Source organism: Pseudomonas sp. ABFPK, assembly GCF_001586765.1.
GTDB lineage: Bacteria > Pseudomonadota > Gammaproteobacteria > Pseudomonadales > Pseudomonadaceae > Aquipseudomonas > Aquipseudomonas asiatica.
The window spans coordinates 226,218-283,888 of sequence record NZ_LQXW01000001.1; the positions used below are offsets into that span (position 1 = coordinate 226,218).

The window sequence follows — 57,671 nt, forward strand, 5'->3', positions numbered from 1 at the left end:
CTGCACGGCATCCAGCGCGCACTTGATCTTCGGCAGCATGCCGCCGTAGATGGTGCCGTCGGCGATCAGTTCATTGACCTGCTCGGTGGTCAGGCCGGTCAGTACCTCGCCCTGCTTGTCCATCAGGCCGGCAATGTTGGTCAGCAGCATCAGCTTCTCGGCCTTCAGCGCCTCGGCTACCTTGCCCGCCACCAGGTCGGCGTTGATGTTGTACGACTCACCGTTGGCACCCACGCCGATCGGCGCGATCACCGGGATGAAGTCGCCCTTCACCAGCATGTTCAGCAGGTCGGTGTTCACACTCACCACTTCGCCCACGTGGCCGATGTCGATGATTTCCGGGGTGGTCATCTCGGGCGTCTGGCGGCTGACGGTCAGCTTGCGGGCGCGGATCAGCTCCGCGTCCTTGCCGGTCAGGCCGATGGCGCTGCCGCCGTGGCGGTTGATCAGGTTGACGATGTCCTTGTTGACCTGGCCACCCAGCACCATCTCCACCACGTCCATGGTCGCCGAGTCGGTGACGCGCATGCCGTCGATGAAGTGGCTTTCGATCGACAGGCGCTTGAGCAGGTCGCCGATCTGCGGGCCACCACCGTGGACCACCACCGGGTTGATGCCCACAGCCTTCATCAGCACGATGTCACGGGCGAAGCCGGTCTTGAGCTCCTCGCTCTCCATCGCGTTGCCGCCGTACTTGATCACCAGGGTCTTGCCGACAAAGCGGCGGATGTAAGGCAGTGCTTCGGACAAAACCTCGGCTACATGGGAAGCGGCATCGCGATCGAGGGTCATGCAGGGCTCCTGTAAGGAACAGATAGTCGGTCAGAACGGCAGTTGCAGCTCAGGCTCAACCCGCAGCAACTGGGTACGGAAAACATCCTTGATACGTTGCAATTCGGCGTCGCTGTCAGCCTCGAAGCGCAGCACCAGCACCGGGGTGGTGTTGGAGGCGCGAACCAGGCCCCAGCCGTGGGCGTAGTCCACCCGCACACCGTCGATGGTGGTCAGGTTGGCTTCGCCCCAGTCGGCGTCGCGTTGCAGTGCATCAATGATGCTGAATTTACCCTCGTCGGTCACATCAATATTGATTTCCGGCGTGGAAATATCGTTCGGGAACGCAGCGAACAGGTTTTCGGCACTCTTCCCGGCCTTGCTGAGGATCTCCAGCAGGCGCGCGGCGCTGTAGATGCCGTCGTCGAAACCGTACCAGCGTTCCTTGATGAAGATGTGACCGCTCATCTCGCCGGCCAGCAGCGAGCCGGTCTGCTTCATTTTCTTCTTGATCAGCGAGTGGCCGGTCTTCCACATCAGTGCGCGGCCGCCGTGCTGCTCGATCAGCGGGGTCAGGCGACGGGTGCATTTCACGTCGAAAATGATCTCGGCACCCGGGTTGCGCGAAAGTACGTCCTGGGCAAACAGCATCAGCAGGCGATCGGGGTAGACGATGCTGCCGGTGTTGGTCACCACGCCGACGCGGTCGCCGTCACCGTCGAAGGCCAGGCCGATGTCGGCACCGGTTTCCTTGACCTTGGCGATCAGGTCTTCGAGGTTTTCCGGCTTGCCCGGGTCCGGGTGGTGGTTGGGGAAGTTGCCGTCGACTTCGCAGAACAGCGGGATCACTTCGCAGCCCAGGGCTTCGATCAGTTGCGGCGCGACCACGCCGGCGGCACCGTTGCCGCAGTCCACGACCACCTTGAGCTTCTTGGCCAGCTTCACGTCCTCGACGATCTGCTGGAAGTAGCGGTCAAGGATCTCGACCTTTTCCACGCGGCCTTCGGCGAGGGTCAGGTCGTTGGTTTTCAATCGCGTCAGCAGGGCCTGGATCTGTTCGTTGGCCAGGGTATCGCCGGCGATGACGATCTTGAAACCGTTGTAGTCCGACGGGTTGTGGCTGCCGGTCAGCATTACACCGGACTTGCCGGCCAGCACGTTGGCTGCGTAATACAGGGCGGGGGTGGGCACCAGACCGACGTCGCTGACCTGGCAGCCGGCATCGACCAAGCCCTTGATCAGCTGTTCGACCAGCATCGGGCCGGACAGGCGGCCATCGCGGCCGACCGAAACCTGCGGTTCGCCCTGGGCCAGGCTCTGCGCGCCGATGGCGCGGCCGATCCAGTAGGCGGTTTCGGCGTGAAGGGTTTTGCCGACCACGCCGCGAATGTCATACGCGCGGAAAATGCTGTCTGGCAGTGCGGCGGGGACCAGGTGGGCCATGTCGTTCATCTCTGGAAGCTCCATTAGTCAAAGGCTTTCTGGGCAGGCGCAAACTGAACGCTTGGACGGTGGTTTCGCCAGAGAGTTCGCCATCCTTGGCCTGAACGGTCATTTCTCGGCTCAGTGGCTGCCGGAATGGCCGAAGCCGCCAGCGCCGCGCTGGCTTTCATCGAACGCTTCGACGATGTCGAAATGGGCCTGTACCACCGGTACCAGCACCAGCTGGGCAATGCGCTCGCCAACGGCGATGGTGAACGGTGTGTTGCCGCGGTTCCAGCACGACACCATCAACTCGCCCTGGTAGTCCGAGTCGATCAGCCCGACCAGGTTGCCCAGCACGATGCCGTGCTTATGGCCCAGGCCCGAGCGCGGCAAGATCACCGCCGCCAGGCCAGGGTCGCCGATGTAGATCGACAGGCCGGTGGGGATCAGCAGGGTCTGGCCTGGCTCGAGGATGGTGTCTTCCTTGAGCAGGGCGCGCAGGTCCAGGCCGGCGGAGCCGGGGGTGGCATACTGCGGCAGGGGGAATTCGGTGCCCAGGCGTGGGTCGAGGATCTTGGCTTGAAGAGCGTGCATGTAACTTATTGAACCTGATTGAGTCGTTCGGCGATGAAGGCGACCAGTTGCCGGGCAATCTTGCCCTTGCTGGTCTGCGCGAAGAGGGTCTGGTGCTGCTGGCGGTCGATCACGGTCAAGGCGTTTTCCTCGCTGTTGAAGCCGATGCTGGGGTTGGCCACATCATTGGCGACGATCAGGTCGAGGTTCTTGTCCTTGAGCTTGCGCGTGGCGTAATCGAGCAAGTGCTCGGTCTCGGCGGCGAAACCGACGCTGAACGGGCGGTCGGCGCGGCCAGCGATGGTGGCAAGGATATCGGGATTGCGCACCATCTGCAGCAGCATGCCGTCGCCGGTCGTAGGATCTTTCTTCAGTTTTTGCGTGGCAACGACTTCCGGGCGGTAGTCCGCAACCGCCGCAGAGGCGATGAACAGGTCGCACGGCATGGCCGCTTCACAGGCCGCGAGCATGTCCCGCGCGCTGACCACGTCGATACGGCTGACCCGGTCGGGGGTCGGCAGGTGCACCGGGCCAGTGACGAGGGTGACCCGAGCCCCGGCTTCGGCGGCCGCTTCAGCCAAGGCGAAGCCCATCTTGCCGGAGCTATGATTGGTGATGTAGCGCACCGGGTCGATGTTTTCCTGGGTCGGGCCGGCAGTGATCAGCACGTGCTTGCCGGTCAGGGCCTGGCGCTTGAAGCTTTCCGCGGCACACCAGGCCAGGTCGGTGGCTTCGAGCATGCGGCCCAGGCCGACGTCGCCACAGGCCTGGCTGCCGGACGCTGGGCCGAACACCTGGATGCCCCGGCTCTTGAGCAGTTCGAGGTTGGCCTGGGTGGCCGGGTCGCGCCACATGGCCTGGTTCATGGCCGGGGCCACGGCGACAGTGGCATCGGTAGCCAGTACCAAGGTGGTCAGCAGGTCGTCGGCCATGCCTTGGGCCATGCGCGCCATGAGGTCGGCGGTGGCCGGGGCGATCAGCACCAGGTCAGCCCACTTGGCCAGTTCGATGTGGCCCATGGCCGCTTCGGCGGCAGGGTCGAGCAGGTCCATGTGCACCGGGTGGCCTGACAGCGCTTGCAGGGTTAGCGGGGTGATGAACTCTGCACCACCACGGGTCATGACGACGCGCACCTGCGCGCCGTGCTCCAGGAGTCGGCGAATCAGTTCGGCGCTTTTGTAGGCGGCAATGCCGCCACCCACGCCGAGAACGATGCGCTTGCGATACAGCCGCTGCATAGGCTTGCCTTTTTCCAGTGAGAGCGGGCGACGACGTTTGAAAATGCCTGCGGCAGAACGTCGCATGTACGAGTCGAAATAGATTAACACAGGGCCGAAATGGGCCGCAGCAAGGGCAGAGGAGCGGGATGAATATCAGGGAGTGGCCGGCTGAAGAGCGGCCGAGGGAGAAGTTGCTGCAGCGTGGGGCGGCAGCGCTGTCGGATGCCGAACTGCTCGCCGTGCTGTTGGGGTCGGGGGTTGCCGGGCGGAATGTGCTGGACCTTGCGCGGGGGCTGCTGGGGCGTTTTGGTGGGCTCAGGCAGTTTCTCGAGGCCGATCGCGCAGCAGTGCTTCGCGAGCCGGGCATTGGCGCTGTGAAATACGCACAGTTGCAGGCGCTTTTGGAAATTGGCCGGCGTTATCTGGATGAGGACATCGAGCGCGCAGCGGCTCTCGAAAGCCCAACGGCGGTGCGGCGTTATCTCAAGGCCATGCTGCGCCATGAGATCAGTGAAGTATTCGGTTGCCTGTTTCTGGATACCAAGCACCGGCCGTTGGCGTTCGAGATCCTGTTCAGGGGCACGATAGACCGGGCGAGTGTCTACCCGCGGGAGGTAGTGCGGCGGGCACTGCTGCACAACGCGGCGGCGTTGATCCTGTGCCACAACCATCCTTCAGGCAACAACGAGCCGAGCCAGGATGATGTGCATTTGACCCTGTCGTTGAAGCGGGGGCTGGCGTTGATCGATGTGCGGGTGCTGGATCACATCATCATCGGCGACGGGGAACCGCTGTCGATGGTCGAGCATGGGTGGATTGTGGCTTAGGCACTTGTGCTGTCTGTCCCTGCCTTTTCGCGGGTAAACCCGCTCCTACAGGAATAGTGCCATGTTGAAAGTTGGCGCGGTCCCTGTGGGAGCGGGCAAGCCCGCGAAGAGGCAGGTGCAGGCTTATTTGTTCACTGATACCTTGCTGAAATCCAACCGCCCGAACGGGCTCACCTGGTACCCCTCGACCCCCAGGCGCAGCAGCGTCGCCGCTGTCGGGTGCGCCAGCGGCACCCACAGCGCCTGTTGCTGGATCAGCGTCTGTGCCTGCTGGTAAAGCCGGCTGCGCACACTCTGGTCGTTGGTGGTGCGCCCGGCGCTGATCAACTGGTCCAGGCGGCTGTCGCAGAAGCGTGCGAAGTTGGTCCCCGACTTCACCGCGGCGCAGGAAAACTGCGGGCTGAGGAAGTTGTCCGGGTCGCCGTTGTCGCCCGCCCAGCCCATGAACAGCAGGTCATGTTCGCCCGCCTTGGCGCGACGGATCAGCTCGCCCCACTCGATCACGCGGATCTCGGCCTTGATGCCGATCTTGGCCAGGTCGGCCTGCAGCATCTGCGCACCGAGGCTGGGGTTGGGATTGAGCAGGCTGCCCGACGGACGGGTCCAGATCGTGGTGCTGAAGCCTTCGGCCAGGCCGGCCTTGGTCAGCAGGGCCTTGGCTTTCTTCAGGTCCAGCGGGTAGCCGGGCAGGTCCTTGGCGTAGCTCCAGGTATTGGGCGGGTAGGGGCCGTTGGCGGCCACCGCGGAGTCTTCGAACACGGCCTTGAGGTAGGCCTGCTTGTCGAAGGCCAGGTTGATGGCCTGGCGCACCTCCGGCTTGTCCAGCGGCGGGTGCTGGCTGTTGATGGCGACGAAGGCGGTCATGAACGCCGGGGTGGTGGCCACCTTGAGGTTGCCGTCCTTGCCAGCTTCGGCAATGTCCAGCGGCTTGGGCGACAACGCGACCTGGCACTCGCCGCGCTTGAGCTTCTGCAGGCGCACGTTGGCATCGGTGGTGATGGCGAAGATCAGCGGGTCGACCGCCGGCTTGCCGGCGAAGTAGTCAGGGTTGGCGCGATAGCGTACTACGGCGTCCTTCTGGAAGCGCTGGAAGATGAACGGCCCGGTGCCGATCGGCTGGCTGTTGAGCTTCTCCGGCGTGCCGGCCTTGAGAAGTTTGTCCGCGTACTCGGCGGAGTAGATCGATGCGAAGCCCATGCTCAACGTGGCCAGGAACGTGGCGTCCGGGTGGTTGAGGGTGAAGCGCACGGTGTTTGGCGCGGGTGCCTCGATCGCCTTGATCAGGCTGCCTAGTTGCAGCGACTGGGCATGCGGGTAGCCGCCCGGCGCGGTCTTGTGCCAGGCATGGGCGGGGTAGAGCATGCGCTGGAAGCTGAACAGTACATCGTCGGCGTTCAGTGGGCGGCTTGGCTTGAAGTAGGCGGTGGTGTGGAAGTTCACATCATCGCGCAGGGTGAAGTCGTAGATCAGGCCGTCGGCCGATACCGTCCAGCTGGCCGCCAGGCTCGGCACCACCTTGCCTTGCGCCGCGTCGAACTCCACCAGGCGGTTCATCAGCACATCGGCTGTGGCGTTGGTGGTGGTCAGTGAGTTGTACTGCACCACGTCGAAGCCTTCGGGGCTGGCCTCGCTGCAGACGCTCAGCGGGGCGGCCTGGGCAACGCTGGCGGCGATCAGGGCGCCTGCGGCGAACAAGGAGTTGAACAATAAGGAAAGGGCGGCGGCACGCATAGTGGCTCCTTGGCTGTCAGTGGCCCATCTGCCAGTGCAGTCTGGAAAAGGCCTACCCTAGTGTGCCCGTCGGGAAATGACCACACCCTTTTTTACAAAATTGGCGACGAGCGGTCGACGGCTGGCGGGGCCTGCCGCTATGCTGGCCCGGCGCGTCGGGGCTCGTGTCAATATTCATCTAATGTTGTTGCGGCCGAGTCTTTCTGGTATAAAGCAGCGCTCTTTTCTAGGGGCTCGGCCTGTCGCATCAGCGAATGCGGCCGATAAGACCTCCAGAATCACGGCGCCCAGGCGCCAAAGACTGAGAGATTAAGCGGCCAACCCATGCCGGGTTGGGCATGTGGTTTTAGAGGGCTGAGTCATGTCGAGAGTCTGTCAAGTTACTGGTAAGGGTCCAGTAACCGGGAACAACATTTCCCACGCAAACAACAAAACCCGTCGTCGTTTCCTGCCGAACCTGCAGCACCACCGTTTCTGGGTTGAATCCGAGAAGCGTTTCGTGCGTCTGCGCGTATCTGCCAAAGGCATGCGCGTTATTGACAAGCGTGGTATCGACGTAGTGCTGGCCGAGCTGCGCGCTCGCGGCGAAAAGTTCTAAGGAGAACGTCATGCGTGAATTGATCCGTCTGGTTTCGAGTGCTGGCACTGGCCACTTCTACACCACCGACAAGAACAAGCGCACCACTCCGGACAAAATCGAGATCAAGAAATACGATCCGGTTGTTCGCAAGCACGTGGTGTACAAGGAAGCCAAGATCAAGTAATTGATCGGCGACCTGAAAAAACCCGCCTCCGAAAGGATGCGGGTTTTTTTATGCCTGTTCGGGCCTCAGATCATTTCTGCTCGAACATCACATAGATCTTGCGGCAAGGCTCCAGCACCTCCCAGGTGCCCTTGAAGCCGGCCGGGATGACAAACCGGTCACCGGCACGCAGGGTCTTGGCTCCGCCATCCTGGTCACGCAGCACCGAGACGCCCTGGACGATCTCGCAGTACTCATGCTCCGTGTAGTTCACCGTCCACTGCCCGACCTCGCCTTCCCACACGCCCGCGGCAAACTGCCCGCACGGGCTGGAATAATGGTTGTAGACAGCCTGGTCTGGCTCGCCCTTGAGGATTTTCTCCGCCGCCGGACGGTAGCGTTCGGCCTCGGTAATGACCTGCGCGAAGTCGATTATGCTGTCGATACTCATGGGTCGGCTCCTGTTGTTGTTTAATAAAATGCACATGAGTAGGCTTTTGAGCCTTTCGTGTCAAATATATTGATAGTTTACACCGGCTGGTTTAGGGTGTCGGTAGCCAAAATGCCCTCGACGCTGGGGCAGAATTCTGACAACGCCTGTGAGTCCTCAGTGCGGCGTTGCATCTAAACAAGAGGAGGAGTTTCGTATGACCACCCTGACTCGTGCGGACTGGGAACAACGTGCCCAGCAACTGAAGATCGAAGGCCGTGCCTTCATCAACGGCGAATACACCGATGCCGCATCCGGTGAAACCTTCGAGTGCCTGAGCCCGGTCGACGGACGCTTCCTGGCCAAGGTTGCCAGCTGCGATCTGGCTGATGCCAATCGCGCTGTGGAAAACGCCCGTGCCACCTTCAATTCCGGCGTGTGGTCGCAGCTGGCCCCGGCCAAGCGCAAGGCCAAGCTGATCCGCTTCGCCGACCTGCTGCGCAAGAACGTCGAAGAGCTGGCGCTGCTGGAAACCCTGGACATGGGCAAGCCGATCGGCGACTCCTCCAGCATCGACGTACCTGGCGCGGCCAATGCCATCCACTGGACTGCCGAAGCCATCGACAAGGTCTACGACGAAGTCGCCCCGACCCCGCATGACCAGCTCGGCCTCGTCACCCGCGAAGCGGTGGGTGTGGTCGGTGCCATCGTACCGTGGAACTTCCCGCTGCTGATGGCCTGCTGGAAGCTCGGCCCGGCCCTGGCCACCGGTAACTCGGTAGTGCTCAAGCCGTCCGAAAAGTCGCCGCTGACGGCCATTCGCATCGCCCAGCTGGCCATCGAAGCCGGTATCCCGGCTGGCGTGCTGAACGTGCTGCCAGGCTACGGCCACACCGTGGGCAAGGCCCTGGCCCTGCACATGGACGTCGACACCCTGGTATTCACCGGTTCGACCAAGATCGCCAAGCAGCTGATGGTTTACGCGGGCGAATCGAACATGAAGCGCATCTGGCTGGAAGCCGGCGGCAAGAGCCCGAACATCGTCTTCGCTGACGCTCCGGACCTGCAAGCTGCCGCCGAAGCTGCCGCCAGCGCCATCGCCTTCAACCAGGGCGAAGTGTGCACCGCCGGCTCCCGCCTGCTGGTCGAGCGCTCGATCAAGGACAAGTTCCTGCCGATGGTGGTCGAGGCCCTGAAAGGCTGGAAGCCAGGCAACCCGCTGGACCCACAGACCACTGTCGGTGCCCTGGTCGACACCCAGCAGATGAACACCGTGCTGTCGTACATCGAGGCTGGCCACAAGGACGGCGCCAAGCTGCTGGCCGGCGGCAAGCGCACCCTGGAAGAAACCGGTGGCACTTATGTCGAGCCGACCATCTTCGACGGTGTGACCAACGCCATGAAGATCGCCCAGGAAGAAATCTTCGGCCCGGTGCTGTCGGTGATCGCCTTCGATACCGCCGAAGAAGCCATCGCCATTGCCAACGACACGCCGTATGGCCTGGCCGCTGGCATCTGGACTTCGGACATCTCCAAGGCCCACAAGACCGCCCGCGCCGTGCGCGCTGGCAGCGTCTGGGTCAACCAGTACGACGGCGGCGACATGACCGCGCCGTTCGGTGGCTTCAAGCAGTCGGGCAACGGCCGTGACAAGTCGCTGCATGCGCTGGAGAAGTACACCGAGCTGAAGGCGACCTGGATCAAGTTGTAATCCCGTGGGGCCGCTTCGCGGCCCATTCGCGGCACAAGGCCGCTCCTACAGGGGTATGCGTTTCCCTGTAGGAGCGGCCTTGTGCCGCGAATGGGCTGCAAAGCAGCCCCAAGAACTCAAGAGGTCAAGGATGCGTTGGGGTACCTACTTCGCCGTACTGGCATCGGTGCTAAGCGTCGGGCTGGCACTCGGCGTGAGCATGCCGCTGGTATCCCTGCGCCTGGAGGCCTGGGGCTACGGCAGCTTCGCCATCGGTGTGATGGCCGCGATGCCGGCGCTGGGCGTGCTGGTAGGTGCCAGCCTGGCCAGTCGCCTGGCCGGCTGGGTCGGTGTGCCCTCAGCCATGCGCCTGTGCCTGTGGGGCGGGGCGCTGTCGATTGGCCTGGTCGCACTGCTGCCCAGTTACCCGCTGTGGCTACTGCTGCGGTTGCTGATCGGTATGTCGCTGACCGTGGTGTTCATACTGGGTGAAAGCTGGATCAATCAGCTGGTAGTCGAGCAATGGCGTGGCCGCCTGGTGGCGCTGTACGGCAGCAGCTATGCCCTAAGCCAGCTGGCCGGGCCGCTGGTGCTGGGCTTTCTTGGCTCGGATGACGACTTCGGCTTCTGGGCCGCTACCGGCCTGCTGCTGGTGGCGCCGCTGATTCTCCTGGGCCGTGGCGGGGCACCCAGCACAGAGGCCTGCAGCGTCACCTTCGGCGACCTGTTCGCCTTCTGCCGGCGCTTGCCGGTGATCGCCTGGGCCATTGCCCTGTTTGCCTCGTTCGAGGCGATGATCCTGACCTTGTTGCCGGTGTATTGCCTGCAACAGGGCTTCAGCACCGAAATCGCCCTTTTCATGGTCAGTACCGTGGTGGTGGGCGACGCGGTGCTGCAGCTGCCCATCGGTGCGCTGGCCGATCATATGTCGCGGCGCGCTCTGTTCACTGGCTGTGCGGTCACTCTTCTGGTATCCAGCCTGGCGATCCCGGTGCTGCTGCATACACCAGCGATCTGGCCGCTGTGGGTGCTGTTCGGGGCCAGTGCGGGGGGCTTGTTCACCTTGTCGCTGGTGCTGATTGGTGAGCGCTACCGGGATGATGCGCTGGTGCGGGCCAACGCCCATGTGGCGCAGCTGTGGGGTATCGGCTGCCTGCTTGGGCCTTTGCTGGCTGGGGCAGGGAGCCAGTGGATCAGTGGGCATGCATTGCCGTTGCTGATGGCGGCGGGGGCTGCGGGGTTGGTGGTGTTGACCCGGCGGCGCGGAGCGTTTGAGCCGGCTTCTGCCTGATTGTTTTTTGGGGCCGCTTTGCGGCCCATCGCGGCGCAAGGCCGCTCCTACAGGAGATACGCGATCCCATGTAGGAGCGGCCTTGCGCCGCGATGGGCTGCAAAGCAGCCCCAAAATCGTCGCTACAACATCTTCTCCAGGCCAACCGCCTTGCTGATCCAGGCATTGAACCGCCGCCAAATCCCGCCCGGCTCGGACGTGAGCATGCGTCGCCTGCCATTTTCTTCGGTCACCCACACCATCTGGTTACCCACCAGCGTCGGCTGATAGCTCAAGGCCGGGGCCATGCCCTGTACCGCCAGTGCCCGGGTGTACTCGGCCAGCTCCGGGCTGTCCACCAGCACTCCGACCTCGGTATTCCACAACACCGAACGCGGGTCGAAGTTGAACGAGCCGATGAAGGTCTTGCGCCGGTCGAACACGATCGCCTTGCTGTGCAGGCTCGAGTCCGAGCTGCCATGGAAGCTCAAGCTGTGCCGGGCGCCGGGGTCACCGGGTTGGCGGCGCAGCTCATACAGTTGTACGCCATGCTCCAGCAGTGCCCGCCGGTATGGTGCATAGCCGCCATGCACTGCCGGCACGTCGGTGGCCTCCAGCGAGTTGGTCAGCAGCTTGACCGAGATACCCGCGTCGGCGCTGTGGGTGAGGTACAGCAGGCCGGACTCGCCGGGCACGAAGTACGCCGATACCAGAATCAGCTCGCGTTGCACCTTGCTCAAGTCAGGAGCCAGTTGCTGGGTCAGCAGTAGTTGCGGGTCCGGTTCGTCATCGGCCAGCACCTTGCTCGGCGCATCCCACAGCGCCTGGGCATGGGCCCAGATCAGCTCGTTGCGCCACACATCCAGGCGCGGCTGCGACTGGTAGGCCATCAAGCGGTCATACAGGGCTTTGCGCTGGGTCCTGGCTTCGGCCAGTGAAATTTCCAGGCGGTGGCGGCTGGCGCGCAGGTCGCTGGCATCCGGGTCGCGCCAGAGAAAGTCGGTAATCGGCCGGCTCAGGGCGCTGTTCCAGTATTGGTCGAAACTGTGGCCGAGCTGTTCGGCCACCGGGCCGACACCCAGCAAGTCGATGTCGGTGAAGTTGAGGTTGGGTTCGGCATCGAAATACTCATCGCCCAGGTTGCGCCCGCCGACGATGGCCATGCTGTTGTCCACCAGGAACAGTTTGTTGTGCATGCGCCGATGCTGGCGCGACAGGTTGAACAGGCGGCCCACCGCGCGCGTCACGCCGGTGCTGCGGCCCAGGTGTAGCGGGTTGAACACCCGTATCTGGATGTTCGGGTGGGCATCGAGGGTGCCCATGATGACGTCCAGGCCATCGCTGGTGGTGTCGTCGAGCAGGATGCGCACACGCACGCCACGGTCGGCGGCGCGCAGCAGTTCATGAACCAGTGCACGAGTGCTGAGGCCATCGTGGACGATGTAGTACTGCAGGTCGATGCTCGCCTGGGCGTTGCGGATCAGTTCGGCACGGGCGCGGAACGCCTCGTTGCTGTTGGGCAGCAGGCGAAAGCCCGAGCGGCCGTCGTACGGCGCGGCCTGGCGCAGTACCGAGCGGCCGAAGGCCGAGTCGTTGGCGGGTAACGCCTGGCTGGTTTCGCGGGGCGTGCCGACGCTGGCACAGCCGGCAAGACCAAGCAGTAGCACCAGCAGCAGAGGCAGGGCTCGCTGGAGTCTCAAGGGTGGATCGTCCTGTGCAGCAAAGGCTTAAATGGTTGGACCGTGGCGGGCGGCGCAAAGTTACGCGCCGGCGCTTTCTTCTTCCAGTAGACGAAGGGCGGTTTCACCAACCCTGCGCACGGCAGCTTCGATCTGCGGCGTGGGCCGTGCGGCGAAGTTCATGCGCAGGCAGTGGCGGAACTTGCCCGAGGCCGAGAAAATACTGCCCACGGCAACCTGCACGTCCTGCTCCAGTAAAGCCCGGTTCAGGCGCAGCGTATCGAAATGTTCGGGTAATTCCACCCACAGCATGAAGCCACCTTGCGGTCGACTGACCCGGGTGCCCGCCGGGAAGTAGCGGGTCACCCAGTCGCTCATCAGGTCGCGGCCACGCTGGTACTGGCTGCGCATGCGCCGTACGTGGGGCTGGTAGTGCCCGCCGGCGATGAAGTCGGCAATGGCCAACTGCGGCTGGCTGGCCGTGCTTCCGGTGCTGATGTATTTCATGTGCAGCACCCGCTCCAGGTAACGACCGGGCGCTACCCAACCAACCCGCAGGCCGGGGGCGAGGGTCTTTGAGAAAGAGCTGCAGAGCAACACGCGGCCGTCGTCGTCAAACGACTTGACGGTGCGTGGGCGCGGGTAGGTGTAGGCCAGGTCGCCGTATACATCATCTTCCAGGATGGCCACATCGTAGCGCTGGGCCAGGCTCAGCAGTGCCTTCTTGCGAGCCTCCGGCATGATGTAGCCGAGAGGATTGTTGCAGCTGGGGGTGATCTGGATGAGCTTGATCGGCCACTGCTCCAATGCCAGCTCCAGCGCCTCCAGGCTGATGCCGGTAACCGGGTCTGTGGGGATTTCCAGGGCTTTCATGCCCAGGCCCTTGAGGGTTTGCATGGCGCCGTGGAAGCTGGGGGAGTCGACCGCGACGATATCGCCCGGCTCGCATACCGCTCGAATGCTGCAGGACAGCGCCTCATGGCAGCCAGTGGTAATCACCAGGTCGGCCGGGCCAAGGCGGCAGCCGGAGTCGAGCATCAGCCGTGCCACCTGTTCGCGCAGGGCCATGTTGCCGTGGATGTTGTCGTAGTACAGCCCGGGCATGTCCTGCCGCCGGCTCAGTTGGGCAAGGCTGCGCAGCAGTGGCTTGAGGGTGGGGCTGTCGATGTCGGGCATGCCGCGACCGAGTTGAATCACGCCCTGGCGTGGGGTACTGCGCACCAGCTCGAGCACCTGCTCCCATTGCGAGATGTCCACCGGGCGCTGGGCCGGGCGGCTGACGGCGGGCAGGGCCGGCAGGTGGCGGTGGTCGTTGACGAAGTAGCCGGACTTGGGCCGGGGCGAGACCATGCCGCTGTCTTCCAGCATGCGGTAGGCCTGCTGCACGGTGCTCAGGCTGACCCCGTGCTCCACACTCAGGGCGCGCACTGACGGCAGGCGCTGGCCGGGGCGGTAGAGGCCCTGTTCGATACGGGCACCGAGCAGTTCGGCGAGGTTCAGGTAAAGGGTCACGGCATACTCCTGCGCTGCAATAGCGTGGCGACCGGTACAGTTGCGCTGAAAATACAGCATTCAGTCGGCCTGCGGCCAATTCTGTATGGGAATAATAAGGCTGTATTGGATCTGTATTGCCGGGGCTGTCGACGCGCATGCTTTCTCCACAGTATCAACTGAACGAGAGGATGCGGTGATGGGTGGCATGAGCGATGTGCGCTTGCAACTGTTGGCCAAGGAACTGGAAGCCGGGCAGCAAGCCAAGGTGTTCAACGCGCCGAAAGGGTTGGGGCGTTGGGGGCTGATGCTGCATCGCTGGCACACCCGCAGGGCGCTGCTGCAGTTGACTGACGACGAGTTGCGCGATATCGGGCTGAGCTGGGAGCAGGCCCGGGCCGAAGGGCGTAAGCCCTTCTGGAAAGACTGACCATACAGATGTTGCGCGGTCGATGTAGGAGCGGCCTTGTGTCGCGATAGGGCCGCAGAGCGGCCCCAGCGATATTTGCGGCGAAGCTGAAAACCTGGGGGCGCTACGCACCCCTTTCGCGACACAAGGCCGCTCCTACAGGGACCGCGCAGCTTTCAGATCAGCTCTTTCAGGCGATGCCACAGCATCCCCAACGCCAGCAGCGGCGAGCGCAGGTGCTTGCCGCCGGGGAAGGTGATGTGTGGCACCTTGGCAAACAGGTCGAAACGCCCGCTTTCCTGGCCGCTGATGGCCTCGCCGAGCAGGCGCGCAGCCAGGTGGGTGGCGTTGAGCCCATGGCCCGAGTAGGCCTGGGCGTAATACACGTTCGGCTGGCTTGCCAGGCGGCCAACCTGCGGCAGGCGGTTGGCGCCGATGCCGATCATGCCGCCCCACTGGTAGTCGATGCGCACGTCGGCCAGTTGCGGGAATACCTTGAGCATCTTCGGCCGCATGTAGGCGGCGATGTCCTTCGGGTCGCGGCCCGAATAGTGGCAGGCACCGCCGAACAACAGGCGCTGGTCGGCGGACAGGCGGTAGTAGTCCAGTGCCACACGCTGGTCACATACCGCCATGTTCTGCGGTAGCAGCGAACGGGCACGTTCTTCGCCCAGTGGCTCGGTGGCGATGATGTAGCTGCCGGCTGGCAGCACCTTGCCGCCCAACTCGCGGTTGAGGTCGTTATGGTAGGCGTTGCAGCACAGCACCAGGGTTTTGGCGCGTACCCGGCCTTGGGTGGTGTGCACCTGTACTTCCGGGCCGTAATCGATGCGTGTGACCTCGGACTGCTCGAACAGCTTCACGCCCAGGCGGCTGGCCACGGCAGCTTCACCCAGGGCCAGGTTGAGCGGGTGCAGGTGCCCGGAACCCATGTCGACCAGCCCGCCGACATAACAGTCGGCACCGACCACGCTGTGGATATCGTCCTTGCCGACCAGGCGCAGTTCATGTGCGTAGCCAAGGCTGCGCAGTTCTTCAGCATCCTCGGCAAAGCCCAGCAGCTCGGCGGGTTTGTTGGCCAGGTCGCAGTAACCCCAGGTCAGGTCGCAGGCGATGGCATGCCTTTCGACGCGCTCTCGGACGATCTGCACCGCTTCCAGGCCCATCAGTTTCAGGCTGCGCACGCCTTCCTCGCCGATGACCGGGAGGAATTGCTCCAGGCCGTGGCCAACGCCACGGATCAGCTGGCCACCATTGCGCCCGCTGGCGCCCCAACCGAGCTTGCGCGCCTCCAGCAGGATGACCGAAAAGCCGCGCTCGGCCAGTTCGATGGCGGTGTTCAGGCCCGAGTAGCCGCCGCCAACGATACACACGTCGGCGCTGTGCTCGCCTTGCAGGAAGGAGTGGTCGGGGTGTGGCGCGCTGCTGGCGGCGTAGTAGGAGGCGGCGTGCTGCGCGCTGTGGATCATTGGGCAGGTCCTGAGGCTGGTGGGCTGAGGGGGAGGAGGATAAGCCGGGGCTTCGGGGAGGGGCAACCGGCCTCATCGCCGGCAAGCCAGCTCCCACAGGGTCCGCGTGGCACTTGAGACCGACGGTGTACCTGTGGGAGCCGGCTTGCCGGCGATTGGCCCTATAATCCAACCTCAGCTCTCAAACTTGTACCTTGCCATGTCCTGCAACCGCCACAAGATCCACTTCCTGCGCGAACTCATCCCTTCCTTCGAGTGTGAGCCCGGCTGCCACGACTGCTGCGGCCCGGTCACCACTTCGGCGGAAGAAATGGCCCGCCTGCCGCGCAAGTCCCAGGCCGAGCAGGACGCCGCCCTGGAGCGCCTGGACTGTGTGCACCTGGGCCCCAGCGGCTGCACGGTGTATAAAGAGCGCCCGATGATCTGCCGCCTGTTCGGCACCACCCCGCGCCTGGCCTGCCCGCGTGGCCGTGGCCCTGAACAGATGATCGAGCCCGCTGCCGAGCAGCTGGTCCACCAGTTCATTGCCACTACCCGCCAAGTGCTGGTCTGACTTCAGTCCGGTATCGGCAGGCAAAGGCTCTCCTTCACCTCTTCCATCACGATGTAGCTCTTCGATTCGCGCACGTGCGGCAGCTTCAGCAGGATGTCGCCGAGCAGCTTGCGGTAAGAGGCCATCTCGGAAATACGCGCCTTCACCAGGTAGTCGAAGTCGCCTGAAACCAGGTGGCATTCCAGCACGTGGGGCAGTTTCAGCACCGCGCGGCGGAACTCCTCGAAGGTGTCGCCCGATTTGTAGTCCAGGCTGATTTCCACGAACACCAGCAGGCTGCCCTTGAGGTGCTGCGGGTTAAGGCGGGCGTTGTAGCTCATGATGATGCCCTCGCGCTCCAGGCGGCGGACCCGCTCGGTGCAAGGGGTGGTGGAAAGCCCAACTTTCTCGCCCAGTTCGGTGAAGGAAATACGCCCGTCATTCTGCAGGATACGCAGGATGTTACGGTCGATCTTGTCCAGTTCACGCTTGCTCTGGTGCTGGGTTCTCATAGGGGATGCCCCTCCGTGAAAGGCGATTTTGCCGAGAATTCTCGCCAATAATAGGCTTTTATATAGTGAATTGCACTGCCTTCAAATTCCTATACTGCGCGCATTCATGCCATTTCAATAAAAGTCTGCGGCGCGCCGCGTGCGAGGGATAAAACGATGCGAGTTCTGGTACTTGGTAGCGGTGTGATCGGAACCGCCAGTGCCTACTATCTGGCCCGGCAAGGTTTCGAAGTAACGGTGGTCGATCGCCAGCCGGCGGTGGCCATGGAAACCAGCTTTGCCAACGCCGGCCAGATCTCGCCCGGCTATGCCTCGCCCTGGGCCGCCCCAGGCGTGCCGCTGAAGGCCATCAAATGGCTGCTGGAGCGCCACGCGCCCCTGGCCATCAAGCTCACCGGCGACGTCGACCAGTACCTGTGGATGGCACAGATGCTGCGCAACTGCACCGCCAGCCGTTACGCGGTGAACAAGGAGCGCATGGTGCGCCTGTCCGAGTACAGCCGTGACTGCCTCGACGAACTGCGCGCCGAAACCGGCATCGCCTACGAAAACCGCAGCCTGGGCACCACCCAGCTGTTCCGTACCCAGGCCCAGGTGGATGCCGCGGCCAAGGACATTGCCGTGCTGGAGCAGTCCGGTGTGCCTTACGAGCTGCTCGACCGCGACGGCATTGCCCGCGTCGAACCGGCCCTGGCTGGCGTCAAGGACATCCTGGCCGGCGCCCTGCGCCTGCCAAACGACCAGACTGGCGACTGCCAGCTGTTCACCACCAAGCTTGCCGAAATGGCCGTGAAGCTGGGCGTGGAGTTCCGCTTCGGCCAGGACATCCAGCGCCTGGACTTCGCGGGTGACCGCATCAATGGCGTGTGGATCGACGGCAAGCTGGAAACCGCCGACCGCTACGTGCTGGCGCTGGGCAGCTATTCGCCGCAGATGCTCAAGCCGCTGGGCATCAAGGCCCCGGTGTACCCGCTGAAGGGCTACTCGCTGACCGTGCCGATCACCAACGCCGACATGGCTCCGACCTCGACCATTCTCGACGAGACCTACAAGGTTGCCATTACCCGTTTCGACAACCGTATTCGCGTCGGCGGCATGGCTGAGATCGCCGGTTTTGACCTGTCGTTGAACCCGCGTCGGCGCGAAACGCTGGAGATGATCGTCAACGACCTTTATCCTCGCGGCGGTGATCTGAGCCAGGCCAGCTTCTGGACCGGCCTGCGCCCGGCGACCCCGGACGGCACGCCGATCGTTGGTGCCACGGCGTTCCGCAACCTGTTCCTGAACACCGGTCACGGTACTTTGGGCTGGACCATGGCGTGCGGCTCCGGTCGCCTGCTGGCCGACCTGATTGCGCGCAAGAAGCCGCAGATCAGTGCCGAAGGCCTGGACATTTCCCGTTATGGCAATAGCCCGGAAGTGGCCAAGCACGGGCAGACTGCGCCGGCTCACCAGCAGTAATAGCCTGCACCGGCCTCTTCGCGGCTAAAGCCGCTCCCACAGGGATCGCATGTGCTTGGGCATTGTGCGGTCCCCTGCGGGAGCGGCTTTAGCCGCGAAGAACCCAACACCGATTTCAACCCGAACCACCATAAGGCAGCCGCCATGCGTCCCGCCCGCGCCCTGATCGACCTCCAGGCCCTGCGCCACAACTACCGTCTGGCCCGTGAACTGACCGGTGCCAAAGCCCTCGCCGTGATCAAGGCCGACGCCTACGGCCACGGCGCCGTGCGCTGTGCCCTGGCCCTGGAGGCCGAAGCCGACGGCTTTGCCGTGGCCTGCATCGAAGAAGCGCTGGAGCTGCGCGCCGCCGGTATCAAGGCCCCGGTGCTGCTGCTGGAAGGTTTCTTCGAAGCCAGCGAACTGGCCCTGATCGCCGAGCACGACCTGTGGTGTGTGGTGCACTCGCTGTGGCAACTGGAAGCGATCGAAAGGACCCAGCTGCACAAGCCGCTCACCGTCTGGCTCAAGCTCGACAGCGGCATGCACCGCGTCGGACTGCACCCCAAGGACTACCACGAGGCCTACCAGCGCCTGCTGGCCAGCGGCAAGGTCGCGCGCATCGTGCTGATGAGCCACTTCGCTCGCGCCGACGAACTGGATGCCGACGCTACCGCCCAGCAGATCGCCGTGTTCGAGGCCGCCCGCCAGGGCCTGGCCGCCGAGTGCAGCCTGCGCAACTCCCCCGGTGTGCTGGGCTGGCCGCAGGCCCCCAGCGACTGGGTGCGCCCGGGCCTGATGCTGTACGGTGCCACACCGTTCGAAGTGGCCCAGGCCCAGGCCGAGCGCCTGCAACCGGTGATGACCCTGCAATCGCGGGTGATCAGCGTGCGCGAACTGCCTGCCGGCGAGCCGGTGGGCTATGGCGCCAAGTTCGTCAGCCCACGGCCAACCCGCGTTGGCGTCGTTGCCATGGGCTATGCCGATGGCTACCCGCGCCAGGCGCCCAACTGTACCCCGGTGCTGGTCGCCGGCAAGCGCACCCAACTGATCGGCCGGGTGTCGATGGACATGCTCAGCATCGACCTGACCGATGTGCCGGAAGCCACCGTCGGCAGCCCCGTCGAACTGTGGGGCAAGCATGTGCTGGCCAGTGAAGTGGCTGCGCACGCGGGTACCATTCCGTACCAGATTTTCTGCAACCTGAAGCGGGTACCTCGGGACTACATCGGCGAATGACACGCTGAAGCGGACAGGTTGAGGGGCGGTGTGTTGTAAATACTGAACGGCATTGCCATGATATCGTTCACATTCACCCCCCTTTCCACCGTTTCAGGAGGCTCCAGCTTTGGACGTCGGCGAACGACTGCAAGCCATCCGCAAGCTCAAGGGCCTGTCCCAGCGTGAACTCGCCAAGCGTGCCGGCGTGACCAACAGCACCATCTCGATGATCGAGAAGAACAGCGTGAGCCCGTCGATCAGCTCGCTGCGCAAGGTGCTGAGCGGCATCCCCATGTCGATGGTCGAGTTCTTCTCGGTCGAACTGGAACCTGAAAGCCCTACGCAGATCGTCTACAAGGCTCATGAGCTGATCGATATCTCCGACGGTGCGGTGACCATGAAGCTGGTCGGCAAGTCGCACCCCAACCGTGCCATCGCCTTTCTCACCGAGGTGTATCCACCGGGTGCCGACACCGGCGCCGAAATGCTTACCCATGACGGTGAAGAAACCGGCATCCTGCTCGAAGGCCGCCTGGAGCTGGTGGTCGGCAACGAGATCTTCATCCTTGAAGAGGGCGACAGCTACTACTTCGAAAGCACCCGCCCGCACCGCTTTCGCAACCCGTTCGACCGGCCGGCGCGGCTGATCAGTGCGGCGACGCCTTCAAACTTTTGATCCAGCGCAGTGCATTGATTCGGCAATACCCCTTTCCCGTGTGGGGTCGTTTCACGGCTTCTGGGTTCCCGCTATACTTTTCAACGCTCGCCGATCCGTGGCCGCGAGCGTGATTAGCCACCATGAGGGTGTTCGCGTGAACCAAATCAAGAAGATGCTGGCCGTACCAGCAGCCGTATTCGCCCTCTGGGCAATGAGCGCAACCGCTGCGACCAATGATGACATCGCCAAGCGCCTGGAGCCGGTTGGCCAGGTGTGCGTCCAGGGCCAGGAGTGCAAAGGCATGGAAGTAGCCGCCGCCGCAGGTGGCGGTGGTGCCAAGACGCCGGACGAGATCATCGCCAAGCATTGCAATGCCTGCCATGGCTCCGGCCTGCTCGGCGCACCGAAGATTGGCGATACCGCGGCGTGGAAGGAACGCGCCGACCACCAGGGCGGCCTGGACGGCATCCTGGCCAAGGCCATTACCGGCATCAACGCCATGCCACCGAAAGGCACCTGCGCAGACTGCTCGGATGACGACCTGAAAGGGGCGATCAAGAAAATGTCCGGGCTGTGAGCAACAGCTGAATTGCATGAGGCCCGCCATTGATGGCGGGCTTTGTTTTTGTGGTGCCTGTGCCGGCCCTTTCGCGGCTAAAGCCGCTCCCACAGGTACAGTGCAGGCTTCAAGGATTGTGGGCCCCCTATGGGAACTCACAGGTGCAGCACAGGACTCAAGGGCAGTGAGGTCTCTGTAGGAGCGGCTTTAGCCGCGAAAGGGCCGGCACAGGCAACCAACCCACCAAAGCCCATGTCCAACCCCTGAACCCATGGATGTCTCAGGAGGCCCCGATGCACCTCTGCTCCATCGACCAGGCCGTCGAGCAAGTCCTGTCGCGCCTGCCAGCCCACATCCACATGGGCCTGCCGCTGGGCCTGGGCAAGCCCAATGCCTTCGTCAACGCGCTTTACGCCCGCATCCGCGAGCTGCCCGAACGGCAGCTGACCATCTACACGGCCCTGTCCCTCGGCCGCCCGCCACTGGGCGATGGCCTGCAGCGGCGCTTTCTCGAGCCCTTCGTCGAGCGCGTCTTCGCCGACTACGAAGAACTTACCTACCTCGCCGACCTGCGCAACGACAGCCTGCCGACGAACATCCAGGTGGAACAATTCTTCATGCAGCCCGGCAGCCTGCTGCATAGCGATTCGGCCCAGCAAAGCTACATCAGCAGCAACTACAGCCACGCAGCACGTGACATCAACGCCAAGGGCCTGAACCTGATTGCGCAGTTGGTGGCCGCCACGCCCGAGAGGCCGGTGCACCTGAGCCTGGCCTGCAACCCCGACATCACCCTCGACCTGCTGCCGATGATCGCCAAGCGCCGCGCCGCCGGCGAGACCATCCTCATGCTCGGCCAGGTGCATGCCGAGCTGCCTTACATGCCGGGTGACGCCGAGCTACCCATCGATGCGTTCGACCTGCTGATCGATACAGCCGAGCAACGCCGCCTGTTCTCCACGCCGAACATGCCGGTCAACACCCAGGACCACTGCATCGGCCTGCACGCCAGCAGCCTGGTTCGCGACGGCGGCACGCTACAGATCGGCATTGGTGCCATGGGCGATGCGGTAGCTGCCGCACTGCTGGCGCGCCAGGGTGACAACGCCTGTTATCGTGCCGTGCTCGACGCGCTGGGTGCTGGCTCGTGGCAAGCGCTGATCGAACGGGAAGGGGGCCTGGATACCTTCGCCCAAGGCCTGTACGGCTGCAGCGAGATGTTCGTCAACGGCTTGCTGGCGCTGGCCGAAGCGGGCCTGTTGCGGCGCCCGGCGGACGAGCAGGGGGCGGCAGTGCTGCATGGCGGTTTCTTCCTCGGCCCCCAGGCGTTCTACCAGCGCTTGCGCGACATGCCGCTGGAACAGCGCGCACGGTTTGCCATGACGCGTATCAGCTTCATCAACGAGCTGTACGGGCAGGAGGAACTCAAGCGCCGCCAACGCCGTGATGCGCGCTTCATCAACACCGTGTTCGGCATGACCCTGCTCGGCGCCGGGGTGGCCGACCAGCTGGAGGATGGCCGTGTACTCAGTGGCGTGGGCGGGCAGTACAACTTCGTTGCCCAAGGCCATGCGCTGGAGGGCGGGCGTTCGATCCTGCTGCTGCGCAGCTGGCGTGAGGCGGGCGGGGAGGTGACCTCGAACCTGTTCTGGAACTATGGCCATTGCACCATCCCCCGGCACCTGCGCGATATCGTGGTGACCGAGTACGGCATTGCCGACCTGCGTGGGCAGACCGACAGCGAGGTGATTGCGCGGTTGCTGGCGGTATGTGATTCGCGGTTCCAGCAGGGGCTGATCGAGCAGGCAAAGGATGCCGGCAAGCTGGCCAAGGATTTTCAACTGGAGGCGTGCTTTACCGACAATACGCCGCAGCGGCTGGAGGCGATCAGGGCGCGGCACTCGCGGTTGTTCCCGGAGTATCCGCTGGGCACGGACTTTACGGCTGAAGAGCGGGATTTGCTGCGGGCGCTGAACTGGTTGAAGAGCAAGTTCAAGCTGAGCGAGGTACTGGAGCTGGGCAAGGCAGCGCTGGATGCGCCGGGGCCCGAGGGCTACGCGAGGCATCTTGTGCGGATGCAGCTGGATCAGCCGCAGGGGCTGAAGGAAGAGCTTTACCAGCGGTTGCTGCTGGCGGGTTTACAGGCTGCGAAATAAACACTCGGACATACTGTCCCCTGTGGGAGCGGGTAAACCCGCTCCCACAGAGATCGCGTAGCGGCCTTATTCGATGAAGGACACCACACCACCTTCCAGCGACTTCACCCGGGCCAGCGACTCGACGCGATAGCCCTGGCTGTCCAGCTCGGCACGGCCGCCCTGGAACGACTTCTCGATCACGATACCCAGGCCGGCCACGGTGGCGCCGGCCTGCTTGATGATCGAGATCAGGGCCTGCGACGCCTTGCCGTTGGCCAGGAAGTCGTCGATCACCAGCACGCGGTCGCTGCTGTTGAGGTGACGCGGCGAGATGGCCACGGTGTTCTCGGTCTGCTTGGTGAAGGAATACACCGAGGCGGTCAGCAGGTTCTCGGTCAGGGTCAGCGACTGGTGCTTGCGGGCGAAGATCACCGGCACGCCCAGCTTCAGGCCAGTCATCACCGCCGGGGCAATGCCCGAGGCTTCGATGGTGACGATCTTGGTCACGCCCGCGTCGGCGAACAGGCGGGCGAACTCGTCACCGATCAGCTGCATCAGCGCCGGATCGATCTGGTGGTTGAGAAACGCGTCGACTTTGAGAACCTGATCGGAAAGCACGATGCCTTCTTCGCGAATCTTCTGATGCAGTGCTTCCACTTTGTTTTCCTCGATGTAGCAAAGGTGGCCGCAAATAGCGGCAAAGTTAAAGAGTAATGGTTGATCAGCGTTTGAGCATTGCCCGGATATCGGCCAAGGCGTTGTTGCCCCGTGCAGCCTTTACCTCGACCGGCGCATCGTCGAGGCCTTCCCAGGCCAGGTCGTCCGGTGGCAGTTCGTCGAGGAACCGGCTGGGCGTGCAGTCGATGATTTCACCGTACTGCTTGCGCTTGGCGGCGAAGGTGAAGGCCAGGGTCTGGCGCGCGCGGGTGATGCCCACGTAGGCCAGGCGGCGTTCCTCTTCGATGGTGTCGGCCTCGATGCTGGAGCGGTGCGGGAGGATTTCCTCTTCCATGCCCATGATGAACACGTAGGGGAATTCCAGGCCCTTGGAGGCATGCAGGGTCATCATCTGCACACCTTCGGCGTTCTCTTCCTCTTCCTGCTGGCGCTCGAGCATGTCGCGCAGCACCAGCTTGCCGATGGCGTCCTCGATGGTCATGTCACCCTCTTCGTCCTTCTCGAGGGTGTTCTTCAGCGCTTCGACCAGGAACCAGACGTTGCTGATGCGGAACTCGGCAGCCTTGTCGCTGGCGGTCTGCTGACGGATCCAGTTCTCGTAGTCGATATCGCGGATCATCTCGTGCAGCGCGGCAATCGGGTCTTCCAGGGCAACCTTGTGGCGCACCCCGTCCAGCCAATGCTTGAAGCGCTGCAAACGCTCGGTGTAGCGGGCGTCCAGATGCTCGCCCAGGCCAAGCTCCTCGCTGGCGGCGTACATCGAAATACCGCGCTCGGTGGCGTAGTTGCCGAGCTTTTCCAGGGTGGTGGAGCCGATTTCGCGGCGCGGTACGTTGATCACCCGCAGGTAGGCGTTGTCATCGTCCGGGTTCACCAGCAGACGCAGGTAGGCCATCAGGTCCTTGACCTCCTGGCGGCCGAAGAAGCTGTTGCCGCCCGACAGGCGATACGGCACCTGGTGGTGCTGCAGCTTCAGTTCGATCAGCTTGGCCTGGTAGTTGCCGCGGTAGAGGATGGCAAAGTCGCTGTACGGGCGGTTGGTGCGCAGGTGCAGGGTGAGGATTTCCATGGCCACGCGTTCGGCCTCGGCTTCCTCGTTCTTGCAGCGGATGACGCGGATCTCGTCGCCCACGCCCATCTCGCTCCACAGCTGCTTCTCGAACGCGTGCGGGTTGTTGGCAATCAGCACGTTGGCGCAGCGCAGGATGCGGCTGGTGGAGCGGTAGTTCTGCTCCAGCATCACCACCTTCAGGGAGGGGTAGTCCTCCTTGAGCAGCATCAGGTTTTCCGGCCGGGCGCCACGCCAGGCATAGATCGACTGGTCGTCGTCGCCCACCACGGTGAACTGGTTGCGCATGCCGATCAGCATCTTCACCAGCAGGTACTGGCTGGCGTTGGTGTCCTGGTATTCGTCCACCAGCAGGTAGCGCACGCGGTTCTGCCAGCGCTCCAGCACATCGGGGTGTTCCTGGAACAGCTTGACCGGCAGCAGGATCAGGTCGTCGAAGTCCACCGCGTTGAACGCCTTGAGCGTGCGCTGGTAGTGGGTGTAGACGATGGCGGCAGTCTGTTCGCGCGGGTTGCGCGCCTTCTCCAGGGCTTCGGCGGGCAGGATCAGGTCGTTCTTCCAGGCACCGATCATGTTCTTGATCTCGTCGATGCCGTCGTCGCCGGAGTATTCCTTCTGCATGATGTCCGACAGCAACGCCTTGATGTCGGACTCGTCGAAGATCGAGAAACCCGGCTTGTAGCCCAGGCGCTCGTGCTCCCTGCGGATGATGTTCAGGCCCAGGTTGTGGAATGTGCACACAGTCAGGCCGCGGCCTTCCCCCGGGCGCAGCAGGGTGGCGACCCGTTCCTTCATCTCGCGGGCGGCCTTGTTGGTGAAGGTCATCGCCACGATGTACTGCGCACGGATGCCGCAGTTCTGGATGAGGTGGGCAATCTTGCGCGTAATCACGCTGGTCTTGCCCGAGCCTGCACCGGCGAGCACCAAAAGAGGGCCGCCGACATAGTCACGGGCTTCCTGCTGCCGGGGATTGAGTCGGGACATGCTAGAAACCGGGGGTCGCCAGAAAATAGCCGCGCATTCTAACAGGCATGGGGCGTTTGTGGCGCGACCGTCTGACGTCTGAGTCAAATATGTAAACGGGATTTGCCGGCTGGCGCAGTTTCGCGCAGGATGCACGACAAAATACGTCGGGATGCTACACCCGTAGAAACATGTATTAAATTGAAAACCATTTTCATTAATGCAGTAGCATACCTGGCAGTTTCCGTTGCACCGTGAAGCCTAAGGAGCCCGCTTGTCCACGCCTGTCGAACCATTGCGTTTGCTGCTGTTGGCCGATGAGCCGGAATGGGGCGCGCTGCTACGCGAGTGCATGCCTGCCCAGGGTGGCAGCGTCGTGCTGCTGACGGCGCCGAACTGGGACTCGGTCGACAGCCTGTTCAACCAGGACCGCCAGGCTGTCGTGCTGGCAACCCCGGCCCTGCAGCCCGCGCCTGGACGCTGCGAGCTGCCGACCATCCTGCTGCTCGACCACGAGCCTCAGTTAGCGCCCAGCGCCGTCAGTGACTGGCTGGTGCGTGACCAGCTCAATGCTGACACCTTGCGTCGCTCGCTGCGCCATGTGCGCGAGCGCGGCGTGCTGGTGGCCACCTTGCAGCGCCTGGCCGAGCAGGACCCGTTGACCGGCATCGCCAACCGCCAGGGCTTCCAGGCCTTGCTGACCGCGCGCCTGGCCGAGAACGACGGCCGTGGCCTTGCCCTCGGCCACCTGGACCTGGACAACTTCCGCCACGTCAACGACGCCCTTGGCCACCAGAGCGGCGACCGCCTGATCCTGCAGGTGGTGGCGCGGCTGAAACAGCAACTGGAGGCGGGCGACCAACTGGCGCGCCTGGGCAGCGACGAGTTCGCCCTGCTGATCGACACCCGACGCGACCCCAACCGTGCCGAGTGGATTGCCGAGCGGATTGTCGAGGCGTTGGCCGAACCCTACTGGATTGACGGCGAAAGCCTGCTGCTGGGCTGCAGCCTGGGCCTGGCCCATGCCCGCGCCCAGGGTGGTGCCGACCCGCTGATGTGGCATGCGCACATCGCCATGCGCCAGGCCAAGGGCAGCCAGGGTTGCACCTTCCATGTGTTCAACGAGCGCATCAATCGCAACGCCCGTAGCCTTGCCGATCTGGAGAGCGAATTGCGCCGCGCCCTGCGCCGGGACGAGCTGGAGCTGCATTACCAGCCGCGGTTGAACCTGGCCGACGGGCGCATCGTCGGCCTCGAGGCGCTGGTGCGCTGGCGGCATGCCGAGCGTGGCCTGTTGCCGCCCAGCGAGTTCGTGCCGCTGGCCGAGCAGAGCGGCCTGATCGTGCCGCTGGGCTACTGGGTGATTTCCCGAGCCCTGCGCGATATGCAGGCACTGTGCGAGCGCGGCCTGGAGCCGCTGCATATGGCGGTCAACCTGAGCTTCCGCCAGTTCCAGGACAGCCAGTTGCTGGCGACCTTGAGCCGCCTGATTCTCGAACATGGTGTGGATGCCCGCTGGCTCGAATTCGAGCTCACCGAAACGGCGGTGATGCGCCGCAACGAGCTGGTACGCCAGACCATGGACGCCCTGGGGCGCCTGGGTGTGCGCTTCTCGCTCGATGATTTCGGTACCGGGTTCTCTTCGTTCGTGCACCTAAACAGCCTGCCGATCACCTTGCTCAAGGTGGACCGCAGCTTTGTCGCGGAGATGGAAATGCGCGAGGAGAACCGCAAGCTTGTGCACGCCATGATCAACCTGGCGCACAACCTCAACCTCGAGGTGGTGGCCGAAGGGGTAGAGAGTGAAGAGCAGATGGCGTTGCTGCGCGGGTTTGGCTGTGACCAGGTGCAGGGCTTCCTGGTCAGCAAGCCGCTGCCGGTGGGGGAGTTGATGGAGTTCTTGCTGCAGGCGACCGGCTGCCAGTTGGGCACAGCCCTTTAGGGCCCTTTCGCGGGTGAACCCGCTCCCACAGGCTTTGCACAGGATTCAGACCCTGCGCAGTCCCTGTGGGAGCGGGTTTACCCGCGAAGAGGCCCGCAAGTCAGGCCGAAGCCGTCGCCGCTCCACCAATCCCGGCCTTGCCTAAAAGCCGCTTCATCCGCCACTCAAAGCCAAAGGTCAGTGCCACCGCCGCACACGCCAGCCCCAACGCCAGCCCCCACCACACCCCGACCGCGCCACCGCCCAGGGTAAAGGTGAACAGCCAGGCGCTCGGCGCCCCCACCAGCCAGTAGCACACCAACCCGATCAGGAAGGTGGTCTTGGCATCCTTCAGCCCACGGATCGAGCCCATCGCGATCGTCTGCATGCCATCGAACAGCTCGAACCACGCAGCCACCATCAGCAACTGCACCGCCAGCTGGAAGATCGCCGCAAATGCCGGGTCGTCACGGTCGATGAACAGCCCCACCAGCGCATCGGGCAGCAGCCAGAACAGCGCGGCGAAGGCAAACATGATCATCGCCCCGAAGCCTATGCCCACCCGCCCGGCGCTGCGCGCCGCCAGCAGGTTGCCGGCGCCGTAGTACAGCCCCACGCGCATGGTCACCGCATACGACAACCCGGTCGGCACCATGAACGCCGTGGAGACGATCTGCAGGGCGATCTGGTGCGCCGCCAGCTCGGTACTGCCCAGCACGCCCATGCACAGCGCGGCAAAGGCGAACAGGCCGACTTCCACCATGTAGGTGCCGCCAATCGGCAGGCCCAGCCGCCACAGCTCGCGCAGGGCCGGCAGCGAAGGGCGCGACAGGCCCTTGCGCAATGGGTAGGCGGCATAGGCCGGGTGCCAACGGATATACAGCGCCAAGGCAATGGCCATGCCCATCGACACCACCGCGGTGACCAGGCCGATGCCCATAAGGCCCAGCTTGGGCAGGCCGAACATGCCTTCGATCAGCGCCACGTTGAACAGGTAGTTGAGCACCGTGCCAACCAGGCTGATGACCATCACCGGCGTAGACCGGCCCAGCGCGCTGGTAAAGCCGCGCAACGCCATGAAAGTCAGGTAGCCGGGCAGCGCCAGTGGCAGCAGGGTGAGGAATTCGGCGGCCGAGGCAACGTTCTCGGGCTTTTGCCCGAACAGCAGCAGTACCGGTTCAAGGTTCCACAGCACCAGCGCAGCGAACAGCGCCAGGCCCCAGGCCAGCCACAGGCCACCCTGCGCCAGGCGGGTGGCGCCCTCGATGTCGTTGGCGCCCTTGCGAATGGCCACCAGGGTGCCGACCGCAGCGATCACGCCAAGGCAGAAGATCGACACGAACGAGTAGCTCGCCGCGCCCAGGCCGCCACCAGCCAGGGCTTGCGGGCTGATGCGGGCCATCATCAGGGTATCGGTCAGCACCATCAGCATGTGCGCCAACTGCGAGGCGATCAGCGGCCCGGCCAGGCGCAGCAAAGCCTTGAGTTCTGTGGTGGGCGCGACATGCATGGAGGCAGTCCTTTTCCTGGGGTGATCAACGAAGGGCGATTCTGAGGCTTTGGTCAACTTTGCACAAAAGGATAAATGCGATCATTGGCATGAGTCTGACTCATGTATATATGCTTCCCGGTGATTCATTTCACAGCCCCGTATGGCAGGTGCCTCATGTCCCGTCAGCTCCCCCCGCTGTATGCCCTGCGCGCATTCGAAGCCGCCGCGCGGCTAAGCTCCTTCACCCGTGCCGGCGAAGAGCTGTCGATTACCCAGAGCGCGGTCAGCCGGCATATCCGCACGCTGGAGGAGCATTTTGCCTGCCGCCTGTTCGTGCGCAGTGGCCGCAGCCTGCAACTGACCGAAGCGGCGCGGGTGCTGCTGCCCGGTGTGCGTGAAGGCTTTGCCGCGCTGGAACGGGCTTGCGATACCTTGCGCGGTGAGGATGACATCCTGCGCATGAAGGCTCCCTCGACCCTGACCATGCGCTGGTTGCTGGCGCGCCTTAGCCGCTTTCGCCACTTGCAGCCTGGCAACGAAGTGCAGCTGACCAGCGCCTGGATGGATGTCGACCATGTGGACTTCAACCAGGAGCCGTTCGATTGCGCGGTGTTGCTCAGCGACGGGGTGTTCCCGCCGGAATGGGAAGTGCGCAGGTTGTTCCCGGAGCTGCTGATCCCCGTGGGTGCGCCAGACCTGCTCGACGAGGAACCCTGGGACGAGCGTCGGCTGGCCTGCATAGAACTGCTGCACCCCACGGTGGACAAGCGCGACTGGCGGGAATGGTTGGAGCGCATGGGGTTGAGTGACAAGGTTTCGCTCAAGGGCGGGCAGGTGTTCGACACCCTGGAGCTGGGCATGATTGCCGCTGCGCGTGGCTATGGCATTTCCATGGGTGATTTGCTGATGGTGGCCGAAGATGTGGCGCAGGGGCGCTTGAGCTTGCCTTGGCCGACGGCGGTGCCCAGCGGGATGGATTATTACCTGGTGTGGCCGCGCACTCGGCCGGGGGGCGAGCGGTTGCGGCGTTTGAGCGCGTTTCTGGAAGAGGAGGTGGCGGCGATGGATTTGCCGGATGTGCAGATCCTGCCGCCCCTCTGATCGCCTGTACCGGCCTCTTCGCGGGTAAACCCGCTCCCACCGGTACAGTACTGGCCTCAAGGCCTGCGCCGAAGCTTCCACAGGACAGCGCTGACCTCAAGGCCTGCACCGAGCCTGTGGGAGCGGGTTTACCCGCGAAGAGGCCGCAATGCCTTACATCGAGCCCAGGTTCAACGCCTGTGCACACGCCTGCAGCGACCGACGCTCGCTCTGCGCATACAGCGCCAGCTCATCCTGCACCTGCAGCCCCAGCGCCGCTTCGAACGCATCGCGGTTGGCGTTGCTGCCGTACTCGGCCTGCGCATCGTCACCCAGGTTGGACTGGAAGATCCCCGCCGCGCTCACCGGCAGGAAGTCCTCGTACACCAGCGCCTCGAAGTGCACATGGCCAGCCTCGATCAACCCCTCCAGCGTGGTTGGGCGGTCGTCCTGGTCACGCGCAGCCAGGCCTTTCTCGGTGGCGAAGTAGCGGAAGTAGGCCAGCCCTTGTTCACGCATCTGCGCCAGGTCGTCCGGGAACTCGGCAAAGGTGTCCTTCAACAACGCCATGTAGCGTTCGGCATTGGCCTCGGCCGGGGCGCCACCCAGGGCGGCGCGGGTGGCGTCGAGCAGCTTGTCGTACAGCTGGCGGCCTTTCGGCGTCAGCGCCGCGCCGCGTTGCTCGATTTCGCCGAAGCGCGCGGTGTGGCTGCCTTCGCTGCCCTGCTGGTCGCTGAACGCAACCTTTTCCTGCAGGGCCTTGAAGCTGGTCTGGCGCAGCAGGATCGGGTGGCGGCGAGTGGGCGGGCCTTCGACCACGGCCTTTGGCGGGATGCCCTTGGCCGGCATGCCGAGCTGGATTGCATCGATGTCCAGGGTGCGCGGGGTCAGATGGTTGATGTGCGGGCCCTTGAAGGCCACCACATCGGCGATCAGGCGGTGCTGGTCGTGCAACTGCTGGTACTGCTCGGCAGTGACGGTGGCGTCATGGTGCCAGCGGAAGGTGTGCAGCGCTTCCTGCACGAACGCCTCGGCATCGGCGGCATTCAGGCCACCATTGCGCTCGCATTGGTCAATCAGCTCAAGGGCGCGGGCGGTGAAGATCTGGCGCTTGGCCAGGATGCTCTCTGCCAGCTCGCGCAGTTGCGGGTTGTCGATCAGCTCCAGGCGCAGCAGCGAAGTGAATACGCGGAACGGGCTGACGTGCAGCGACTGCTCGTGCACCGCGCGGAAGGCGGTGGAATGCACCGGCACACCGGCGGAACTGAGGTCGTAGTAGCCGACTGGCTGCATGCCCATGACCGCGAACAACCGGGCGATGGTGGCCAGCTCTGCGGCGGTGCCGACACGGATGGCTCCGTGGCGCTCCTGATCCAGGCGCTCGATTTCGCCGGTCCAGCGCAGGGCCTCGGCAACCTCGGGTTGCTGGGCCATGACCTGCTGGTTGATTTCGCTCACCAGCTCCAGCAGCGTGCCGTACAGGGGCACTTCCTGTTTGTACATGAGCGACATGGCGGCAGAGAACTGCGCGCGGATGCTGTCGGGGCTGACGAAATCGTGGGCGGGCATCGCTAGCTTCCTGGTTGGGTTCGGACGCTTACATGAAAGCTGGGAATGCACTTTGCTCACAAGCGAAAAAAAGTGAGTGTGTCATTCCTTTTTTGATCGACCTCAAGGGCCCTTTCGCGGGTAACCGCTCCCACAGGGTACCTCACAGGGTTCAGGCCTTGCGTGATACCTGTGGGAGCGGGTTTACCCGCGAAGAGGCCCTCAGGTCGATAGCTGCTCGCGAATCCATTCCACCAACGCCCTTACCTTGGGCACCTCCGCCGCATGCTCGGCATACGCCAGGTAATGCGCCCCGGCACTGCGCATCGCATGGTTCCACAGCACCACCAAACTCCCCTCGGCCAGCTCCTTTGCCGCCAGGTAGCGCGGCACCAACGCCACCCCGCACCCGGCCTGCGCCGCGCTCAAGGCCATGTAGAAGGTATCGAAGCGCGGCCCGTGGTAGGCGCTGACGCTCTGCAAGCCCAACTCCAGGAACCACTCGTGCCAGGCCTCTGGCCGCGAGGTGCTCTGCAGCAACACCAGTTCGGCCAGCTCCCCGGCATCGTTCAGTTCACGCCCGGCCAGCAACTCCGGCGCACATACCGGCACCACCTCTTCACCGAACAGCTCCACGCAGGTGGCCCCCGGCCAAGTGCCCTGGCCATAGAAGAACACCACGTCCGCCGAGCCTTGCAGCAGGGCGAAAGGCTCCATTTCGTTGCGGATGTCCAGGTGGATGTTGTTGTGGCGCTTGCCAAAACCCTTGAGGTGCGGGATCAACCAGCGCACGCCAAAACTCGGCTGAGTGGCTACCTTCAATATCTCGGTCTGCTCGCCGTAGGTGAGCACATAGCGGCTGGACATATCCACCTGGGTGAGGATCTTGTTGACCTCGGCCAGGTACAGGCTGCCCGCCGGCGTCAGCTGCAGACGGCGGCGGATACGCAGGAACAGGTGGTGGCGCAGCATGTCTTCAAGCTGCGCCACCTGCTTGCTGACCGCGCTCTGGGTCAGGTGCAGCTCTTCGGCGGCACGGGTAAAGCTCAAATGGCGGGCTGCAGCTTCGAAGCACTGCAGGGCGGTCATGGAGGGCACCAGGCGTTTGGACATAGCGGTCTCTGCGGCTCAAATCATTACCTGACGGAATGATATGCGGAATAAAGGTCGTTTGTTGCACCGGTGTGATCGGATTAATACTGATCCACATCATTTTTCCACCCCATCACCCGATGTAGGAGATGCACAAATGGTTGCTGGACTGCTCGAGCGCCTTGGCGTTGCTGCCGAGGCTTACACCCAGGGCGACTACCCTGTTCACACGCCGATCGACGGCAGCCAGATCGCCTCGGTGAAACTGCTCGGCAAGGCCGAGACCATCGCCCGCATCGATCAGGCCCAGAGCGCCTTCGAAGCCTGGCGCAGCGTGCCGGCCCCGCGCCGTGGCGAGCTAGTGCGCCTGTTCGGCGAAGTGCTGCGTGAGCACAAGGCCGACCTCGGCGAGCTGGTTTCGATCGAAGCCGGCAAGATCACCCAGGAAGGCCTGGGCGAAGTGCAGGAAATGATCGACATCTGCGACTTCGCCGTTGGCCTGTCGCGCCAGCTGTACGGCCTGACCATCGCTTCCGAGCGCCCTGGCCACCACATGCGTGAAACCTGGCACCCGCTGGGCGTGGTCGGCGTGATCAGCGCCTTCAACTTCCCGGTCGCAGTCTGGGCCTGGAACACTGCCCTGGCCCTGGTCGCCGGTAACTCGGTGGTATGGAAACCGTCCGAGAAGACCCCGCTGACCGCTCTGGCCTGCCAGGCGCTGTTCGAAAAAACCCTGAAAGCCTTCGGTGATGCCCCGGCCGGCCTGGCACAACTGGTAATCGGCGGCCGTGAAGCCGGCGAAGCCATGGTCGACGACCCGCGCGTACCGCTGGTCAGCGCCACCGGCAGCACCCGCATGGGGCGCGAAGTCGGCCCACGTGTGGCTGCCCGCTTCGGCCGCAGCATCCTCGAACTGGGCGGCAACAACGCCATGATCCTGGCCCCGAGCGCCGACCTCGACCTGGCCGTGCGTGGCATCCTGTTCTCCGCAGTCGGCACCGCCGGCCAGCGTTGCACCACCCTGCGCCGCCTGATCGTGCACCGTTCGATCAAGGACGAAGTGGTTGCCCGCGTCAAAGCCGCCTACGGCAAGGTGCGCATCGGCGACCCACGCAAGGACAACCTGGTGGGCCCGCTGATCGACAAGCAGTCGTTCGACGCCATGCAAGGCGCGCTGGCCAAGGCCCGCGACGAAGGTGGCCAGGTATTTGGTGGCGAGCGTCAGCTGGCCGATCAGTACCCGAACGCCTACTACGTATCGCCTGCCATCGCCGAAATGCCGGCGCAGAGCGACGTGGTGCGCCACGAAACCTTCGCCCCGATTCTGTACGTGCTGGCCTACGACGACTTCGAAGAGGCCCTGCGCCTGAACAACGAAGTGCCACAAGGCCTGTCGTCGTGCATCTTTACCACCGACATCCGTGAGGCCGAACGCTTCCAGAGCGCCTCGGGCAGCGACTGCGGCATCGCCAACGTCAACATCGGTACCAGCGGCGCCGAGATCGGCGGTGCGTTCGGTGGCGAGAAGGAGACTGGTGGTGGCCGTGAGTCCGGTTCGGACGCCTGGAAAGGCTACATGCGGCGCCAGACCAACACCGTGAACTACTCGCGCGAACTGCCGCTGGCGCAGGGTATCGTGTTCGACTGATCGGCTGATGCTGCATGGCCGGGGGCCTGGCCCCCGGTTCGCGGGTAAACCCGCTCCCACAGGTACAACACAGTTCTTGAAACCTGTGATGCACCTGTGGGAGCGGGTTTACCCGCGAATGGGCCGCACAACGGCCCCAAACAAGAACAAATTGCTGGAGCCGGGCCATGTCCGAACTGCGTCAAGAATGCTTGTGGGAATTCGTCAGCAAACCGACCGTCGCCGCCCAGGCCCTGGCCGGTGAGCACAAGGCCGATGTCTGCGTGATCGGTGGCGGCATCACCGGCCTGTCGGCGGCCATCCACCTGCTCGAACAGGGCAAGTCGGTGATCCTGCTGGAGGCCTGGAAGATCGGTCACGGTGGCTCCGGGCGCAACGTCGGCCTGGTCAACGCCGGCACCTGGATCCGCCCGGACGATGTCGAGGCCACCCTCGGCCTGCAGCAGGGCAGCCGCCTGAACAAGGTGCTCGGCGAGGCCCCGGCTGAAGTGTTCGCCATGATCGAGCGCCTTGGCATCGACTGCCAGGCCCAGCACAAAGGCACGCTGCACATGGCGCACAACGCCACCGGTATCGCCGACCTCGAGGCCCGCCACGAACAATGGCGCCGCCGTGGTGCCGATGTGGAGCTGCTGACCGGCGCCCAATGCCAGGAATACTGCGGCACCGACAAGATTTCCGCCGCGCTGCTCGACCGCCGCGCCGGCACCATCAACCCCATGGGCTACACCCAGGGCCTGGCCGCAGCGGTGGCACGCCTGGGTGGCAAGCTGTTCCAGCAGTCTTCGGTCGAAGGCCTGGAGCGTGACGGCGATGCCTGGCGGGTGAAGACCGCACGTGGTTCGGTGCGCGCCGACAAGGTGGTGATTTCCACTGGTGCCTACACCGAAGGCGACTGGAGCAACCTGCAGAAGCAGTTCTTCCGTGGCTACTACTACCAGGTGGCATCCAAGCCGTTGCAGGGTGCTGCAGCCGACAAGGTGCTGCCACATGGCCAAGGCTCATGGGACACCCGCACCGTGCTCAGCAGCATCCGTCGCGACGACCAGGGCCGCCTGCTGCTCGGCAGCCTGGGCCGGGTCGACAACAAGCCGGCGTGGTTCGTGCGCAGCTGGGCTGACCGCATCCAGAGCCACTATTACCCGGAGCTGGGCAAGGTCGAGTGGGAAATGCACTGGACCGGCTGCATCGACTTCACCCCAGACCACCTGATGCGCCTGTTCGAACCGGCGCCGGGGCTGGTGGCAGTAACCGGGTACAACGGGCGGGGCAATACCACCGGGACCGTGATTGGCCGGGCGTTTGCCGAGTTCCTGCTGAAGGGGGAGGCGGGCAGCCTGCCGATTCCGTTCTCGCCGATGAAGGGCGTGAGTGCGCCCTCGTTGCGGACTGCGTTCTACGAGTCCGGGTTCTCGCTGTACCACGCGGGGCAATGTTTGAGAGTTGTGTTGTAAATACTGGCCTCTTCGCGGGTAAACCCGCTCCCACAGGTACTGCGCAGCGTTCAGATTTTGCGCGGTCTCTGTGGGAGCGGGTTTACCCGCGAAGAGGCCGGCACAGGCTTATTTGTGCAACCAGCTGAGAAAACCGCCCTTCTTGATCGAAACCGGCTTCTGCAGCAACAACGACTCCCGGCTCTGCCGCCGAAACCGCTGCAACTTGCTCAACGCCGTTTGCACATCGCCGCGTTGCACCAGGCAGCTCTTCACCTGCTCCTTGTCGATCCGGTACAGCACGCAACCGGTCAATGTGCGGAATTCGGCAAACGACTGCTCATCGTCGATGATCCCCTCGATCCCGAGCACCTCGCCCGGCCCCATGCGCCCGGCCTCGACCAGCTTGTCGCCATCGCGGATCGACGCCGAAACCACCCCGCTGCCAATCACCAGCAAGTGATCGGAATGCTCGCCCACGCCCAGGATTACCTGGTCGGCCAGGTATTCCACCGCCGTCATACGCTGGCTCAACGCATCGCGCTCTTCCGCGCTCAGCGAGCGGAACACTCGCACCTCGTCCAGCACCTCGCGCTGGCGGCTGCGTGGTGGCATGGCCAGGTCGGCGTTCCACATCACCCCGCTGGCCTCCAGGTGCCGGTGGGCCAGGTCGAACAGTTGGTTGCGCGCGTCGCCCTTGGCGCCCGCGTCGGCTACGAAGCCGCTGGCTTCGTACTCCACTGACTCCAGCGTCGAGGCTTTCACCGTCACCTTTGGTCTTGGTGTAGCCAGGATGGCACTGACGCCTTGCAAGGCTTTTTCCAGAGCATCGAACACCCGTTTGGGCCGCACCTTGGCCGGTACCACCACGCTGACCGACACCCCGTGCACATCGGCCGGGCGGCTGTGGTTGAGCAGCCGGGCCTTGGCCGCCACCGAGTTGGGGATCACCGCCAGGCTGCCGGTGCTGGTAAGCAGGCGGGTGGCGCGCCAGTCGATTTCCAGCACCTTGCCTTCGGTGCTGTCGATGGAGATCGAGTCGCCAATCTGATACGGCCGCGTGGTGTTCAGGATGATGCCACTGAACACGTCGGCCAATGTGCTCTGCAGCGCCAGGCCGATGACGATGGCCATTACCCCCGATGTAGCCAGCAGGCCCTTCACCGGCAACTGCAACACATAACCTGCGGCGGCGACCACCGCAGCCAGGAAGATCAGCGCCCCCAGCACATCCTGCAGCAAACGCCCGCCATGGCTGCCACGGGCACCCAGCAACAGGCCGAACACCACCGTCACCGTGCGTGCGCCGAACAGCCACCAGCCGATCGCCAGGACCGTGGCGATCAGGTTGCGCGAGACATCATCGGGCCAGGGTGGTGGTTGCATCGGGCTCATGCCGGCAGCCACCAGTACCGAGCTGAACAGCAGGAACAGCACCAACCGCGTGCCGATACGCCAGGCGCGTTGCTGGAGAGGAATCAGTTGCCAGAGCACGAGGTCGAGCAGGACCAGGGCGGTGCCGAGCAACAACGGGTATGACTGGATGAACGCCAGCATGGTGGTCTCGGGTGAGGGGAGGGCTGTGGGTAGTAATAGAGCAGGTTGGCCGGGCAGGCAATGGGGCCTGTGCCGGCCTCTTCGCGGCTAAAGCCGCTCCCACAGGTACTGCGCACGATTCAAATCCAGCGCAATCCCTGTGGGAGCGGCTTTAGCCGCGAAAGGGCCGGTCGAGCCCATACAAAACCATCGTTCATAAAACAGAACGCTAGAGCCAAAAATCGCTATCTACCGCCCAAAAGGTCATGGTTTTAATCTTCTCCCATCAACGCGAAACACCCAACTTACTGAAAAGATCAAAACCCTTAGGAGCAACGACCATGACCAACTTCAAATACAACCGCCTGAACAAAGACGACGCCGCTGTCCTTCTGGTCGACCACCAGGCTGGCCTGCTGTCCCTGGTCCGCGACATCGAGCCGGACGCGTTCAAGAACAACGTATTGGCCCTGGCCGACCTGGCCAAGTTCTTCAACCTGCCGACCATCCTCACCACCAGCTTCGAACAAGGCCCCAACGGCCCGCTGGTACCAGAGCTGAAAGCCCTGTTCCCGGACGCCCCCTACATCGCCCGCCCAGGCCAGATCAACGCCTGGGACAACGAGGACTTCGTCAAGGCGGTGAAGGCCACCGGCAGGAAGCAACTGATCATCGCCGGCGTGGTAACCGAAGTGTGCGTAGCCTTCCCGGCGCTGTCGGCCCTGGAAGAAGAGTTCGAAGTGTTCGTGGTCACCGATGCCTCCGGCACCTTCAACGCCATGACCCGCGACGCCGCCCACGACCGCATGAGCCAGGCCGGCGCACAACTGATGACCTGGTTCGGCGTGGCCTGTGAGTTGCACCGCGACTGGCGCAACGACATCGAAGGCCTGGCCGCGCTGTGCTCCAACCACATCCCGGACTACCGCAACCTGATCACCAGTTACAACGCTTTCAACGCCAGCAAGTAAGCCAGATGCGCGGGCACCGCCAGCCGGTGCCCGCCAAGGCAGCACACCTGTCCAATCCAGCGCCCGTCCGCCGTTGCACAGTGGATGCGGGCAAGCTCATCCCAAGGAACGCCGATGAACACCGCACCCCAAGACAACCACGACGTAGTGACCGTATGCCTGCAACACAAGGTAATCGCCAGTTCGACGGGCGCTACGCCGGCGCAACCGCCGCGCTGGAAGCAGGCCCTGCTGACCTACCTGGTGATCTGCCCGATGACCATGATCATTCCACAACTGCTGGCACCGTTGTTCGCACGCTTTCCGCAGTTGGGGGGCACGATCACCGGCAACCTGATCGTCAACCTGTTCGTCATCCTGCCCGTGGTGTTCTACATCATGCCTTGGGTAACCCGCCGCTGCGCCAACTGGCTGCGTGGCTGAGCCCGGCCTTTACCTCGACATTTTCAAGGAGATACCGACATGAGCACGTTCGTTACCCGCGATGGCACTTCGATCTACTTCAAGGACTGGGGCAGCGGCAAACCTGTGCTGTTCAGCCACGGCTGGCCACTGGATGCCGACATGTGGGATTCGCAGATGGAATTCCTGGCCAGCCGCGGCTACCGCGCCATCGCCTTCGACCGCCGTGGTTTCGGACGTTCGAGCCAGCCATGGAACGGCTACGACTACGACACCTTCGCCGATGACATCGCCCAGCTGATCGAACACCTCGACCTGCGCGACGTGACCTTGGTGGGCTTCTCGATGGGTGGCGGCGACGTCAGCCGCTACATCGCCCGCCACGGCAGCGAGCGTGTGGCCGGGCTGGTGCTGCTGGGCGCGGTGACGCCGGTGTTCGGCAAGCGTGACGACAACCCTGAAGGTGTCGACCTATCGGTGTTCGAGGGTATCTGCGCCGGCCTGCGTGCCGACCGGGCGCAGTTCATCGCCGATTTCGCCACGCCGTTCTATGGCATCAACCATGGGCAGCAGGTGTCCCAGGGTGTGCAGACCCAGACCTTGAACATTGCGCTGATGGCATCGATCAAGGGCACCCTGGATTGCGTGACCGCGTTCTCCGAAACCGACTTCCGCCCGGATATGGCCAAGATCGATGTGCCGACCCTGGTGATCCACGGTGACGACGACCAGATCGTGCCGTTCGAGAGCACCGGCAAGCGGGCGGCGGAGCTGATTCGTGGGGCTGAGCTGAAGGTGTACGCGGGGGCGCCGCACGGGTTTGCGGTGACTCATGCACAGCAACTCAATCACGACTTGCTGGCGTTCCTTCAGAAGTAACTGTGCTGGGGCATTCGCGGGTAAACCCGCTCCCACAAGGGACACCACAGTCTTCAAGGCCGGTGGTGTCCCTGTGGGAGCGGGTTCACCCTCGAAGAGGCCAGCCCAGGCAGCGCAGATGCTGAACAAGGCTAACCTTCAACAACCCACCGCACATCCATCCAAGCCTTGCCCCTACACCAACCGGCATGCTCCGCAGTTGCGCCTGCCCGCTGCCGCACCAGACGGAGAACCCCATGTCCCAGGACCGCAACGACAAGACCCGTCGCCAGTTCCTCGCCACCAGTACCGTGCTCGGTGCCGCTGGCGCGCTCTGGTCCGCATTACCCTTTACCGGTTCCGCCGGTTCCGCTCACGCATCCACCCAAGGAGGTTCCATGACCGCCGATCTGATTCTGTTCAACGGCAAACTGCACACCGTTGATCGTGAAAAGCCCACCGCGACCGCCGTCGCCATCAAGGATGGCCGTTTCATCGCCGTGGGCAACGACGCCGAAGCCATGGCCCACAAGGGCGCCACCACGCAGATCATCGACCTCAAGCAGCGTACGGTCATCCCTGGCCTGAACGACTCGCACCTGCACCTGATCCGTGGTGGCCTGAACTACAACCTGGAGCTGCGCTGGGAAGGCGTGCCTTCGGTGGCCGATGCCCTGCGCATGCTCAAGGACCAGGCCGCGCGCACGCCGACCCCGCAATGGGTGCGCGTGGTCGGGGGCTGGAACGAGTTCCAGTTCGCCGAAAAACGCATGCCCACCCTGGAGGAAATCAACCAGGCCGCACCTGACACCCCGGTATTCCTGCTGCACCTGTATGACCGCGCACTGCTCAACCGCGCTGCGCTCAAGGCAGTCGGCTACACCAAGGACACGCCCAACCCGCCGGGCGGCGAGATCCAGCGTGACAAGTTCGGCAACCCGACCGGCATGCTCATCGCCCGCCCCAACGCGATGATCCTCTACGCCACCCTGGCCAAGGGGCCGAAGCTGCCGCTGGAATACCAGGTCAACTCCACCCGCCAGTTCATGCGCGAGCTCAACCGCCTGGGCCTGACCAGTGCCATCGATGCCGGTGGTGGCTACCAGAACTACCCGGACGACTATCAGGTGATCCAGGAGCTGGCCGACAACAACCAGCTGACCGTGCGCATTGCCTACAACCTGTTCACCCAGAAGCCCAAGGAAGAGCTGGACGACTTCCGCAAGTGGACCTCCAGCGTGAAGCTGCACAGCGGTACCGACTTCCTGCGCCACAATGGCGCCGGCGAGATGCTGGTGTTTTCCGCCGCCGACTTCGAGGACTTCCTCGAACCGCGCCCGGACCTGCCGCAAACCATGGAGCAAGAGCTGGAGCCGGTGGTGCGCCACCTGGTCGAGCAGCGCTGGCCGTTCCGCCTGCATGCCACCTACAACGAATCGATCACGCGCATGCTCGACGTGTTCGAGAAGGTCAACCGCGACATCCCGTTCAATGGCCTGCCGTGGTTCTTCGACCACGCCGAAACCATCACCCCGCAGAACATCGAGCGTGTGCGTGCGCTGGGCGGCGGTATCGCGATCCAGGACCGCATGGCCTTCCAGGGTGAGTATTTCGTCGACCGCTACGGTGCCAAGGCTGCCGAGCAGACCCCGCCGATCAAGCGCATGCTCGACATGGGCGTGCCGGTGGGCGCCGGTACCGACGCCACCCGAGTGTCCAGCTACAACCCGTGGACCTCGCTGTACTGGCTGGTCAGCGGCAAGACCGTCGGTGGCATGGAGCTATACCCGGAAGGCCTCAGCCGTGACACCGCGCTGCAGCTGTTCACCCAGGGCAGCGCCTGGTTCTCCAGCGAGCAGGGCAAGAAAGGCCAGATCAAGGTGGGCCAGCTGGCTGACCTGGCGGCGCTGTCGCTGGACTTCTTCAGTGTCGATGAAGAGGCGATCAAAGGCATCGAGTCGGTGCTGACCGTGGTCGATGGCAAGGTGGTGTATGGCGCGGCGGAATTCGACAAGCTCGGCCCGCCCCAGGTGCCGGTGCTGCCGGAGTGGTCTCCGGTGACCAAGGTGCCGGGCCACTGGCGCGTGGGCACGCCGTCGCTGGCAGCGGTGGCGCACCAGTGTGTCGGGCCTTGCGGGGTGCATGCGCACAGCCATGAGAAGGCACGGCATTCGAGTGTGCCGGTGAATGACTTCCAGGGCTTCTGGGGGGCGCTGGGTTGTTCGTGCTTTGCTTTCTAAGCTGAGCTGATGTGAAAAAGGGGGGCCAGTTATTGGCCCCCCTTTTTTGTTCCTTCAGTGCTGGCCCTATCGCCGGCAAGGCCAACATCAATGGTGAGCCTTGTGCTCAGCTCCAGCCAACAGATGCCGAATCTGCACTTCCACCCCATCGGTCTGCAGCATCCGCACCCTGGCCTCGATCTTCAGCTCACCCCGGGTTACCCGGTGGTGATGCCTCAAATGCTCCAGCCACGATTCCTCGAAGAAGAACTCCAGCCACAACGCCGGGTCCGCACTGTCGCGCATCAACCCCCACGACAACGCGCCATTGCGCTTGCGCATCGCCTCCAGCTCCCGCGCTGCCTGCTGGAAGGCCTCGGCCTTGGCCGGGTCGATGTGGTATTCCACGGTGACCATCACCGGCCCGCTTTCGTTGTCCATGTCGTCGCTCAGCAGCGGCACCGGCCAATGCAGTGACGGCGTCAGCTCCTCGGCTGCGGTTTCCGGCAGCGTCACCTTGCAGGTCAGCAGCGTGCCCAGCGCCAGGCCTCCTGCGGCCAGCAGCAGGCTCAAGGTGATCGTTGCATGGCTGGCCAGCGTGCCCCACAGCAAACCGCCACTGGCCATGGCACCAAAGAAGATCAGGATGTACACCGACAGCGCCCGCGCCCGTACCCAGGCCGGCACCGAGGTCTGCGCCGCCACCTGCAGGTTGGACAGCACGGCAATCCACGCCGCGCCGCTAAGCAGCATTGCCGGCAGCAGCACATAGAAGTTGCGTACCAGCGCCAGGGCCAGCAGGAACAGGGCATACAGCAGGCTGGCGAGCAGCACCAGGCGGTCGCGGCTGATGCGTTCGCGCAGGCGGGGCAGCAAGGTGGCGCCGGCCACCGCGCCGATGCCGATGGCCGCCAGCAGCAGGCCGAAATCGGCGGCGCTGCCATGCATCTCGCCACGCACGATCAACGGCAGCAGCGAGGTGCCGGCGCTGGCGCAGAAAAAGAATGCCAAGGCGCGCAATATCACCGCCTGCAAGGGCTTGGCACTGCGCGCGAAACGCAGCCCGGTGCGCATGGCGCCGACGAAGCGCTCGGCCGGCAGCAGCGGCTCCTTCACCTCGCGCTTCCACAGGAACAGCACCAGGATCACCCCGGCGAACGAGATGGCATTCAAGGCGAAGGTCAACCACGGGCCGACCATGCTCACCACCACGCCCGCCAAAGCCGGGCCGATGGCGCGCGACACGTTGATACCGACACTGGAAAGCGCCACCGCGTTGGCCAGGTCGTCCTTGCCTACCAGCTCCGGTGTCAGCGCGCTCCAGGCCGGCATCATCAGTGCCGTGCCGATGCCCAACGCCAGGGTAAGCACCAGCAGCAGGGTGACGTTCATCAGCCCGAGCAGGGTCAGGGCCGCCAGCACCACGGCCACCGAAGACATCCACAGTTGCACCAGCAACAGGTAGCGGCGCTTGTCGACGATATCCGCCGCCGCGCCGGCCGGCAGGGCGAGGAAGAACATTGGTAGCGAGCCGGCTACCTGGATCAGGGCCACGTGCAACGGGCTGGCCGACAGCGTGGTCATCAGCCAGCCGGCGCCCACCTCATGCATCCAGGTGCCGATGTTGGAAGCGATGGTGGCAATCCACAGCATGCGGAAGGTGGCGTTGCGCAATGGGCTCCAGGCGCCTGAAGGGGACGTGCTCATATCAGAAGCTGCCTTTGAGTGGGTATTCGATGATCAGGTAGATCCGGTCGATGTCATCGCCAGCCTGGGCCTGGTTGGCGCGGTGGCTGACGTGGGAAAACGACAGGCTCAGGTCCTTGGCGGCGCCCGACTGCACCACGTATTTCAGGTCGATGTCGCGCTCCCAGTGCTTGCCGCCGTCGCCGTACTGGCCCACATAGGCGCCGCCTGCCGGAGCATGGCTGCCGTCGATCCCACGGCCGCTGACGTAGCGGCCCATCAGGCTCAGGCCGGGGGCGCCGAGGGTGGCGAAGTCGAGGTCGTAGCGCAGTTGCCACGAGCGCTCGCCGGGGCCGTTGAAGTCGGCGTACTTGATCGAGTTGGCCAGGTAGATGGAGTCGCCGCCGACGAAGTCGAACGGGGTATCGCCCTCGACCTTCTGGTAGGCCAGGCTCAGCGCCTGCGCGCCAAAGCTATACCTGGCCAGCAGGCTGTAGGCGAGGGTGTCGATTGCCCCGGCACTGGCATTGCCGGTGTCGCGGGTCTTGTACAGGTTGCCGTCCAGGCGCCAGTTGCCCTCGGCCAGGTTCAGGTTGAGGTAGGCCTGGCGCCAGGTGTCCTCCAGCTGGCCTGCGTACAGTGCGCCGCCGAATGGCCCGTCGGGTGCGAACGCGGCACCGGCCAGGCTGATGGCACGGTTGTCGGTGGTGGCGCCGTAGCCGCTGAAGTCATCATGGCTGGAGCTGTTGTCCTGGTTGTTGAAGGCGGTGAAGTGCCCGGCCTGCAGGCGCCAGTCGGGCAGGTCGGTGTTGTCCAGGAACCAGCCGGTGGCGTACTCCGGGTGCAGGCGTTTGTCGCTGGTGTCGAACACCGGGGTTTCCACGGTCATTTCGCCGTAGCGCAGTTGGGTATTGCCCATCCGCAGCTTGAGTGCGGCGCCGGCGCTGGAGTAGTCGGACTCGGCGCGGCCATCGCTGTCGCGCGGCAGCAGGCCGGTGCCGGCATGGCCGCGGCCCCCGTCCAGCTTGAGGCCGAGAAAACCATGGGCATCGATGCCGACGCCGAGTGTGCCCTCGGTGAAGCCGGAGCGGATTTCGCCAATGAAGCCCTGGGCCCATTCCTGGCGGTAGTTCTGGCTACTGCCGGAGGGCGAGCGGAAGTCGCTGTGCAGGAAGTAGTTGCGGCTGAGCAGCGACCAGCCGGGCTCTTCGGCCTGGCTGAGCGCCGGGCACAGGGCGAGGGTGGCGAGCAGGGCGCGGCCTGGTCCGTGGGTGGCGCGGATCATGGGGGCTCCGGGAGGGATGATCCGAGACTGTGGAGGAAGGATAGGCCAGGGGTCTTGTATGCGTGTGCTCTGGCTGTTCTTGCCTGTGCCGGCCTCTTCGCGGGTGAACCCGCTCCTACAGATACTACAAACCTTGAGGCTAGTGGTGACCCTGTGGGAGCGGGTTTACCCGCGAAGAGGCCGGCACAGGCGGCAACCGGCTCAAGCCATGTCGCTGATGGCGAATTCTTCGGCCAGATGATCGATCAGCGCCCGCACCGATGGCAGCAACCCCCGCCGTGACGGGAAGATCGCATGCACGATGCCGCAACGCGGGTGCCAGTCCGGCAACAACTCCACCAGCCGCCCCGCCGCCAGGTCTTCGCGCACCGCCACCCGCGGCAGGTGAGCGATACCCACCCCGGCCACCACGAAATGGCGCAGGGCGAACAGGTCGTCCGTCACCATGCGCGGTGTGTGCGGGATGACGATGCTGCGGCTGCTGTCCTCACCCAGGAACAGCTCCCACTGGTACTCACGCTGGGCGCTGCCCCAATGCAGGCTCGGCAGCGTGCCGAGCAACTGCGGGTCGAAGCCCTTGGGCAACTGCTCCAGGTACTGCGGCTGGCCGACCAGGCACTGGGTGCTGTTGCTCAGTACCTTCATCACCATGTCGGTGTTCTCCAGCGGCGGAAAGCGCACCCGCAGGGCGATGTCGAAACCCTCGTGCAGCAGGTCGACGCGGCGGTTGGTGCTCTCGATGAACAGCTCCACCTGCGGGTACTTGAGCATGTAGCGGGTAAGCATCGGCCCGACCCAGGAATTGAGCAGGGTGGTCGGGCAACTGATACGCACCAGGCCGCGCGGTTCGCTGCGGTTGCGCTCGATGATCTCCGCCGCGCCCTCGGCCTCCACGCGCATGGCCAGGCAGCGGTTGTAGTAGGCCTGGCCGATCTCGGTGAGCGAACAATGGCGGCTGGTGCGGTGCAGCAGACGCACGCCCAGGCGGTCTTCGAGATCGGCGATGCGTCGGCTTAGCTTCGACTTGGGCATGTCCAGCGCCCGGCCAGCCGGGGCGAAGCCGCCGTGCTCGACTACCTGGGTGAAGTAGTAGAGGGAGTTGAGGTCTTCCAATGATCGGTCTCCAGGTACTTGGTTGCCTGTGCCGGCCCTTTCGCGGGTAAACCCGCTCCTACAGGTAATGCATAGGGCTCAAGCCCGGCGCCATCCCTGTGGGAGCGGGTTTACCCGCGAAGAGGCCGGCACAGCCCCTACAAATCCATCGTTCATAAAACGGAACGCTAAAGCCAAATTCTGCTACCTACCGCCAAAAAGGTGATGATTTTAATCTGTGCCCATCAACGCGAAACACCCCCGAATGCTGAAAAATTCATAACCCTTAGGAGCACAGACCATGAGCAAATTCACCTACAACCGCCTGAACAAAGACGACGCCGCTGTCCTGCTAGTCGACCACCAGGCTGGCCTGCTGTCCCTGGTCCGTGACATCGAGCCGGACAAGTTCAAGAACAACGTGCTGGCCCTGGCCGACCTGGCCAAGTTCTTCAACCTGCCGACCATCCTCACCACCAGCTTCGAGCAAGGCCCCAACGGCCCGCTGGTACCAGAGCTGAAAGCCCTGTTCCCGGACGCCCCGTACATCGCCCGCCCAGGCCAGATCAACGCCTGGGACAACGAAGACTTCGTCAAGGCGGTGAAGGCCACTGGCAAGAAACAGCTGATCATTGCCGGCGTGGTGACTGAGGTCTGTGTAGCGTTCCCGGCGCTGTCGGCCCTGGAAGAGGAGTTCGAAGTGTTCGTGGTGACCGATGCTTCCGGCACCTTCAACGAAATGACCCGCGATGCAGCCCATGACCGCATGAGCCGCGCCGGCGCGCAAATGATGACCTGGTTCGGCGTGGCCTGTGAGCTGCACCGCGACTGGCGCAACGACATTGAAGGGCTGGCGGCGCTGTGCTCCAACCACATTCCGGACTACCGCAACCTGATTACTAGCTACAACGCGCTGACTGCGGGTAAGTAACAGCGCGTTAGTTGAATGCAATAAGGCCGGCTCCCTCTGTAGGGAGCTGGCCTTTTTTGTTTGCTGCGCTGGCCCTTTCGCGGGTAAACCCGCTCCCACAGGTACTGCACAGTTTCAGCGCCTGTGGTGATCCTTGTGGGAGCGGGTTCACCCGCGAAGAGGCCAGCAAGGACAACATCAATTCATGGGCTGCGACTCAATCCCATCCAGCAATGCCTCAACCAACCCTTCTGCCATTTCGAGCGCATTCAGGTTGCTCCAGAACAGGCTCTTGCCGGTTTCATCCAGGTGTTCCAGGGCTTTGTAGCCACAGTCGTAGGCGCCGCGCAGGTACTGGGCGACATGCACCAGGGCGTCGTGGGCAGAGACGCCCGGGTTTACTGTGAACAAAGGTGGATGGCCGGCATCGCAGCGGCTGAAAGCGCGCTCTTTGGTGTCGGGAAGAGGTGGATTGGGGACAATTTTTTTCATAGCCAAACTCCGATAGAGGTTGGCCGGCACCATCCGTTTCCACGCGAAGGGTGGCGGCTGCACGCGGGGTGGAAAGCCAGGCTATCGGAACCCCGGCAGGCCATTCGGCCTCCCGCGCGCAGCTGCCATGACAACAGCTATTCCGATTTACCTGCCGGGTTTCCACACCCGATCGCTGAACCGACAGCGACCCGGCAAGCCTAGAGAGCAGGCTTTCCCCGGACAATCAGACGGGCTTCGACACGGTGCGTAGGATAATTCGTCAGATGGTATGGCTGAGTAGGAAATGGCTCGCAACGAAGTAGGATGCTGCTGATATTTTTGTGCACTGGGGCCGCGCAGCGGACCCAGACAATCTCAAGCCAAAAATACAAAAGAGGGCCTGAGCCCTCTTCCTGAATCGATGCGCCAACCCTCAATCCGCATCCGAATCAAACAACCGCTCCAACTCCGCCCGGGCCTCCTTGGCCGTCTGCATCACCTTGGCCCGGTCATCACGCACCTGCCCCTGGGCCACCAGCACCTCTTCATCATGCTGGGTAAACCGCGCAATCCGGTCCGCCGCCTGCGCCTCGCTCAACCCCAACCCCACCAATGCCCGGCGGGTCATCTCCAGGCTGGAGTAGAACGTCTCGCGAATCGGCTCGGCGCCGACATCCGCCAACTTGTGCACATGCTGGCGGTTACGCGCGCGGGCCAGCACTTTCAGGTGCGGGTACAGGCGTTTCACCCGTTCCGCCGTGTGAATGGCAGCTTCCGGGTCATCGATGGTGATGATGAAGTATTCCGCCTCGCCCACCTTGGCGGCATGCAGCACCTCGGGGCGCAGCGGGTCGCCGTAGAACACGGGTACCTGTTCGAACATACGGGTCATCTCGATGGTGTCCACCGAGGTTTCCAGGGCAATGAACGGAACTTTCTGTGCCCGCAGGATGCGCGCGACGATCTGGCCCATGCGGCCCATGCCGACGATCACCACCCGTGGCGTGTCAGCCTGGATCTGCTTGTAATGCTCCGGCACCTCACGCGCCGGTTGCGGGCGCTTGAGGGCGTGGGCGCAGCCAATCATCAGCAGCGGGGTAATGGCCATCGACAGGGTGATGGTCATCAGCAGCAGGTCGTAGGTCTGGGTGTCGAACAAGCCTTGGTCCTTGCCCAGCTTGAACACCACGAAGGCAAATTCGCCACCGGCAGCCAGCACCATGCCCAGGCGCAGGGCGCTGGCGCTGTTCAGACCACCGGCCAGGCGCCCGACGCCGATCAGCAGTACCAGCTTAACGGCCACCAGCAGCAGGGTCAGGCCCAGCACCACCAAAGGCATTTCCAGCAGCAGGCGCAGGTTGGCGCCCATGCCGACGCTGATGAAGAACAGCCCCAGCAGCAGGCCCTTGAACGGTTCGATCTGCGATTCCAGTTCGTGGCGGTATTCCGAGTCGGCCAGCAGCAGGCCGGCGAGGAAGGCACCCAGGGCCATGGAAATGCCGGCTTCTTCCATCAGCCAGGCAGTGCCGATCACAACCAGCAGCGCGGTGGCGGTGGACACTTCCGGCAGGCCGGTGCGGGCCACGGTGCGGAATACCGGGCGCAGCAGGTAGCGGCCACCGACGATGACCACGGCGATGCTGGCGAACACCTTCAGGCCATGCTCCAGGCTGTCGCCGTGGCTGGTGTCCGGGCCACTGGCGGCCAGCAGCGGAACCAATGCGATCAGTGGGATGGCGGCGATGTCCTGGAACAGCAGGATGGCGAACGCCAGGCGGCCGTGCGGGGCGTTGAGCTGCTTGCTTTCGGCCAGGCTCTGCAGGCCAAGGGCGGTGGACGACAGCGCCAGGCCCAGACCGAGCACGATGGCCGCCGGTAGCGTCTGGCTGAAGCCGAACAGGGCGATGGCGCCGATCAGAGCACCGGTCAGCAGCACCTGGGCGGTGCCGACGCCGAATACGGACTTGCGCATCAGCCACAGGCGCTTGGGCGACAGCTCGAGGCCGATGATGAACAGCAGCAGGACCACGCCCAGCTCGGAAATGTGCGCCACGCTTTCGGTATCGCGGATCAGGCCCAGCGCCTGCGGGCCGATGATCACGCCGGCAAGCAGGTAACCGAGCACGGCCCCCAGGTGCAGGCGCTTGGCCAGGGGGACGGCGAGGACAGCGGCGAGCAGGAAGATCACCGCGGTTTGCAGAAGGCTGCCTTCGTGTGGCATTGGCTCGTACTCCATGAGCTGCCGGGGCAGCGTTAGATCAGTTTGGCGGACAATTCTGGGGGAATGGGAGAGTGCCAGACAATCTGCTGAGAGGAAGACACATTGTCCTGAATCAGGTGACAGTCGTGCCGGCCTCTTCGCGGGTGAACCCGCTCCCACAGGTACAGCGGTGTCTTCAAGCCTGCGCAACACCTGTGGGAGCGGGTTCACCCGCGAAGAGGCCGGCACAGGAAATCTGCATACTCAACTGCCACCAAACTGCGCCCGATACTGCGCCGGCGTCATGCCAATCCGCTCGCAGAAAACCTTGCGCAAATGCCGGTCACTGCCAAACCCGCACTGCGCAGCCACTACCTTCAACGGCAGGTCGCTGCTTTCCAGCAGCTTGCGCGCGCGGTCGATGCGTGCGTTCTGCAAGTATTGCAGCGGCGTGATGCCCACCTCGCGTTGAAAGGTGCGGGCGAAGTTGCGCCCACTCATGGCTACCAGGTCGGCCATTTTCTGCACGGTGAAGGCTTGCTCGATATGGTCGACGATGTACGCCTGCACCCGTGCAATCGGCGAATCATCCCGCGGTACAGCCGCCAGCAGTGGCCCGTAGGGTGTCTGCCCGCCCTGGCGATGGCGGGCGACCAGCAGCACCTTGGCCACTTCCAGGGCCAGCGCCTTGCCGTGGTCCTCGGCCACCACTGCCAGTGCCAGGTCGATGCCTGCGGTGATGCCGCCCGAGGTAATCAGGCAACGGTCGATCACGTAGATCTGCTCTGTCTCGACCTTCGCCTCGGGGAACGCTTGTGCCAGGCGCTCCACGTAGTTCCAGTGGGTGGTGCAGCGATAGCCGTCCAGCAGCCCGGCCCGGCCCAGCAGGAATACCCCGGTGCATATTGCACCAAAACGTTTGGCCCGGCGCACGGCCTGGGGCAGCCAGCGCTCGATGCCTGGCAGGGCGATGTCATAGGCGCCCGGGCCGCCTGGCACCAGCAACAGGTCGACGGATTCCGGCAAATCCTCCAGACGCAGGTCGGCTACCACTTTCAACCCGCAGGAGCCGCGCACCGCTGCCTGCCCTTCGGCCAGGGTCAGCAGCCGGTACTTCCGCTCGGCAGGAAGGAAGCGGTTAGCAATGGCAAACGCGTCCATGGGCCCGGTCACGTCCAGCAACAGCACATCATTGAACAACACCATGGCCACGGTGCGGTGGGCGGGTTTTTCCTGCATCGCTCTTATGCCTTGAATGCCGGCCGCCACCAGCGGCCCGAAGCTGAATACGAAACGCATCTTAAGGTATCGGCAAAACCGTCAGGGCCAGCAGCGCGCAATTAACAACAATTCAGGTTTGGCTCAGGACTTTGTCATGTGCCGGAGGCGAGACTTTCTGCATTGAACAGGAGAGCCGCCATGCACCCCGGGACGCCCCAAGCGCCGCTGCAAACCCCCGGCGCACTGACGCCGGCGCGCTTGCGCCGGGCCAAGGAACTGATGTTGCACAGCCCGTTGTCGATCATCGAAATCGCCGGGTTATGCAATCTCACCCGCAGCCACTTCTCGCGCGCGTTCAAGGTCAACACCGGCCTCTCGCCCCAGGCGTGGCGCCTGCTGGCACGCATGGAAAAGGCCAAGCGCCTGCTCGCCACCGAGGCGCCGATCACCCACGTGAGCCTGGAATGCGGCTTCTGCGACCAGGCCCATTTCACCCGCGCCTTCAGCCGCCTGGTCGGCCAGCCGCCCAAGGCCTGGCGCCAGGCGCAGGCCCATCCTTAAGCCGAACCTATCCGCCGGTATAGCCCCTTGTGGACAGTGCCGGCCCGTTTTCCCAACCCAAGGAGTCACCCCGATGAGCCAACCCGATTACAAGCGCCTGAACAAAGACGACGCCGTGGTGCTGCTGGTCGACCACCAGACCGGCCTGATTTCGTTGGTGCAGGACTTCTCGCCCAACGAGTTCAAGAACAACGTGCTGGCCCTGGGCGACCTGGCCAAGTTCTTCGGCCTGCCGACCATCCTCACCACCAGCTTCGAGCAAGGCCCGAACGGCCCGCTGGTGCCCGAGCTGAAAGAGATGTTCCCGGATGCGCCGTACATTGCCCGCCCTGGCCAGATCAACGCCTGGGACAACGAAGACTTCGTCAAGGCGATCAAGGCCACTGGTCGCAAGCAGCTGATCATCGCAGGCGTGGTGACCGATGTTTGCGTGGCGTTCCCGACCCTGTCGGCGCTGGCGGAAGGTTTTGAAGTGTTCGTGGTGACCGATGCTTCGGGCACCTTCAACGAAACCGTGCAGCAGGCGGCCTGGGTGCGCATGACCCAGGCGGGTGCACAGATGATGAACTGGTTCTCGGTGGCCTGTGAGCTGCACCGCGACTGGCGCAACGACATCGAAGGGCTGGGTAACCTGCTGTCGCAGCGCATTCCCAACTACCGCAACCTGATGAACAGCTATGCGGCCCTGAGCGCCCGTTGATGTAAACCTGTAACGGCCCCTTCGCGGGTGAACCCGCTCCCACAGGAACCGTGCAGTTCTCAGGCTGTGCACTATCCCTGTGGGAGCGGGTTCACCCGCGAAAGGGCCGGTACAGGCTCAAGAAGGATTCACGGGCAGCGTAAAGCGAATCCGACACCCCCCCAACTCCGACACCAGCGCCAGCAACTGCCCACCATGGGCCTGCACCACCGAGTTGCAGATCGCCAAGCCCATCCCCATGCCGCCGATCTTGGTGGTATGAAACGCATCGAACACTCGTTCGCGCTCATCCGCTGCAATCCCCGGTCCGTTGTCGTCTACGCAGATTTCCACCTCATTCCCGACCACCGCCGACGCAATTCGCAGCACCCCATCGCTGCGATACCCCGCCAGCGCCTCCAGGCCATTGGTAATCAGGTTGAACACCAACTGCTGCAACTGCACCGGGTCGGCCATCACGCTCACCCCCGCCTGCAAGCGCATCTGCACGTCCACCGGGCCCTTGGCGGCATCGGCCGATGTAAGGCGCACCACTTCGCGGATCAACTCGTCCAGCTTCACCACCTTGAGTTGCATCGGTGACTGCTTGGCCAGCGAGCGTAGCGCACGCACGATGTTGGCGGCCCGTTCGCTGTCGTTGCGGATGTCTTCCAGGCCGGCAATCGCCTCTTCCAGGTCGGGCTTGGCGCGCTTCAGCCAGCGCAGGCTGGCAGCGGCGTTGGAGGCTATGCCCAGCAGCGGCTGGCTGATCTCATGGGCGATGGACGCGGACAGCTCGTTCATCACCTGCAAGTGCGACGTGCGCGCCAATTCCGCGCGGGAGCGGCGCAACTCGGCCTCCATCTGGGCGCGGGTCTGGTTGTCTTCGGCCAGGCGTGTGTAGAACTTGGCGGTTTGCAGCGACACCGCTGCCTGCGAGGCGAGTATTTCCAGCATGGCCAGGCGCTGGCCGCCGAACAGGTTCGGCACCAGGCGGTTTTCCAGTTACACCAGGCCGATCAGCACGCCCTGGATCACCAGCGGCAGGCACAGCACCGAACGGGCCTTGCGCGCCTGCAACTGCTGGCGGAAGGCCTCGGGGCAATCGCTCTGGGCATCGTTGAGCACCAGGGGCTTCTTGGTGCGCATGGTGGCGTTGATGATCGACAGCGGTGCCTGGGTCATGAACTTCTGGCAGTCGTCCATGCTCACGTGCAGCCCGGCGTCGTCGATGTAGGCGAGGGCAGCCATCTGGAATTCGGCACCGCTGACGATCAGCAGCGCACCGTGGTCGGCGCCGGAATGCTGGGTCAGGTGGCCCATCAGGGTTTCGATAAGGCCTTCGAGCAGCACTTCCTCGGACAGCGCCCGTGCTGCCTCGATGCCGGCTTCCAGGTCGAGCTTGGCCTGGTGGGTTGCGCGTTGGCTTTCCTGGATTGGCTGGGTGCGCAGGAACGGGTGCAACGCCTCCAGCTGGTGCACCTTGCCGGTCGCGCCCCAGATATGGAAACAGTCGCGGGCGATGCGCAGGTGCAGGTTGGCGCCAGAGATCAGGCCGCTGGGGATACATACTTCGGCCAACTGCTCGTGGGCCAGCGCCTGCTCGTGGATGAAGCCGGCGGCGGTGGCGGCGATCTGTGCCTGGTCGAAGCAGCGGATGGCGGCCAAGCCGTCACCTTCGAGCTTGGCGATCACACCTTCGATCAGCAACAGCTTGTTGCGGAAGGTGGCCGGGTTGAAGCCGGCCCAGCGGCCGAAGCGCTCGCGCAGGGCGTGTAGTTCGCGCAGCTTGTCGGCAAGGCTGCCAATGGCCTCGGGGCTGCCCAGGGCCAGGCCGCGGAACAGATGATAGTCGGCCAGGTTGATGTGCGCTGGTACCGCCCAGGTGTTGTCCCCGGCCAGTGCCAGGTTGCGCATGGCCTGCGGGATGTTACCCAGGTAGAAGTCGCCCATGCCGGCCATGAGGTATTGGAAGAACCGCGTGGTGGGCGATTTCGAGGCTGTGGCCGAGGCCGGGCAGGGCGTGCAGCTCAATTTGGCGACGAACGCTTGCTGGGCCTGCAGGATCTGCTCGATGTCGCGGTAACCGTAGCGACGCACGGTGGCCAGGCCTTGCGCCAGTTCCTCCACCACGTCCGGCAGGTAGCGGCCCATGAACAGCGAATCGGAAACCAGATGGTTGCAGGCATAGCAGCTCATCGCCAGGTCGCCGCTCAGGCGCCCCGAGTCGACCGCATCCAGTGCGGTACGGCGGGCGAACTCCATGGGCGAGGTCCAGGCGCTGACCTGGTCCAGGGCCAGCAGCGCGCTGGTCAAGTCAGCGTCGAAACCGTGCCGCTCTATCAGCTTGAGCGCAGCCAGGCAGCAAGCGTGGCCATCATGGTAGGCGCCGAAGCGCTCGGCAATCATCACCCCGTACCAGGCCATGCCGTAGGTGCTGCCCGGGGCGACGCCGTGCAGCAGTGACAGCTCCATGAGCTTGGCCAGGTGCAGGAAGCAGATGTCGTCCTTTACGAAAAACGATGACGACAGGGTGGCCAGCAGACTGATGGCAACTGTCACTTCCTCCGAATAGGTGCGCTGCAGCGATTCCAGGCAGTGTCGTCCTTTCTGTTCGACCAAGGTCTGTACATGGGCATGACTGGCTTCGACCTGTTGCCAGTCGCCACCTCGCACCGGGCTCATACCCAGCAAGTCCAGGCCGGAAATGGCGCTGTCGATGGCCGCCTGATAGTCGCCGCGCAAGGTGTACAGCAGCGCCTGCAGGCGGCATACCCGCGCCTGGTCCAACGCCGAGCGCGCGCGCAGGCGGCATTCAGTGATGCGGGCCTCGGCCGCGACCATTCGCGACAGTTGCATGTCGCACTCGGTGGCCATGCAGGCGATGGCAAAGCCATGCGTGGCGCGGCTTTCCAGCGTTGCGCCGCGTTGCAGCAACTGCTCGGCCGTGTGCAGGTAGCCAGCCGATTGTTCGAACGCGCCGCCATCGCGTGCGCGTGCTGCTGCCTCGCGTAAAAGCTGCAGAAAAGCTTCGCATTCATCCGCTGCAAACCCGCATGGGCTGGCGCGTTGCAGCTGGTTGGCAAGCTCGAACAGTACCTCGTGCAGGCGCCCCGGCCAGGCCTGGCGCATGGCCTGGGCAATACGTGCATGCAGTTGGGCACGTGCGCGCGCTGGCGTGAGAGCGTACGCAGCTTCCATTACCCGTTCATGGGCGAAGCCCAGGCCGTTCTGGCCCGGTTGCAGGAAACCCGCGCCAATCAAGGCTTTCAACGGCTCGCCGGGCGCTTGAGAGAGTACCTGGTGAAGCAGGCGTTCATCACAGCGGCTGCCAGCCGCACTGACCACCCGCAGCAGGTCGCGCTGCGGCTCGGGCAGGCGCACCAGGCGGTGGATCATCAGATCGGCAACATTGTCGGAATAGCGGTGGCGGGCCACGGCCTGCAGGCACCATGACCAGCGCATGGCCTGGGTATCGAAGGTGAACAGCTGGTCCTCGACCATGGCCCGGAGGATCTGATTGATGAAGAACGGATTGCCCGCAGTCTTGTCGTGTACCAGTTCGGCCACCTGCAATGCGTCCTCGGGGCCGACGTGGTAGCGCTCGCCGATCAACTCGGTCACCGCGCTCACCGCCAGGGGCCGCAGGTTCAGCGTGGTGCTGCGCACCGCTGCGGGCAGGGCAAGGGGTGTACTGCTGGCTGGCGCATCACTGCGCCGGGCGAAGATCAGCAACAGGTTGCCGGGCGCGTGAGCCAGAAGTTGCGCCAGCAGTTGCTGGCTGGAGTCGTCGACCCAATGCATGTCATCGAAGAACAGCACCAGCGACTGGTCGGGGCGGCTGAATACCTGCAGGAATTCGACGATCGCCCGCAGCTCCTTCTGCAGCGCCAGACGCGTGGGCTTGGCCGGCAACTCGGGCAAGGGGCCGAGGATCAATTGCAGGTCTGGTGCCAGCTTGCCGAGCAGCCGGCCGTGGCCTTTGATACGGCGCAGAATCTCGTAGCGCAAGGCGTCGAGGTCCCGGCTGTTCTTGGCCAGCAACTGGGTGGTCAGCGCGCCGAGAATTTCGACCCAGGGCGCGTAGGGCAAGGCCTGGGCAACGCCGTTGCACTTGCCGATGGCCCAGTAACCCTGGGCGTTGGCCCTGAGCGCTGCCTCGACCAGGCTCGACTTGCCCATGCCCGTAGCCCCGTTGATGAACAGGGCTTGTGGCTTGCTGTCACGGCGCTGTGCCTTGAGCAGCAGGGCGATGGCCTTCTGTTCGGCACTGCGGCCATACAGGCGTGCGCGGTCGGGCGTCATCGGGTCGGCACAGCCTGGTTCGAAGGCCTCCATGGACTTGCTGGCGGCCCACTGTCGCTGGCAATAGGCCAAGTCCACCGCCAGGGCGCGAGCACTCTGGTAGCGGGCGTCCGGCTCTTTGGCCAAGGCCTTGGCCAGGATCCGGCTGAGAGGTTGCGGCACATTGCTGTCCACTTCGCAGGCCGCTCGTGGCTGCACGCCGGCATGCAGCTGGCGCCAGTGCTGGGTGTCGCGCCCGGCCAGAGGCAATTCGCCCAGCAGTAGCTGGTAAAGGATCGCGCCCAGGGCATAGATGTCGGTGCGTCGGTCGCTGCTGCTGCCGTGCGGGCAGACCTGTTCAGGCGCCAGGTAAGCCCAGTTGCCGAGCGGGGTGCCTTGTTCGCTGATCAGTTCCGCCGGGTCGGCGCGAAAGCAGCCCAGTCGCACTCGCTGGTCCGCGCGCAGGCACACATGTTCGGGCTGCAGCGCGCCGTGCAGCACATTGCGTTCGTGTGCCTGGGCCAAGGCAGTGGCTGCATTCACCGCAATCTCGAGAAACGGCGCCAGGGCGGCAGGGCCCTCTGCGATAAGGTCGGCGATGGAGCGGCCGGCCGGGTACACCAGCAGGGGGCCTTCGGCCGAGCGCACGAACGCCGAGGGGATCACCGCCCATTGCGGGTCGAGTTGCAGGCGGTAGTCGCGTTCCAGGCGCTGGCAGGCGGCGGGGACCTCGCGCGGGGCGCGCACGGCGATCCATGCCTGGTCGGTGGCTGGATCGCGAAGGCGGAAGTAACTGAGTTCACCTTCCTGGCCCAGCGCGTTGATGTCACACCGGTTCAGCCAACCCTCGTCGACGGACTGGTCGTAATCGATGGGCCTGTGGGCAAGGCGTTCATCGAGCATAAGGCACCCCTGCTAGCGACATCCTGACGCACGAGTATACGCAGCGGACCCAGCAGGGATGCGGGCTGCAGGCTGCTTGGCAGGAAAGGGTACGCAGTTGTCCGTTATCGTCCCCTGGGGGCTGGCGGGCTTTTGTATAGTCCTCAGGCCAACCTATCCCTCGGGATAATTGTCTGAAGGCGTACCCTGGCCTAGGCTGCCCTGGGCTGGGAAACGCCCGTGCCCGCGCGAGGAAGCCATGATCCGAATAGGTAATGCCCAGGTGTCGCTGGAGCGGCGCGAAGCCTTTGTTGACGGTAAGCCTGTCCTGTTGGGGGGGCGGGCATTCGAAGTGCTGGCGACGCTGATCAAGGCCAAGGGGCGGGTGGTCGACAAGGACGAACTGTTCAGCCAGGTGTGGGCCGGCACGGTAGTCGAGGACAACAACCTGCAGGTGCAGGTGTCCTTGCTGCGCAAGGCCTTTGGCGACCGGGGCCTGATCCAGACCGTGCCACGCCGGGGCTACCGCCTGGCCGCCGAGATCAGCCTCGAGTTGCCTGGCAAGGCGGCGGGCAAATCGCCGCTGTGCGCCGCGGCCGAACCTGTCGAGTTGTTCGATGAGCACTTGAACGTGCCGGTGCTGGTGGTGGATGACGACCCGTCGGTGCGCACGGCGTTGGGCCGCCTGCTGCGCTCGCA

Annotated in this window: 45 protein-coding genes and 2 pseudogenes (2 of these 47 cut by a window edge); 24 read left to right on the forward strand and 23 right to left on the reverse strand. The window is 64.0% G+C overall.

Translation table 11 applies throughout. From position 1 onward, the window contains the following. The 4 genes and pseudogenes from argB to coaBC all read right to left on the reverse strand — a co-directional run. A protein-coding gene (gene argB / locus WM94_RS01075; RefSeq protein WP_003258198.1) for an acetylglutamate kinase crosses the window boundary here: on the reverse strand, positions 1 to 792 show its 5' portion. 114 nt of this gene lie to the left of the window's left edge; the window shows 792 of its 906 coding nt (coding positions 1-792); it begins with the start codon at positions 790 to 792; its stop codon lies off the left edge, out of view. A 30-nt stretch (positions 793 to 822) separates the two neighbouring features. Next, positions 823 to 2,190: pseudogene (locus WM94_RS01080) on the reverse strand (phosphomannomutase/phosphoglucomutase); the annotation flags it as partial. Between the two features lie 144 nt (positions 2,191 to 2,334). After that, entirely contained in the window at positions 2,335 to 2,790 is a 456-nt protein-coding gene (gene dut, locus WM94_RS01085) for a dUTP diphosphatase (RefSeq protein ID WP_061550240.1), read from the reverse strand. Between the two features lie 5 nt (positions 2,791 to 2,795). Continuing rightward, entirely contained in the window at positions 2,796 to 4,007 is a 1,212-nt protein-coding gene (gene coaBC / locus WM94_RS01090; protein WP_003253409.1) for a bifunctional phosphopantothenoylcysteine decarboxylase/phosphopantothenate--cysteine ligase CoaBC, read from the reverse strand. A gap of 128 nt (positions 4,008 to 4,135) precedes the next feature. On the opposite strand from coaBC, the gene radC reads away from it, so the two are divergent. Continuing rightward, positions 4,136 to 4,816, forward strand: a complete 681-nt coding sequence (radC, locus tag WM94_RS01095; protein WP_061550241.1) for a DNA repair protein RadC — start codon at positions 4,136 to 4,138, stop codon at positions 4,814 to 4,816. A gap of 123 nt (positions 4,817 to 4,939) precedes the next feature. Here radC and WM94_RS01100 read toward each other — a convergent pair whose 3' ends face one another. Next, positions 4,940 to 6,547: an ABC transporter substrate-binding protein gene (locus WM94_RS01100; RefSeq protein WP_061550242.1), complete on the reverse strand. Its 1,608-nt coding sequence runs from the start codon at positions 6,545 to 6,547 to the stop codon at positions 4,940 to 4,942. 361 nt (positions 6,548 to 6,908) lie between these two features. Here WM94_RS01100 and rpmB point away from each other — a divergent pair, with 361 nt between their 5' ends. Continuing rightward, positions 6,909 to 7,145, forward strand: coding sequence for a 50S ribosomal protein L28 (gene rpmB / locus WM94_RS28640; protein ID WP_003258972.1), 237 nt, complete (start codon positions 6,909 to 6,911; stop codon positions 7,143 to 7,145). A gap of 10 nt (positions 7,146 to 7,155) precedes the next feature. Beyond that, on the forward strand, positions 7,156 to 7,311 hold the full coding sequence (gene rpmG / locus WM94_RS01110; RefSeq protein ID WP_003253507.1) for a 50S ribosomal protein L33: 156 nt from the start codon (positions 7,156 to 7,158) through the stop codon (positions 7,309 to 7,311). Between the two features lie 70 nt (positions 7,312 to 7,381). Here rpmG and WM94_RS01115 read toward each other — a convergent pair whose 3' ends face one another. Beyond that, entirely contained in the window at positions 7,382 to 7,741 is a 360-nt protein-coding gene (locus tag WM94_RS01115; protein ID WP_003258971.1) for a cupin domain-containing protein, read from the reverse strand. Between the two features lie 196 nt (positions 7,742 to 7,937). Here WM94_RS01115 and WM94_RS01120 point away from each other — a divergent pair, with 196 nt between their 5' ends. Then, the gene (locus tag WM94_RS01120; RefSeq protein WP_039612332.1) at positions 7,938 to 9,431 is read left to right on the forward strand and encodes an aldehyde dehydrogenase; all 1,494 of its coding nucleotides are present in this window, start codon (positions 7,938 to 7,940) and stop codon (positions 9,429 to 9,431) included. A 130-nt stretch (positions 9,432 to 9,561) separates the two neighbouring features. Beyond that, positions 9,562 to 10,701, forward strand: a complete 1,140-nt coding sequence (locus WM94_RS01125; RefSeq protein ID WP_039612331.1) for an MFS transporter — start codon at positions 9,562 to 9,564, stop codon at positions 10,699 to 10,701. A 122-nt stretch (positions 10,702 to 10,823) separates the two neighbouring features. On the opposite strand, the gene WM94_RS01130 is transcribed toward WM94_RS01125, so the two are convergent. Together WM94_RS01130 and WM94_RS01135 are read right to left on the reverse strand one after the other, a co-directional pair. Continuing rightward, positions 10,824 to 12,380 (reverse strand): phospholipase D family protein, encoded by a 1,557-nt coding sequence (locus tag WM94_RS01130; protein WP_061550243.1) that lies wholly within the window; start codon positions 12,378 to 12,380, stop codon positions 10,824 to 10,826. 60 nt (positions 12,381 to 12,440) lie between these two features. Continuing rightward, complete coding sequence (locus WM94_RS01135; RefSeq protein WP_024087913.1) at positions 12,441 to 13,871, reverse strand: PLP-dependent aminotransferase family protein; 1,431 nt, start codon at positions 13,869 to 13,871, stop codon at positions 12,441 to 12,443. 178 nt (positions 13,872 to 14,049) lie between these two features. Here WM94_RS01135 and WM94_RS01140 point away from each other — a divergent pair, with 178 nt between their 5' ends. Beyond that, the gene (locus tag WM94_RS01140) at positions 14,050 to 14,280 is read left to right on the forward strand and encodes a DUF1127 domain-containing protein (protein ID WP_024087912.1); all 231 of its coding nucleotides are present in this window, start codon (positions 14,050 to 14,052) and stop codon (positions 14,278 to 14,280) included. Positions 14,281 to 14,435: 155 nt separating this feature from the next. Here WM94_RS01140 and WM94_RS01145 read toward each other — a convergent pair whose 3' ends face one another. Next, on the reverse strand, positions 14,436 to 15,728 hold the full coding sequence (locus tag WM94_RS01145) for an FAD-binding oxidoreductase (protein ID WP_061550244.1): 1,293 nt from the start codon (positions 15,726 to 15,728) through the stop codon (positions 14,436 to 14,438). 199 nt (positions 15,729 to 15,927) lie between these two features. On the opposite strand from WM94_RS01145, the gene WM94_RS01150 reads away from it, so the two are divergent. Continuing rightward, entirely contained in the window at positions 15,928 to 16,281 is a 354-nt protein-coding gene (locus WM94_RS01150; RefSeq protein WP_061550245.1) for a YkgJ family cysteine cluster protein, read from the forward strand. A 2-nt stretch (positions 16,282 to 16,283) separates the two neighbouring features. Here the strand turns inward: WM94_RS01150 and WM94_RS01155 are convergent, their stop codons facing one another. Next, positions 16,284 to 16,772: an Lrp/AsnC ligand binding domain-containing protein gene (locus tag WM94_RS01155; RefSeq protein ID WP_061550246.1), complete on the reverse strand. Its 489-nt coding sequence runs from the start codon at positions 16,770 to 16,772 to the stop codon at positions 16,284 to 16,286. Positions 16,773 to 16,928: 156 nt separating this feature from the next. Between WM94_RS01155 and dadA the strand changes: the two genes are divergently transcribed. The 5 genes from dadA (at position 16,929) to WM94_RS01180 (ending at position 22,806) form a co-directional block, all read left to right on the forward strand. Next, positions 16,929 to 18,233, forward strand: a complete 1,305-nt coding sequence (dadA, locus tag WM94_RS01160; RefSeq protein WP_013974779.1) for a D-amino acid dehydrogenase — start codon at positions 16,929 to 16,931, stop codon at positions 18,231 to 18,233. A 144-nt stretch (positions 18,234 to 18,377) separates the two neighbouring features. Continuing rightward, positions 18,378 to 19,451, forward strand: a complete 1,074-nt coding sequence (alr, locus tag WM94_RS01165) for an alanine racemase (RefSeq protein ID WP_061550247.1) — start codon at positions 18,378 to 18,380, stop codon at positions 19,449 to 19,451. Positions 19,452 to 19,560: 109 nt separating this feature from the next. Continuing rightward, positions 19,561 to 20,109, forward strand: coding sequence for a cupin domain-containing protein (locus tag WM94_RS01170; RefSeq protein ID WP_013974777.1), 549 nt, complete (start codon positions 19,561 to 19,563; stop codon positions 20,107 to 20,109). 154 nt (positions 20,110 to 20,263) lie between these two features. Further along, positions 20,264 to 20,668, forward strand: coding sequence for a cytochrome c5 family protein (locus WM94_RS01175; protein WP_038408395.1), 405 nt, complete (start codon positions 20,264 to 20,266; stop codon positions 20,666 to 20,668). Positions 20,669 to 20,943: 275 nt separating this feature from the next. Next, positions 20,944 to 22,806, forward strand: a complete 1,863-nt coding sequence (locus WM94_RS01180) for an acetyl-CoA hydrolase/transferase C-terminal domain-containing protein (protein WP_061550248.1) — start codon at positions 20,944 to 20,946, stop codon at positions 22,804 to 22,806. Between the two features lie 66 nt (positions 22,807 to 22,872). Here the strand turns inward: WM94_RS01180 and WM94_RS01185 are convergent, their stop codons facing one another. Then, complete coding sequence (locus WM94_RS01185; RefSeq protein ID WP_003253535.1) at positions 22,873 to 23,445, reverse strand: xanthine phosphoribosyltransferase; 573 nt, start codon at positions 23,443 to 23,445, stop codon at positions 22,873 to 22,875. 64 nt (positions 23,446 to 23,509) lie between these two features. Next, a complete protein-coding gene (gene rep, locus WM94_RS01190) occupies positions 23,510 to 25,519 on the reverse strand; it encodes a DNA helicase Rep (protein WP_015272320.1) in 2,010 nt (669 codons plus the stop codon). Positions 25,520 to 25,772: 253 nt separating this feature from the next. Here rep and WM94_RS01195 point away from each other — a divergent pair, with 253 nt between their 5' ends. After that, positions 25,773 to 27,440: a bifunctional diguanylate cyclase/phosphodiesterase gene (locus WM94_RS01195; RefSeq protein ID WP_061550249.1), complete on the forward strand. Its 1,668-nt coding sequence runs from the start codon at positions 25,773 to 25,775 to the stop codon at positions 27,438 to 27,440. A gap of 100 nt (positions 27,441 to 27,540) precedes the next feature. On the opposite strand, the gene WM94_RS01200 is transcribed toward WM94_RS01195, so the two are convergent. Continuing rightward, complete coding sequence (locus WM94_RS01200) at positions 27,541 to 28,929, reverse strand: NorM family multidrug efflux MATE transporter (RefSeq protein WP_024087906.1); 1,389 nt, start codon at positions 28,927 to 28,929, stop codon at positions 27,541 to 27,543. Positions 28,930 to 29,085: 156 nt separating this feature from the next. On the opposite strand from WM94_RS01200, the gene WM94_RS01205 reads away from it, so the two are divergent. Beyond that, on the forward strand, positions 29,086 to 30,012 hold the full coding sequence (locus tag WM94_RS01205; protein ID WP_015272317.1) for a LysR substrate-binding domain-containing protein: 927 nt from the start codon (positions 29,086 to 29,088) through the stop codon (positions 30,010 to 30,012). 153 nt (positions 30,013 to 30,165) lie between these two features. Here WM94_RS01205 and WM94_RS01210 read toward each other — a convergent pair whose 3' ends face one another. Together WM94_RS01210 and WM94_RS01215 are read right to left on the reverse strand one after the other, a co-directional pair. Continuing rightward, positions 30,166 to 31,560 (reverse strand): VOC family protein, encoded by a 1,395-nt coding sequence (locus WM94_RS01210; RefSeq protein WP_061550250.1) that lies wholly within the window; start codon positions 31,558 to 31,560, stop codon positions 30,166 to 30,168. 201 nt (positions 31,561 to 31,761) lie between these two features. Continuing rightward, the gene (locus WM94_RS01215) at positions 31,762 to 32,652 is read right to left on the reverse strand and encodes a LysR family transcriptional regulator (protein ID WP_061550251.1); all 891 of its coding nucleotides are present in this window, start codon (positions 32,650 to 32,652) and stop codon (positions 31,762 to 31,764) included. A gap of 136 nt (positions 32,653 to 32,788) precedes the next feature. Between WM94_RS01215 and WM94_RS01220 the strand changes: the two genes are divergently transcribed. Continuing rightward, positions 32,789 to 34,279 carry an aldehyde dehydrogenase family protein gene (locus WM94_RS01220; RefSeq protein ID WP_061550252.1) on the forward strand — a complete coding sequence of 497 codons (1,491 nt, stop codon included), beginning with the start codon at positions 32,789 to 32,791 and terminating at the stop codon, positions 34,277 to 34,279. A 167-nt stretch (positions 34,280 to 34,446) separates the two neighbouring features. Beyond that, positions 34,447 to 35,733 carry an FAD-binding oxidoreductase gene (locus WM94_RS01225; RefSeq protein WP_013974769.1) on the forward strand — a complete coding sequence of 429 codons (1,287 nt, stop codon included), beginning with the start codon at positions 34,447 to 34,449 and terminating at the stop codon, positions 35,731 to 35,733. Between the two features lie 108 nt (positions 35,734 to 35,841). On the opposite strand, the gene WM94_RS01230 is transcribed toward WM94_RS01225, so the two are convergent. Next, the gene (locus WM94_RS01230) at positions 35,842 to 37,269 is read right to left on the reverse strand and encodes a mechanosensitive ion channel family protein (RefSeq protein WP_061550253.1); all 1,428 of its coding nucleotides are present in this window, start codon (positions 37,267 to 37,269) and stop codon (positions 35,842 to 35,844) included. A gap of 320 nt (positions 37,270 to 37,589) precedes the next feature. On the opposite strand from WM94_RS01230, the gene ycaC (WM94_RS01235) reads away from it, so the two are divergent. The 4 genes from ycaC (WM94_RS01235) (at position 37,590) to WM94_RS01250 (ending at position 41,719) form a co-directional block, all read left to right on the forward strand. After that, positions 37,590 to 38,219 carry an isochorismate family cysteine hydrolase YcaC gene (gene ycaC / locus WM94_RS01235; RefSeq protein WP_061550254.1) on the forward strand — a complete coding sequence of 210 codons (630 nt, stop codon included), beginning with the start codon at positions 37,590 to 37,592 and terminating at the stop codon, positions 38,217 to 38,219. Between the two features lie 114 nt (positions 38,220 to 38,333). Then, on the forward strand, positions 38,334 to 38,642 hold the full coding sequence (locus WM94_RS01240) for a hypothetical protein (RefSeq protein ID WP_061550255.1): 309 nt from the start codon (positions 38,334 to 38,336) through the stop codon (positions 38,640 to 38,642). A gap of 39 nt (positions 38,643 to 38,681) precedes the next feature. Continuing rightward, positions 38,682 to 39,500 (forward strand): alpha/beta fold hydrolase, encoded by an 819-nt coding sequence (locus WM94_RS01245; RefSeq protein WP_061550256.1) that lies wholly within the window; start codon positions 38,682 to 38,684, stop codon positions 39,498 to 39,500. A 377-nt stretch (positions 39,501 to 39,877) separates the two neighbouring features. Beyond that, the gene (locus tag WM94_RS01250; protein ID WP_015272310.1) at positions 39,878 to 41,719 is read left to right on the forward strand and encodes an amidohydrolase; all 1,842 of its coding nucleotides are present in this window, start codon (positions 39,878 to 39,880) and stop codon (positions 41,717 to 41,719) included. An 87-nt stretch (positions 41,720 to 41,806) separates the two neighbouring features. On the opposite strand, the gene WM94_RS01255 is transcribed toward WM94_RS01250, so the two are convergent. From WM94_RS01255 to WM94_RS01265, 3 genes are all read right to left on the reverse strand, one after another. Next, the gene (locus WM94_RS01255) at positions 41,807 to 43,405 is read right to left on the reverse strand and encodes an MFS transporter (RefSeq protein ID WP_061550257.1); all 1,599 of its coding nucleotides are present in this window, start codon (positions 43,403 to 43,405) and stop codon (positions 41,807 to 41,809) included. Between the two features lies 1 nt (position 43,406). Continuing rightward, positions 43,407 to 44,669, reverse strand: coding sequence for an OprD family porin (locus WM94_RS01260; RefSeq protein ID WP_061550258.1), 1,263 nt, complete (start codon positions 44,667 to 44,669; stop codon positions 43,407 to 43,409). 201 nt (positions 44,670 to 44,870) lie between these two features. Further along, positions 44,871 to 45,782, reverse strand: coding sequence for a LysR substrate-binding domain-containing protein (locus tag WM94_RS01265; protein ID WP_013974761.1), 912 nt, complete (start codon positions 45,780 to 45,782; stop codon positions 44,871 to 44,873). 280 nt (positions 45,783 to 46,062) lie between these two features. Here WM94_RS01265 and ycaC (WM94_RS01270) point away from each other — a divergent pair, with 280 nt between their 5' ends. Next, a complete protein-coding gene (gene ycaC / locus WM94_RS01270; protein ID WP_013974760.1) occupies positions 46,063 to 46,692 on the forward strand; it encodes an isochorismate family cysteine hydrolase YcaC in 630 nt (209 codons plus the stop codon). A gap of 177 nt (positions 46,693 to 46,869) precedes the next feature. On the opposite strand, the gene WM94_RS01275 is transcribed toward ycaC (WM94_RS01270), so the two are convergent. The 3 genes from WM94_RS01275 to WM94_RS01285 all read right to left on the reverse strand — a co-directional run bounded on the left by WM94_RS01275 (position 46,870) and on the right by WM94_RS01285 (position 50,584). After that, the gene (locus WM94_RS01275) at positions 46,870 to 47,163 is read right to left on the reverse strand and encodes a hypothetical protein (RefSeq protein WP_015272306.1); all 294 of its coding nucleotides are present in this window, start codon (positions 47,161 to 47,163) and stop codon (positions 46,870 to 46,872) included. A 415-nt stretch (positions 47,164 to 47,578) separates the two neighbouring features. After that, positions 47,579 to 49,366 carry a monovalent cation:proton antiporter-2 (CPA2) family protein gene (locus WM94_RS01280; protein ID WP_024087900.1) on the reverse strand — a complete coding sequence of 596 codons (1,788 nt, stop codon included), beginning with the start codon at positions 49,364 to 49,366 and terminating at the stop codon, positions 47,579 to 47,581. Positions 49,367 to 49,609: 243 nt separating this feature from the next. Next, positions 49,610 to 50,584: a GlxA family transcriptional regulator gene (locus WM94_RS01285; RefSeq protein ID WP_031324360.1), complete on the reverse strand. Its 975-nt coding sequence runs from the start codon at positions 50,582 to 50,584 to the stop codon at positions 49,610 to 49,612. Positions 50,585 to 50,764: 180 nt separating this feature from the next. On the opposite strand from WM94_RS01285, the gene WM94_RS01290 reads away from it, so the two are divergent. Both WM94_RS01290 and ycaC (WM94_RS01295) read left to right on the forward strand, forming a co-directional pair. Next, complete coding sequence (locus WM94_RS01290) at positions 50,765 to 51,127, forward strand: helix-turn-helix domain-containing protein (RefSeq protein WP_013974756.1); 363 nt, start codon at positions 50,765 to 50,767, stop codon at positions 51,125 to 51,127. Positions 51,128 to 51,200: 73 nt separating this feature from the next. Next, positions 51,201 to 51,827 (forward strand): isochorismate family cysteine hydrolase YcaC, encoded by a 627-nt coding sequence (gene ycaC, locus WM94_RS01295; protein WP_004375560.1) that lies wholly within the window; start codon positions 51,201 to 51,203, stop codon positions 51,825 to 51,827. 117 nt (positions 51,828 to 51,944) lie between these two features. Here ycaC (WM94_RS01295) and WM94_RS01300 read toward each other — a convergent pair. Continuing rightward, positions 51,945 to 56,993: pseudogene (locus WM94_RS01300) on the reverse strand (AAA family ATPase). A 238-nt stretch (positions 56,994 to 57,231) separates the two neighbouring features. Here WM94_RS01300 and WM94_RS01305 point away from each other — a divergent pair. Continuing rightward, positions 57,232 to 57,671, forward strand: partial view of a response regulator gene (locus WM94_RS01305; protein WP_039612306.1) — the 5' portion only. It continues 553 nt past the right edge of the window; only the first 440 of its 993 coding nucleotides appear in the window; the start codon lies at positions 57,232 to 57,234; the stop codon falls past the right edge of the window.

Coding starts and splice junctions, on each gene's coding strand:
- WM94_RS01210 (WP_061550250.1), bottom strand. CDS start 31,560: ATGCCCGCCCACGATTTCGTCAGCCCCGACAGCATCCGCGCGCAGTTC.
- WM94_RS01150 (WP_061550245.1), top strand. CDS start 15,928: ATGTCCTGCAACCGCCACAAGATCCACTTCCTGCGCGAACTCATCCCT.
- coaBC (WP_003253409.1), bottom strand. CDS start 4,007: ATGCAGCGGCTGTATCGCAAGCGCATCGTTCTCGGCGTGGGTGGCGGC.
- WM94_RS01200 (WP_024087906.1), bottom strand. CDS start 28,929: ATGCATGTCGCGCCCACCACAGAACTCAAGGCTTTGCTGCGCCTGGCC.
- WM94_RS01205 (WP_015272317.1), top strand. CDS start 29,086: ATGTCCCGTCAGCTCCCCCCGCTGTATGCCCTGCGCGCATTCGAAGCC.
- WM94_RS01285 (WP_031324360.1), bottom strand. CDS start 50,584: ATGCAGGAAAAACCCGCCCACCGCACCGTGGCCATGGTGTTGTTCAAT.
- WM94_RS01260 (WP_061550258.1), bottom strand. CDS start 44,669: ATGATCCGCGCCACCCACGGACCAGGCCGCGCCCTGCTCGCCACCCTC.
- WM94_RS01175 (WP_038408395.1), top strand. CDS start 20,264: ATGCTGGCCGTACCAGCAGCCGTATTCGCCCTCTGGGCAATGAGCGCA.
- WM94_RS01215 (WP_061550251.1), bottom strand. CDS start 32,652: ATGTCCAAACGCCTGGTGCCCTCCATGACCGCCCTGCAGTGCTTCGAA.
- WM94_RS01145 (WP_061550244.1), bottom strand. CDS start 15,728: ATGATCCACAGCGCGCAGCACGCCGCCTCCTACTACGCCGCCAGCAGC.
- WM94_RS01255 (WP_061550257.1), bottom strand. CDS start 43,405: ATGAGCACGTCCCCTTCAGGCGCCTGGAGCCCATTGCGCAACGCCACC.
- ycaC (WP_013974760.1), top strand. CDS start 46,063: ATGAGCAAATTCACCTACAACCGCCTGAACAAAGACGACGCCGCTGTC.
- WM94_RS01125 (WP_039612331.1), top strand. CDS start 9,562: ATGCGTTGGGGTACCTACTTCGCCGTACTGGCATCGGTGCTAAGCGTC.
- WM94_RS01100 (WP_061550242.1), bottom strand. CDS start 6,547: ATGCGTGCCGCCGCCCTTTCCTTATTGTTCAACTCCTTGTTCGCCGCA.
- ycaC (WP_061550254.1), top strand. CDS start 37,590: ATGACCAACTTCAAATACAACCGCCTGAACAAAGACGACGCCGCTGTC.
- radC (WP_061550241.1), top strand. CDS start 4,136: ATGAATATCAGGGAGTGGCCGGCTGAAGAGCGGCCGAGGGAGAAGTTG.
- WM94_RS01180 (WP_061550248.1), top strand. CDS start 20,944: ATGCACCTCTGCTCCATCGACCAGGCCGTCGAGCAAGTCCTGTCGCGC.
- rpmG (WP_003253507.1), top strand. CDS start 7,156: ATGCGTGAATTGATCCGTCTGGTTTCGAGTGCTGGCACTGGCCACTTC.
- WM94_RS01120 (WP_039612332.1), top strand. CDS start 7,938: ATGACCACCCTGACTCGTGCGGACTGGGAACAACGTGCCCAGCAACTG.
- WM94_RS01140 (WP_024087912.1), top strand. CDS start 14,050: ATGGGTGGCATGAGCGATGTGCGCTTGCAACTGTTGGCCAAGGAACTG.
- WM94_RS01250 (WP_015272310.1), top strand. CDS start 39,878: ATGACCGCCGATCTGATTCTGTTCAACGGCAAACTGCACACCGTTGAT.
- WM94_RS01225 (WP_013974769.1), top strand. CDS start 34,447: ATGTCCGAACTGCGTCAAGAATGCTTGTGGGAATTCGTCAGCAAACCG.
- dut (WP_061550240.1), bottom strand. CDS start 2,790: ATGCACGCTCTTCAAGCCAAGATCCTCGACCCACGCCTGGGCACCGAA.
- rep (WP_015272320.1), bottom strand. CDS start 25,519: ATGTCCCGACTCAATCCCCGGCAGCAGGAAGCCCGTGACTATGTCGGC.
- WM94_RS01240 (WP_061550255.1), top strand. CDS start 38,334: ATGAACACCGCACCCCAAGACAACCACGACGTAGTGACCGTATGCCTG.
- rpmB (WP_003258972.1), top strand. CDS start 6,909: ATGTCGAGAGTCTGTCAAGTTACTGGTAAGGGTCCAGTAACCGGGAAC.
- WM94_RS01230 (WP_061550253.1), bottom strand. CDS start 37,269: ATGCTGGCGTTCATCCAGTCATACCCGTTGTTGCTCGGCACCGCCCTG.
- WM94_RS01280 (WP_024087900.1), bottom strand. CDS start 49,366: ATGCCACACGAAGGCAGCCTTCTGCAAACCGCGGTGATCTTCCTGCTC.
- alr (WP_061550247.1), top strand. CDS start 18,378: ATGCGTCCCGCCCGCGCCCTGATCGACCTCCAGGCCCTGCGCCACAAC.
- ycaC (WP_004375560.1), top strand. CDS start 51,201: ATGAGCCAACCCGATTACAAGCGCCTGAACAAAGACGACGCCGTGGTG.
- WM94_RS01155 (WP_061550246.1), bottom strand. CDS start 16,772: ATGAGAACCCAGCACCAGAGCAAGCGTGAACTGGACAAGATCGACCGT.
- WM94_RS01115 (WP_003258971.1), bottom strand. CDS start 7,741: ATGAGTATCGACAGCATAATCGACTTCGCGCAGGTCATTACCGAGGCC.
- WM94_RS01220 (WP_061550252.1), top strand. CDS start 32,789: ATGGTTGCTGGACTGCTCGAGCGCCTTGGCGTTGCTGCCGAGGCTTAC.
- dadA (WP_013974779.1), top strand. CDS start 16,929: ATGCGAGTTCTGGTACTTGGTAGCGGTGTGATCGGAACCGCCAGTGCC.
- WM94_RS01245 (WP_061550256.1), top strand. CDS start 38,682: ATGAGCACGTTCGTTACCCGCGATGGCACTTCGATCTACTTCAAGGAC.
- WM94_RS01275 (WP_015272306.1), bottom strand. CDS start 47,163: ATGAAAAAAATTGTCCCCAATCCACCTCTTCCCGACACCAAAGAGCGC.
- WM94_RS01290 (WP_013974756.1), top strand. CDS start 50,765: ATGCACCCCGGGACGCCCCAAGCGCCGCTGCAAACCCCCGGCGCACTG.